Below are 42,609 nucleotides of genomic sequence, written 5' to 3'. Positions count from 1 at the left end.
CCTCGGTTCTGCGCGGTGGGCCTAGCGCTGGAGGGTCAGTACGCCCGGCCGCCACGGCAGCCGGTTGTAGTCGCCGCCCGCACCGGGGTCCTTGCCCTGGTACAGCAACTGCAGGTTGCAGGCGTCCACGGTCTTGGTCTGGTCGGGGTTGGTACGGACCAGGTCACCGTGGCTGATGTCGTTGGTCCACGAGGCGCCGCTGTTGGCCTTGCCGGCGAACGGGTTGCTCTCGCTGGCGGCCTGCGGGGTCCACGAGCCGCTCAGGCTGTTCGACGTGAACGACCGGAAATAGCGTCCCTGGCTCCCGATCGCCTCGACGATCATCAGGTACTGGTTCTGGCCGGCCACCTTGTAGACCTCGACGCCCTCGAACAGGTTGTTCGTCGAGTCGGTCATGATCGTCGTGTAGCTGGAGCCGAAGCTGCCCGGGAAGTTCCCCAGCGGCATGCTCGACCGGTAGATCTTGCCGTTGTCCCCGGCGAAGAAGAGGTACATGTTCTGGTCGTCGCCGATGAGGGTCTGGTCGATCACCCCGTACGGGGCGTCCGAGAGGGTGGCGGTGGACAGCGTCTGCGCCGAGGACCAGCCGTTGGCGTTGGTCGGGTCGCTCGACGTCTTGTAGCTGAACGAGGTCGGTCCCCACTGGTACGCCAGCACCCAGATGTTCTTCGGGGCGAAGTACAGCAGCGTGGGCGCCACGGTGCCCTGGCTCATTCCGTTCTGGCTGGCCGAGGCCATGTCGGACCAGTTGGTGAACGTGCCGAAGTTCATCGAGCTGTACTGGCCGCTGCTGTTCACGTACGACCCGTAGACCAGGTGCTGGCCGTTGTAGACCACGTTGGTGAAGTCCTTGAGCGAGAGCCAGCCGTTCTTCGGGCTGGCCAGTGCGCCGGTCGACGACCACCGGTAGGTCGACGGGAGCGCGCAGCCACCCGTCGGAGGCGGCGTGGTGGTCGGCGGGGCGGACGTCGGCGGTGCTGAGGTCGGCGTGGTGCCACCGAAGTCGGTCCGCCACTGCTGGTTGGTCTGGCCGTGGCAGTCGTACAGCTGGATCTGCTGGCCGTTACCGGTGCCCCAGACGTCCAGGCAGCGGCCGGACTGCACGCCGCTGATGGTGCCGTTGGAGTTGATGTTCCACTGCTGGTTCGTCCCGCTGTTGCAGTCCCAGATGATGATTCCGGTGCCGTTGGCGGTGGCCGCGCCGTTCGCGTCCAGGCACTTGCTGCCGTAGACCCGCAACTGCTTGGTGGAGGTGTACGTCCACTGCTGGTTCGACTGACTGTGGCAGTCGTAGAGCTGGACCCGGGTGCCGTTGGTCTGCGTCGCGTTGGGCACGTCGATGCACCGGCCCGACTGCACTCCGACGATCCGACCCGCACCACCGGTCGGCGGCGGGCTCGTGGTGGGGCTCACCGTCGGGCTGACGGTCGGGCTCACCGTCGGCGTCGCGGTCGGGCTCGAGGTCGGCGGGGCCGCGTTGAGCGCGTTGAGGACGGAGTTGTAGGCGGCCTTCTTGTTGCCGTTGCCGTCGAAGAGCAGCGGGCTCTCGTTCGAGCGCCAGGAGTCGCTGTCGCGTACGCCCCAGACGGTGATGCCGATGCAGCGCGGCACGTTCAGGCACGCCTGGGTCAGCCCGGCGTACTGGGTGGTGGAGGAGTTGGTGACGTCGACCTCGGTCAGCGCCACGTCCACGCCCAGCGCGGCGAAGCTGGAGAGCGTGGTCTGGAAGTTGCTCGGCAGCGAGCTGCCGCCGGTGAAGTGGGTCTGCAACCCGACGCAGTCGATCGGCACGCCGCGCGACTTGAAGTCCTGGATCATGCGGTAGACGCCCTGCGTCTTGCCGTACGACCAGTTCTCGATGTTGTAGTCGTTGTAGCAGAGCTTGACCGACGGGTCGGCCGCCCGGGCGGTGCGGAACGCCACCTCGATCCAGTCGTTGCCGGTGCCCTGGAGGTTGGAGTTGCGGCGGCTGCCGTCCTCGTTGAACGCCTCGTTGACCACGTCCCACGCGGCGAGCTTGCCCCGGTAGTGGCCCATCACGCCGTTGATGTGGTCGATCATCGCCTGACGCAGGCTGCTGCCGCTCAGGCTCTGCATCCACCCCGGCTGCTGCGCGTGCCAGGCCAGGGTGTGCCCCCGGACCTTCAGGCCACGCTGGGTCGCCCAGTTGTAGATCTGGTCACCGGAGTTGAAGTTGAACTGGCCCCGCTGGGGCTGCGTCGCGTCCGGCTTCATCTCGTTCTCGGCGGTGATCATGTTGAACTCGCGCGCCGCGATCGTGGTGTACGCCGAGTTGCTGAGCCGGCCCGCCGCGATGGCGGTGCCGAAGTACCGGCCCGACTGCGCGGCGGCCGCGCCGAGCGTGCTCGCGGCGGCGTTCGCCGAGGGCATCATCACCGCGACGGCGGCCACGGTGACGACGCTGAACGTGCCGGCGAGCAGCGCTCGGACGACGGGCGATCGCCGTCGCCGAACCCCGCCGCGCGGGACGGATGGGTTTATTGCCATCTCTGCCTCCTTACTGGCCTGCACCCGGGCCGCCGAGGCGGGGACGACCAGACGTTTTAGTTGGGGATTTATTCCAGTCGATGTCATACCACGCGACCGGCCCGGGCAATGAAGGTTTCGGAAAAGTTTCGGAAATGTGTTGGGCTGGCGCGGCACGGCACGGCCGGTCACGCCGACCGGCGGTCACCGTCGAGACGGTGACCGGCCGGAACGACGTGGCCCGACCTCAGGCGATGGCGCAGGCGGTGTTGTTGACGGTGAAGGCCGTCGGCTTCGGGTTGCTGCCGTTGTGCGTGCCGTTGAAGCCGAAGCTCACCGACGCTCCCGGCGCGATCGCGCCGTTGTAGGACAGGTTCGTCGCGGTGACCGCCGCGCCGGACTGGCTGACGCTCGCCGACCAGCCCTGGCTGACGGTCTGCCCGCCCGGGAAGCTGAACCGCAGCGTCCAGCCGTTGAGCGCGGTGGTGCCGGTGTTGGTGATGGTCACCGTCGCGGTGAAGCCGGTGTTCCAGTCCGTCGTGGCGTACCCCACCGAGCAGGTGCCGCCGACCGGCGGCGCCGCCGTGGTGACCGAGACCGGCGCGGACGCCGCGGAGGTGTTGCCGGCCGCGTCGACGGCCACCACGTAGAACTGGTACGCCGTGGAGGCGGTCAGCCCGGTCACGGCGAGGGTGCTGCCGGTCGGTGAGCCGATGAGCACGTCGGTCGCGCCCGCCTCGCGGTAGACCCGGTAACCGGTGACGCCCACGTTGTCGGTGGACGGCGTCCAGGCCAGGGTGAGGCCGGTGGCGGTGACCGCCGAGGCGACCGGTGTGCCGGGCGTGCTCGGCACGGTCGTGTCGGTGGAGCCGGTCGGCGGCGTGGTCACGGTGAGCACCGGTGACGCCGCCGAGGTGTTGCCCGCGCCGTCCCGGGCCACCACGCTGAACTCGTACGACGTCGCCGGCAGCAGCGTCGAGATGCTCAGCGTGGTGCCGGTGACCGGCCGGTTCACCACCGTGTCGCTGCCGACCTGGACCTCGCGGACCTCGTAGCCGGCCAGCCCGCTGCCGCCGGTGTCGGTGGACGCCGCCCAGGTCAGGGTGACCGAGCGGGACGCGAGGTTGGATGCCACCGGCTTGCCCGGGACGCTCGGCGCGGTGGTGTCCGGCACGACCGGCCCCGGCTCCTCACCCCAGACGCGGGTGCTGCCGGCGTAGAGCGGAACCTTGCGGTTCGGGCCGGCGGTCGCCTGGTACGACGGGTCGTTTGTCGGGTCCCAGGTGCCGCCCTCCGGCACACCGATCTTGAACTGGACCTCCATCCGGTGCTGCGACTGCCCGGCCGGAGCGATGGTGTAGCCGGTGCAGTCCACCTCGACGTACCAGATGTCGCCGCTGAACTGCTTGGCGCTGCTCGGCGACGGGCAGCCCTGCGTGTAGCCGGAGGTGACCTGCACCGGACCGGTGCCGTCGGGCCGGAAGTAGTACCGGAACTTGCCGTTGGTGAGCGCGCGGGCCGGGAACGCCGACTTGTTGTAGACGATCGCTTTGAGCCCGGTGGCCCGGGGCTCGGCCTGCATGACAGTGGTCTCCACGGTCAACTCGTCCATGTCCGGCGTCTCGGCGACCGGGAAGTTCGCCAGCGGCGTGCCGCCGTACTCGGAGGTCAGCCGGACCAGCGCGGACGTGAAGCCGGCGTTGTAGTCGGTGGCCACCTCGTTCATCACGTAGTCCGAGCGGCTGTCGCTGTACGCGTCGTTGGCCGAGGACGGGCCGCCGACCAGCGCGCCGTAGAGGGTGTGCCGGGTCTCGACGGGCACGGTCTGGCTGTCCCACCAGGAGCCGTGCGCGGTGCGGTGGTGCGGGTTCTTCGGCGAGTTGGCGCCGAACCCGATGACGTAGCTGGAGTTGCGCGGGTTGTCACCGAGCGCGTAGTTGATCTGCCGCACCGCGAAGTCGTGGTACCGCGCCTTGCGGGTGGTGTCGGTGGTCTTGTCGCTGTAGACCAGCGCGGCGAAGGAGGTGTTGGCCGCGTAGCGCAGTGCCCCCCAGGAGTCGAGCACCGCCATTCCGCCGGGCGAGTACGGCACCCGCTGCCCGTTCACCCCGACCGTCCAGTAGTCCAGCCAACGGTTGGCGTCGTCGACGTACTTCTGATTACCGGTCAGGTTCGCCAGCAGCACGTACGCCCCGAACTGCTTGTTGTCCCAGGCGATCGTCCACTTGTAGGAGCGGGTCGTGGACTGCGGCTCGGTGCCGAGCTTGTCGTACTCACTCTCGGCCTTGGTCAGGTAGCTGGCGTCGCCGGTGGCCCGGTAGAGCCAGATCGCGGCCCACACCAGCTCGTCCTGGTAGCCGCTCCACGACTTGTAGAACGAGGCCGCGTCGGTGATGCACTCGCTGTACGCCTTCCGCACGGTGTCGGCGAACGTGTAGAGCTGCCGGGCGTGGGTGAGCAGCTTGTCCGCGTAGGTCGCGTCGGTGGGCCGGAACACCATCGACGAGGCGGCCATCGCGGCGGCCGTCTCCCCCGCCAGGTCCGCGCCGCCACAGCTCGCATCGATCTTGTACGCGGGCCGCGCCATCGGCAGCACCTCGGCCGGGCCCCACCACTTGTGGTCGTCGTCGCCCTTGCCGACCTGTCCGTAGAGGACGTTCGCCGACGGGTGCGCCTTGATGAAGTAGTCGTTGACGAAGCGCAGGTTGTTCAACAGGTGCGGCAGTTGCCCGGAGGAGGCGTAGCCGCTGCGGTACTCCACCGCGCCCCAGGCGAGCATGGTGGCGCTGAACGCCATCGGGAAGCCGAACTTGACGTGGTCGCCGGCGTCGTACCAGCCGCCGGTGAGGTCGACTCCGGTGCCGGCGCCGTCGGTGAGGGCGCTGTCGCCGCGCCAGGAGACGCGGTTCCAGTCGGGCAGCTGGCCGGACTGCTGCGCCTCGTAGAACAGCAGCGACTTCTGCAACGCCTCGGCGTAGTTGAAGGAGGGCGCGGCGGACGCGGGCCCGGGCGTCGGCGCGGCGACCGCGAGGGACGCGCCGGTGAGCAGGGCGACGCCGGCGGCCAGCAGCCGCCGGGGCCACGGTTGGTCGGCGACGGGCGACCGCCCGGGGTGGCCGGTGGACGGCCGGGTCAGGTGGCGCATGAAGGGCTCCTGTTAGCCAGGCGCCGCCGGTGGTCGCACCGACGCGGGACGGCGTGGGGGCGGCACGGCCACCGGCGACAGCGGGGGTGGCGGTGTGACCACGGGCCGTGGAAGCGCTCCCATGGATATCCGACAATGTAATGTGCACCTCGCCGGTTGGGAAGCCCACGCCGGTTGGGAGACCTCGCCGGTTGGGAAGACCACGCCGCGCCACAGCGCCACCGCGCTCCCGGACGTTACGTCGACACGCGCGTCGCCGGGCGGAAAGTCGACCCGGCAGTCAGGTTCATCCGAGGCGTCGTCCCAGCTCAGCCCGATCTACCGATGCCGTCGGGCGGTCCCGCTCATGGGATCATGAGCGGCCCCCTCGACCGATCTCGGAGGAATCCTCATGCCACTGCGTCGGCGCCTGGAGCGCTCGGCCATCTGCACGGCCGCCGCCACGGCCGTTCTCGCTCTTGCCGCACCGGCCTGGGCATCGAGCGTCGCCCTCCTCAACGGCGCCCACGTCGGGGCGAAAGCCGGGACGTTCCAGCAGGAGTGCCGGGACCCGCGGTTCGGCGACCGACCCACTGATCAGGACGGCTGGCACTTCGTGCTGCCCAGCAAGCGGGCCGGTGACTTCCAGACCCTGACCCTGACCTTCACGGACACCGCCGGTAGCTCGGTGACGGTCAGCGTGCCGAACCCCGCCGACGCCTACACCGATTTCCTGGTCGCCAACGGCGGCGGTGACAAGCAGGTCAAGCACGCCTACCTGTTCACTCCGGCCGGCTGGACGTTGACCGGCGGCAGCGCCCAGGTCAGCGGCGAGGGCGAGCGGTTCAACCTCAGCCACACCTGCGCCGGCACCGGGGCCACCAGTTCGCCGACGCCGACGCCGACCACCCCGGCGACCACCACCCCGCCGGGCACCGCCTCGCCGACGCCGTCGGAGTCGACCACGGCCACGCCGTCAGGGTCGGTCACGCCGACGGAGTCGACCTCGTCGTCGGAGTCGGTGACGCCCGGTGGGTCGACCTCGGCCTCGGAGATCGCCGGCGGCGGTGACAGCGGCGGCAACCTGCCGCTCACCGGCGTGGCCGTCACCAGCTTCGCGCTGACCGGCGTCGCGCTCATCGCCGGGGGCGCTCTCCTGATGATGCGTCGCCGTCGGGACCGGATCACCTTCACCAGCTGACCGTCGAACGCCCACGACCGGTCCCGGACATTCCCCGGTGGCCGGTCGTGGTCGTTCCGGACGGCACCGGAACCCCGAGCGGCACGGTCAGCGTGAGCAGACCGCCGTCCCGCTGCACCGAGCTGGACCGGTCCAGCCGCCGCAGCGTCCGCAGCATGGGCGCGTTGTCCGCCCGTACGTGCAGCAGCAGCGCCGCGTACCCGGCCCGGTCGGCGTGCGACACCAACCGGCGCAGCAGGGCCGAGCCCAGGCCGCGGCGCTGCCAGTCGTCGCGTACCAGTAGTGCCACCTCGGCCTCGTCGCCCTCGCCGAGCAGGTTCGCCATGGCGACCACCGCGCCGTCGGAGTCGGTGGTCGTGGCGACCAGGGTGACCCCGCGACTCGGCTCCAGCAGTCGACGCAGTCGGACCGGCGACGGCAGCGCCGCCCCACTCAGGTAGCGCCGCTCCCGACTGCGCGGGGAGCACGCCTCGTGCAGCTCCACCACGCCCGACAGGTCGTCCGCGCACGCCGGTCGTACGGCCACCTCGACACCGTCCGGCAGCACCAGGGTGACGTGCTCGGCAGCTCGACGGGTGAGGGTGGCGGCCAGCTCGACCAGAGCCTGCGCCCGGGCGTACTCCGCCGGGGTGAAGGCGGGCGCGGCCCGGTGCAGCGCGAACTCGCCGCCCGTCGGATCGGCCAGCACCATGCTCGTGTCGGTGCTGCCCCGGTCCGCACCGGTCGCCGCCGGACGCCAGCTCACCGAGTCGGCGCCGAGCAGGGTCCGCAACGCCTCACCCGTCGCGTCCGGGTCGCGCACCAGCCGGTTGGCCAGCCCCAGCACCCGGGTCGGCTGGTCGGCCAGGCCGCGCGCCTCGCTGCGCGCCACCCAGCAGTCCCGCCCGCGCCCCCGCTCGACGGCGGCGATCAGCCCGGCCTCGTCGAGCGTGTCCGGAGCGTCGACCAGGAAGTCGTCCACCGCGCCCTGCTCGGTGGGCTGCACCTGCACGGTGAGGATGTTGACCCCGCGCAGCGCCAGGCTCGCCGTGAGGACCGACAGATAGCCGGGCCGGTCGTCCACCGTCGCTCGGATCCGCCACAACGTCATGGTTGGCTCCCTTCCCCACCCAGAGCCTTGCCCGCGGCTGTTGCCGCCCGGTTGCTCGCCGGTGTCGACCCGGGAACTCCTCGCGCCGGTCAGGGGCCGGCGATCACCGGAGGCACGCCGACCAGGTCCAGTCGGTCCCCCAGGATGACCGCGCTGGCCCGGACGAGCTGAGTGAGCCGGTCGACCTCCGTGCTGTGGAAACCCGCGGCGCAGAGGGTCTCGTTGTGCTCGCGGGCCACCACCAGCACCAGACCGGCCCGCCCGAACGGCGCGATCGCGTAGTGGGTGCCGTCGGGCGCGGTCATCGACCGGCCGCGCAGCGGAGTCACCTCCGGCAACCGCGGCGGTACGGGCGCGCGCCAGCTCGCGTGGCCGACGGTGGCCCCGCCGCCCCCGGTACGCGACGCCCAGTCCGCCGGGACCACGGCCGCTACCGCCCAGTCGGCCGCCAGCAGCCCCGGCACGGCGTCCACCAGGGTCGCCAGCCCGTCGGCCGGGTTGGCCGCGACCTGGGCCAGCAGCTCCGCGTCCTGGCCGGTGGTGGTGGGCGCGCCGATCGCCCGCCACACACCGTCCACCCGTACGCCGGGGATCGCCGCGAGACCGGCCAGCAGCCGTTCGACGCGGGCCGCGCCGGGCCACACCACCGTGAAGTCGTCCACCGCGCGCCCGCCGAGACGCTCCAGGACCACGACCTGCACGATGTCCGCGCCGGAGACACCCAGGGTGCGGGCGACCTGGCCGAGGGTGCCCGGACGATCCGGCAGGGTGACCCGAACTCGCAGCAACATGTCTGTCCCTCCGCTCGGCGGGCCGGCGACGGCCGGCAGGCTGACAACAGCCTGGTCGTTGACCATTTCGTCCCTGTTGCAGAGGCATGTCCCGAGGGGAAAATCTGACCTTGACAACGTGAGCGGGCTGCCATCAACTAGTCGGATGACCGATCCGGCCGCCAGCGCGCTCCGGCCGGGTGCCGTCCCCGCCACCCCCGCCACCCCCGCCGGCGTCGACCTCGATCGGCTCGCCGACCACCTGGCGACGCACCGACCTGAGCTGGCCGTGGGGCCGATGCGCGCCCAGTTGATCGCGGGCGGCAAGTCCAACCTCACCTACCTGCTGCGACTCGGCGACCGAGAGGTCGTGCTGCGTCGCCCGCCGCTGGGGCACGTGCTGGCCACCGCGCACGACATGGCCCGCGAGTTCCGGGTCATCTCCGCGCTGGCGCCCACCGAGGTGCCGGTGCCCGGCGCGCTGCTGCTCTGCACCGACACCGAGGTTCTCGGCGCACCGTTCTACCTGATGGAACGCATGCCCGGCGAGGTGTTCCGCACCCGCGCCCAGACCGACCCGCTGGGCGACGAGCGCCGCCGGGCCCTCGCCATGGCGATGATGGACACCCTCGCCGCGCTGCACACCGTCGAGCCGGCCGCCGTCGGGCTCGCCGACTTCGGCCGCCCCGAGGGCTACCTGGCCCGGCAGGTCCGCCGCTGGGCCGGGCAGCTCGACCGCTCGCGCAGCCGCGACCTGCCCGGCATCGACGAGCTGCGCGACCGGCTCGCCGCGACCGCACCCGAGGGCGCGAACGCCGGCCGCATCGTGCACGGCGACTACCGGCTGGACAACCTCCTCGCCTCGGCCGACCCGGTGGCCGTACACGCCGTCCTGGACTGGGAGATGGCCACCCTCGGCGATCCCCTCGCCGACCTGGGGCTGCTGCTGACGTACTGGGACGTGCTGGGCGACAGCGACACGGCAGCCGGCAACCCGGTCGCCGACGGCCTCGGCCCGCGCGCCGGCTTCCCCAGCGGGGCCGAGCTGATCGAGCGGTACGCCGGGCGCAGCGACGTCGACGTCGGGCCGCTGCACTGGCACGTGGCGCTGGGCTGCTTCAAGCTCGCGGTCATCTGCGAGGGCATCCACTACCGCCACACGCTCGGGCAGACGCTCGGCGAGGGCTTCGACCGGATCGGCGAGATGGTGGCACCGCTGGTCGCGCACGGGCTGACCGCCGCCGGGGAGCGGTGATGGACTTCGCGTACGACGCCCGGACCGAGGAGCTGCGCGGCGAGCTGACCCGGTTCCTGACCGAGCACGTCTACCCGGCCGAGCCGGTGCACGCCGAGCAGGCGGCCACCGGCGACCCCTGGTCTCGTACCCCGGTGCTGGCCGAACTGAAGGCGGAGGCCCGCAAGCGTGGCCTGTGGAACCTGTTCCTGCCCGACCCGCGCTACGGCGCCGGCCTGACCAACCTCCAGTACGCGCCGCTCGCCGAGCTGACCGGGCGCAGCCCGCACCTGGCGCCCGAGGCGGTCAACTGCGCGGCTCCGGACACGGGCAACATGGAGTTGCTGGCCGAGTTCGGCTCGGACGCCCAGCGCGAGCGCTGGCTCATGCCACTGCTGGAGGGCGAGATCCGCTCGGCCTTCTGCATGACCGAGCCGGAGGTCGCCTCCTCCGACGCGACAAACATCGCCACCCGGATCACCCGCGACGGCGACGAGTACGTCATCAACGGCCGCAAGTGGTGGTCGTCCGGCGCGATGGACCCGCGCTGCGAGATCTTCATCGTGATGGGCAAGACCGACCCGGACGCCGACCGGCACCGCCAGCAGAGCATGGTGCTCGTCCCCCGGGACACCCCGGGCGTGACCGTCCGCCGGGGCATGCACGTCTTCGGCTACACCGACGGCACGCACGGCGGGCACGCCGAGATCGACTTCACCGACGTACGGGTGCCGGCCGCCAACCTGATCGGCGCGGAGGGCACCGGCTTCGCCATCGCCCAGGCGCGGCTCGGCCCGGGCCGCATCCACCACTGCATGCGGTTGATCGGAATGGCTGAGCGGGCATTGGAGCTGCTCTGTCGCCGGGCCAACGAGCGGATCGCGTTCGGCCGCCCCCTGGCCGAGCAGGGCGTCGTACGGGAGTGGATCGCCGAGTCGCGGGTCCGCATCGAACAGGCCCGTCTCCTGGTGCTCAAGACGGCCTGGCTGATGGACACCGTCGGCAACAAGGGCGCGCACACCGAGATCCAGGCCATCAAGATCGCCACGCCGGCGATGGCCGAGTGGGTGATCGACAAGGCCATCCAGGGGTACGGCGGCGCCGGCGTCAGCCAGGACACCCCGCTGGCCGCCCTCTGGGCGCAGACCCGCACCCTGCGCCTCGCCGACGGGCCCGACGAGGTCCACCGCAACTCCCTGGCCAAACGCGAACTACGCCGCTGGCTCCCCTAACCCACCCCGCGCCTCCCCTCCCGCCCCGCCCCCGGTCCCGGTCCCGGTTGATCATGAAGTTATTGCCACCGCCGTCGGCGTTTCGTGGCAATAACTTCATGATCGACGCGGCCGAAGGGCGCGGTGACAGGGTGCGGGTCTGAGCTGGCGACGGTCTCATCGGAGATCCGCGCAACTTCGGGGATGTTGCTGTTTCCCGCGCGCCGTAAGCAGCAATATCCCCGATGTTGCGCGGATGTTGGCACGGCGCGATACGCGCGGGGTGGGCCGGCGCGCGGGCGCGCGGGGCGCGGGGTGGGGGTTAGGCGCTGGCGCGGTGGACTAGTTGGGTGTCCAGGAGGATGTGCGGGGCGGGGAGGTCGTCACCGCGGATGCGGGCGACCAGCAGTCGGGCCATCTGCCGGCCCATCTCCTCCACCGGCTGGAACACGCTCGTCAGCGGTGGGTCCGCCTGCCGGGCGACCGGGGCGTCGTCGAAGCCGATCACGGCGACGTCCTCCGGGACACGCCGGCCGGCGTCGCGCAGGGTGCGCAGCGCGCCGAACGCCATCAGGTCGGACGCGACGAAGACGGCGTCCAGGTCCGGGCAGGCGTCCAGCAGCCGGCGCATGGCGGTCGCCCCGCTGCTCTCGCTGAAGTCGCCGTACGCGATCAGGTCGGGGTTGACGCCGACCCCGGTGGCCTTGACGGCCTCGGTGTAGCCGGCCAGTCGGGCCAGGCCGGCGCCCATGTCCTGCGGGCCGGCGATGGTGGCGATGCGCCGCCGCCCCTGGCCGGTCAGGTACTCGACCGCCTGCCGTGCGCCGCCAACGTTGTCCACGTCGACGAACCACGCCGGCTGGGCGCCGGGTTGCAGCATCCGGGCCGGCCGGCCACCGAGCACCGCGGGCAGGCCGCGCTCCTCCAGCAGGGTGGGCAGCGGATCGGAGTCGTGCAACGACAGCAGCAGTACGCCGTCGACGTGCTGGTTGGTGAGGTGGTGCTCGACGCGTTCCCGCTCCACCGGCGACTGGGCCATCGCCAGCCAGAGCTGCATGGGGGTCTCCAGCAGGCCGGAGCTGATCCCCCGCACGATCGCCGCGAAGAACGGCTCGGTGAAGACCCGCTCCCCGGACTCGGAGACCACCAGGGCCACCGAGTCGGTCCGCTGGGTGACCAGCGCCCGGGCGGCCCGGTTCGGGACGTACCCCAGCTCGGCGATCGCCTGTTGGACCGCGGCCCGGGCCTCCGGGCTGACCTGGGGCGAGCCGTTGACCACGCGCGAGACCGTGCCCCGACCCACGCCGGCGCGCGCCGCGACCGCGTCGAGGGTCGGGCGCCCGAGCGAGCGGGTGCGCTGCGTTGTCATCGTCTGCTCCTCCGACGGCGGGCGGACCCGGCGCCACCCGAGAGTGGATGCCGGGACCGCCCTGATGGCTGGCCCGAGCCTATTGTGCGGCCAGACCGTTGCGTCGGATCACCGAGGCGTACCACCTGGCGCTGGACTTGGGGATGCGAAGCTGGCTGTCGTAGTCGACGTGGATCATGCCGAAGCGCTTGGTGTAACCCCAGGCCCACTCGAAATTATCCATCAATGACCAGGCAAAGTACCCCCGCAGGGGCACGCCGGCGTTGATCGCCTCGTGGCAGGCCCGCAGGTGCGCGTCGAAGTAGGCCAGCCGGTCGACGTCGTCGACCTGCCCGTCGACGACGGTGTCGACGAACGCGGAGCCGTTCTCGGTGACGTACAGAGGCAGGTCGGTGTACTGCTCGTGGACCCGCCGCAGCGTCTCCACCAGGCCCGGGGCGTCGATCTCCCAGTCCATGTCGGTGACCGGGATGCCCCGGGTGACGAACCGGACGTCCTCGCTGCCCGGCCAGCAGGAGGGTGCCCGCCAGTACGGCTCGGGCTCGGCGCCCTCGACCGGCGCGGCGACCACGTGCCGGCTGTAGTAGTTGATCCCGACCAGGTCCAGCGGCGTGGAGATGGTCGCCAGGTCACCGTCCTGGACGTGGTCGAAGTCGGTGACCTCACGCAGGTCGGCCACCAGATCCTCCGGGTACGACCCGCGCAGCAGCGGGTCGAGGAAGAAGCGGTTGGCCAGCCCGTCGATCCGCCGGGCCGCGTCGACGTCGGCGGGGGCGTCGGTGGCCGGGTCGACCGGGTACAGGTTGACGGTCACGCCCACCTCGGCGGTGGGCCGGGCGGCCCGCAGCGCCTGCACGGCCAGGCCGTGCCCGAGCATCAGGTGGTGGCCGGCGCGTACCGCGTCCGCGCCGTTGGACCGACCCGGGGCGTGCACGCCGGAGCCGTACCCGAGGAACGCCGAGCACCACGGCTCGTTCAGCGTCGTCCAGTAGCGCACCCGGTCGCCGAGCGCGTCGGCGACGAGCGTCGTGTAGTCGGCGAAGCGGGCGGCGGTGTCGCGCGCCGGCCAGCCGCCGGCGTCCTCCAACTCCTGGGGCAGGTCCCAGTGGTAGAGGGTGAGCCACGGCTCGATGTCGTGGGCCAGCAGCTCGTCCACGAGCCGCCGGTAGAAGTCCAGGCCCTTCGGGTTGGCCGCGCCCGTGCCGCCGGGCTGCACCCGGGGCCAGGAGACCGAGAAACGGTACGACTTCAGGCCCAGCTCGGCCATCAGCGCGACGTCGTCACCGAGCCGGTGGTAGTGGTCGCAGGCCACGTCACCGGTGTGCCCGTTGAGCACCTTCTCCTCGGTGTGACTGAAGGTGTCCCAGATCGACGGGGTGCGGCCGTCCTCGGCCGCCGCCCCCTCGATCTGGTAGGCCGCGGTCGCGGCTCCCCAGAGGAAGCCGGGTGGAAAGGTCAGCCCGGAACGCTCGTCGAGGAGGTCGACGGCGGATGGGCTGGCGGGGTTGCTCACGACTTGACGGCACCTTCCATGATCCCGCCAATGATCTGGCGGCCGAACAGAACGAAAACGATGAACAGCGGAAGGGTCGCGATGAGCGTACCCGCGAAAATCTGAGAATTGTCCGCGAAGTACGCGGTGTTCAGACTGCGCAGCGAGATCTGCACGGTCGGGTTCGCCGGGTCGGCGAGCACCACGAAGGGCCAGAAGAACTGGTTCCACTGCTCCATGAAGGTGAGCAGTCCGAGCACGGCCGCCGCGGGCCGCAGCGCCGGCACCACCACGTGCCAGTAGACACGCCAGGTGGAGCAGCCGTCGACGCGCGCCGCCTCGATCAACTCGTTGGGCACCGCCTGCTCGGCGTACTGGCGCATCATGAAGATGCCGAATCCGCCGATCAGGAACGGCACCGTCACCGACGGCATCGTGTTCAGCCATTCCAGCTTCGCCATGAGGATGTACAGCGGAAGCACACCGAGCTGGATGGGAATCATCATCGAGGCCAGGATGATGAGCAGCAACGCGTTCTTGCCACGGAAGCGCAGCTTCGCGAACGCGAACCCGGCGAGCGAGCCGAAGAACACGGTCGCCACCGTGATCGTGCCCGACACCAGGAACGAGTTCATCAGGCCCTTGACGATGTTCGCGTCGCCGTTGTCGAGCACCCGCTGGATGTTCTCGCCCAGCTTGCCGCCGGGCAGGAACGGCGGCGGCCAGGAGTTCGCGGCGTCGCTGGTCCGCGAGGCGATGACGATCATCCAGTAGAACGGGAAGAGCGACAGGATGACGCCGAGGACGAGCCCGAACCAGGTCAGCGGGCTGGCCGTCCAGAGCTTCTCCGCACTGTGGCGGATGCCGTTGCGCTCGGCCGGTGGCCGGACCGACGGCGGTCGCAGAGTGGTACTGGTCATGGGTGGGCCACCCTCACTTGTCGGAGCTGATGCGGCGGGCCAGCAGGTAGTTGATGAACGAGACGGACGCGATCAGCAGGAACAGCACCAGGGCGACGGCGCCCGCGTACCCCCACCGGAACCGCTGGTTCATGACGTCCAGCAGGTACATCGTGATCGTCTGGAACTGCCCCTCCGTGCCGCCGGAGAGCGCGCCCGAGCCGCTGGTGAACATCAGCGGCTCGGTGAAGAGCTGCAGACCGCCGATGGTCGAGATGATCAGCGTGAAGATGATGGTGGGGCGCAGCTGCGGGATGGTGATCGACCAGAACTGGCGGCGTTGCGAGGCGCCGTCGAGGGCGGCCGCCTCGTACACGTCCTTGCTGATCGACTGCATCGCGGCGAGGTAGATGAGAGCGTTGTAGCCCACCCACCGCCAGTCGACCATGGTGGCGATGGCGACCCAGGAGGCGAAGCGGTTGGCCCGCCAGTCGATGGGGCCGAGACCGACCAGGTCGAGCAGCCAGTTCATCAGGCCGAAGTCGCGGGCGTAGATCATCGAGAAGATGAGCGCCACCACGGCGGTCGAGGTGATGATCGGCATCGCGATGGCCAGCCGGAAGAACATCTGGCCGCGGATGCGCCGGTTCAGCGCGTTGGCCAGCATCAGCGCGATGAGCAGCTGCGGAATGGTGGAGAGCGCGAACATCCCGAAGGTGTTCACCACCGCGTTCCAGAACTGCGGGTCGTTCGTGAACAGCTCGACGAAGTTGTCCAGACCGACGAAGCTGATCGTCGCGTTCATCGGTGACCGGTCGGTCATCGCGATCCAGAACGTGTAGACGATCGGGTAGACGCCGAAGATCGCGAACAGCACGAAGAACGGCAGCACGAAGACGTACGGGGTGAAGCGCAGATCCAGCCGGTTCAGCTGCCGGCGGCGCGCCGTTGAGTGCCGCGGTGCCGGTCGCGGCCCGCGGGCCGAGGCGCCCGGCGGCGCGGGGGTCTTCAGGGAGCTCATGAGCGGTCCTTCACACTCGGCGGCGCCGTCGTGGGGCGCCGCGGCAGGGCGTTCAACGCGGGTTCACGGGTGGTGCCGGAGCGGCACCACCCGTGAGCGCGTCGCAGCCGTTACTTGCCTGCTGCCTGGCCGTTCTTCACCGCGTCCTGCCAAGCGGCGTCGGCGGCCTTACCCTGCTCGATGCTGCGCAGCGCGTTCTCGACCGCGTCCCGGACCGCCTGGTTCTTCGGGCCGAGGTAGACCGGCTTCAGCTCCTTCGCGCCGGCGGCGAAGATCTTGCCGATCGGCGCGCCGCTGAAGTACTCGTTGGTGGCGGCGAGCACGGCCGGGTCCTCGAGGGCCTGCGGCGACGAGGGCAGGTTGCCGACCTTCTTGAACGCCTCGGTCTGGCTCTTGGCGCTGGTCAGGAACTTGGCCAGCTCAGCGGCTTCCTTCTGGTGCTTGCTGGACTTCGGCACGGCCAGCCAGGAACCGCCCCAGTTGCCGCCGTTGCCCGGCGCCTTGGCGACGTCCCACTTGCCGGCCGCCGCGTCACCGGCCTGACCCTTGATGACACCCGTCATCCACGCCGGGCAGCCGATGGTGGCGAAGCTGCCGTTCTTGAAGCCGGCGTTCCACTCGTTCGAGAAGCTCCGCAGGTTGTTCGACAGACCCGCGCTGATCATCTTGGTGGTCTGCTGGAACGCGGACTGCACGTCCGGGTTCTCACCGACGACGAGCTTGTTGCTCTTGTCGAAGTAGGTGTAGCCGTTGCCCGCGCCCGCCGTCTGCATCAGCACGATGTTGTAGAAGTTGGTCGCCGAGTCGACGAACTTGTGCTTCTTGTCGGCGGCGGCGAACTTCTGGCCCTGCGCGATGAAGTCGTCCCACGTCGGCCAGAGGGCGCCGACCTGCTCGCGGTCGGTCGGCAGGCCGGCGGCCTTGAAGAGGTCGCTGCGGTAGCAGACGGCCATGCCACCGACGTCGGTGCCGAGGCCGAGCACCTTGCCGTCCGGCGTGAGGCCACCCTCCCACTTCCACGGCAGGAAGTTGCCCTTGAGGTCGTTGGCGCCGTGGTCGGCCAGGTTCACGAACTTGTCGGCCTGCGCGAAGAACTGCACGATCGTGCCCTCTTCGAGAGCGACGACGTCGCCGGCACCGGCACCGGCGGTGATCTGCTGCGTCAGGCGGGTGTTGTAGTCACCCAGGCCGAGGCCCTTGCCGCGCTCCTGGATCGTGACGTTCGGGTGCTCCGTCTGGTACTGCTTGTACAGGTCCTCGTAGCCGAAGCCCTGGTCGCCGAAGACGTCGACGACCAGGGTGACCTTGCCGCCGTCCGAATCGGACGACGAGTCGCCGTCGCCGCAGGCGGTCGCCGCGGCGAGCACGGCGACTGACGCGAGCGCGATCGCCGCGAAACGACGACGTGAGGTGACGCTCATCCTGACCCCTCTCAAGTGGTGAGGCTTGGTGTGTCGTGCGTGGTGGGGGGTGCTGTAGCGCCCCGCGCCGCTCGACCGGTGGCCGAGGGCGTCTGGGGTGTGCGGTGAAGGAGACTTCCGCCACTCCCCCGGGAGCGCTCCCATGAGATTGCCGGGGCGCTACCAGGGTGTCAATAGACCATTGGGAGCGTTCCCAGATCGTTACCGCCCTGTTTCGAAGCGGCGCACCGGGGACTTTCGGCAGCCTGACCGGCCAGGTCAGCAGAAGCGACGCAGCAGCGTGGTGGCGACGGCGGGATCGAAGAACGCCGGGTCGAAGCCGTCGGTGACCCAACCGCTCAACAGCGCCCGCTCCGGATGAGTCGGATCGGTCAGGGCCGCCAGCAGCGCCTGGTAGCCCAGCGGACCACCGATACCCTCCGGCGGGCAGGCCCCCGCACCGTCCAGGCAGAGCGGATACCGCTCGTCCTGGTCGGCGGCGAGCGCGTCCTCGACGACCAGGTCGTGCTCCCACCAGTCCCCGAAGTCGTACGTGTAGGAGAACCGAGTGCCCTTGCCGAGCACCGCGTCCAGCCGGACGTCCAGCTCGTCGTGCACCGCCAGCGCCCCGTCCGGGTCGGGTTCGCCGTACGCCACCGCGTCGATCTCGAACGAGTGCAGGTGGCAGTCCCGCCAGCCCATCGCGTGCTGCGCGACCCGGTGCAGCCGGTCCAGCGTGTAGCCGGCCGGGACGAGCACCCGACGCCAGATGGGCGGACGGACGCCGGCGAGGGACATCTTCAGCTGGAAGATCTGACGCGGCATGCTGTCCTGTCCTTCAGCGGCTTAGGCTGCGAGCATGATCTGCCGAGCGTGCCGGGCCCGGCGGCACGACGACTGCCCGGGCCGGAACTGGTGCGACTGCCAGCACCGTACCGCCGAACCGACCCCTCCGGTCACTGGTCCGGCCGGCGAATGACGGTCGGAATTCCGATCCGGCGACTCTGACCCGCGCCCACGGTCCCGCCACCCCTCGCGTGACGGGCCGTCGCCCGGTCGCACACCCAGCGTCGCCGGTGTGACCGACCATGGTGTCGTCCGCCGCGTCGCGTGGCGACCTGTCGTACTCCTCGGGCAGGATGCACGCATGCTTCCCGACCGCGCTGCCCGACCGACCGGAGTCGCCCGATGACCGACGCCGACCTCGACGGCCCGGGCGAGCTGGTCGGCCGGGTGCTGGGCACCGCCGACGCCACGCCGTTGCAGTTCTGGACGGCCGTGGCCCCCGGCAGTTACCTCCAGCTCGACGACGTGGTGGTCACCCGTCGTGAGCTGCCCGACCGAGAGCCGGTCACGATCGCCGGGGTGGTCACCCAGGTCCGGGCCCGGCACGAGGGCGCCCAGTTCGACTCGGACGTCTTCGCCATCGCCGACGGCACGCTGCCCGCCCAGGTGCAGGAGGCGGCCGAGGTCACCACCACCCGGGTCGACCCAGAGCTGTACGTGCCGCCGACCCCGGGGGCCGTGGTGCACCGGGCCGAGGGTGACGCGCGGGCCCGCGCGCTGCACTTCGACCGGATGGAACGGCGTATCCCGATGGGGATGGGCCGCGACGGTGTGCCGGTCTACCTGAACGCCGACTTCCTCGACGGCAGCCGGGGCGCGCACGTCTCCATCTCCGGCATCTCCGGGGTGGCCACCAAGACGAGCTTCGCCACCTTCCTGCTCTACTCGGTGTTCCGCTCCGGCGTCCTGGGCGGCGACGCGGTCAACGGCAAGGCGCTCATCTTCAACGTCAAGGGCGAGGACCTGCTCTTCCTCGACCACCCCAACACCCGCCTCGACGATGCGACCCGGGCGGCGTACGCCAAGCTGGGCCTGAGCGCCGGCGCGTTCCCCGATGTGCGGGTGTACGCCCCGCCCCGGGTCGGCGACGCGGCCGGCACGCCGGACGTGAGCAGCCGGTTGACCGGCGTGGACGCCTTCTACTGGACGCTGAGCGAGTTCTGTTCCGACCGCCTGCTGCCGTACGTCTTCGCCGACGCCGACGACGAGCGCCAGCAGTACACGATGGTGGTGCATTCGGTCGCGGCGCACCTGGCCCGGTACGCCCAGCCCGCCGACGGTGGGGTGAGCATCGACGGGGTCCGGCTCGGCTCCTACGGCGACCTGGTCGACCACATCGTCGATGCGCTCAACGACGACGAGACCCGCTCCGACTGGGCCGGCAGCGCGGTCGGCCTGGGCACCGTCAACGCGTTCGCCCGCCGGCTGATCGGCAGCAAGAAGGACCTGGCCCGGCTGATCCGGGGCGACCTGGCGGTCCGCCGTCCGCACTCGATCAACACCAGCGAGTCGGCCCAGGTGACCGTCGTCGACCTGCACAACCTTCCCGACCGGGCGCAGCGGTTCGTGGTGGGTGTGACGCTCAAGAGCGAGTTCGAGCGCAAGGAGAAGGCCGGCACCGCCAAGCCGTTGCTCTTCGTCGTCCTCGACGAGCTCAACAAGTACGCGCCCCGGGAGGGCTCCTCGCCCATCAAGGAGGTGCTGCTCGACATCGCCGAGCGCGGTCGCTCGCTCGGGGTCATCCTGATCGGCGCCCAGCAGACCGCGAGCGAGGTGGAGCGCCGCATCGTCACCAACTCGGCGATCCGGGTGGTCGGTCGGCTCGACCCGGCCGAGGCGTCCCGCCCGGAGTACGGCTTCCTGCCACCGGCCCAGCGTCAGCGGGCGCTGCTCGCCAAGCCGGGCACCATGTTCGTCAACCAGCCGGACATCCCGGTGCCGCTCTGCCTGGAGTTCCCGTTCCCGGCGTGGGCCACCCGGGTCTCCGAGGCGGGCCGCGCCCCCTCGGAGACGCTGCGCTCGATCACCCAGTCCGCCGATCCGTTCGCCGTGGTGGGCTCCGGCGGCGGCAGCGACGACGACATCCCGTTCTAGGCAGGGGCCGGTGCAACTGTGAAGATCCTGCACACCTCGGACTGGCACGTCGGCAAGGTGCTCAAGGGGCAGTCCCGGGCCGAGGAGCACAAGGCCGTACTGGCCGGGGTGATCGACATCGCCCGCGCCGAACAGCCGGATCTGGTGATCGTCGCCGGTGACCTCTACGACACGGCCGCGCCGACCTCGGAGGCGACCCGGCTGGTCACCCGGGCGCTGACCGCGCTGCGTCGTACCGGCGCGGACGTGGTCGCGATCGGCGGCAACCACGACAACGGGCCCGCGCTGGACGCGCTGCGCCCGTGGGCCGAGGCCGCGGGCATCACGCTGCGCGGCGGGGTACGCGAGAATCCGGCCGAGCACGTCATCGACGGCACCACGGCCGGTGGGGAGCGGTGGCAGCTCGCCGCGCTGCCGTTCCTGTCCCAGCGGTACGCCATCCGCGCGCTGGAGATGTACGAGCTGACCGCCGCCGAGGCCAACCAGACGTACGCCGACCACCTGGGTCGGGTGCTGGGCCGGCTCACCGAGGGCTTCACCGAGCCGGACCGGGTGCACCTGGTCACCGCCCACCTGACGGTGACCGGCGCGGCGGCGGGCGGCGGCGAGCGGGACGCGCACACGGTGCTCGGCTACGCGGTGCCGGCCACCGTCTTCCCGGCGACGGCGCATTACGTGGCGCTGGGCCACCTGCACCGGGCGCAGCGCGTCGAGGGCCCCTGCCCGGTGCGGTACAGCGGCAGTCCGCTCGCCGTCGACTTCGGCGAGCAGGAGAACGTGCCGTCGGTGACGATCGTCGAGGTGACCGCCAGCACGGCCGCGCGGGTGCGGGAGGTGCCGGTGACCGCGGCGAGCGCGCTGCGGACGGTCCGCGGCACCCTCGCGCAGCTCGCCGAGATCGAGACGCCGGACGCCTGGCTGCGGGTGTTCGTCCGGGAGCAGCCCCGCGCGGGCCTGCGCGAGGAGGTCCAGGAGCTGCTGCCCCGGGCGTTGGAGATCCGGATCGACCCGGAGCTGCTGGCGGCGCCGGGCAGCGGCACGAGGATCGCGCAGCGGTCCGGGCGTTCTCCCCGGGAGTTGTTCGGTGACTACCTGGACAGCCGGGGCCACGACGACGAGGGCGTGCGGGAGCTCTTCGACGAGCTCTTCGAGGAGGTCGATTCCTGATGCGACCGATGCGGCTGGACATGGCCGGGTTCACGGTCTTTCGGGACGAGACGACCGTCGACTTCACCGACGCCGACTTCTTCGCGCTGATCGGGCCCACCGGCTCGGGCAAGTCCACCGTGCTGGACGCCATCTGTTTCGCCCTCTACGGCACGGTGCCCCGCTGGGGTGGCGCGCGGGGGTTGGCCAACGCCCTCGCGCCGTCGGCGACCGAGGCCCGGGTCCGGCTGGTCTTCGAGTCCGCGGGTGCCCGCTACGTGGCGACCCGGGTGGTGCGCCGGGACGGCCGGGGCAACGTCAAGACCGCGAACGCCGGGTTGCAGGTGATGCCGGCCGGCTTCGACGTGACCAAGCTCGACACCGGGTTGAGCCCGGACGACCTGGGCGAGGTGATCGCCGGCACGCCCGCCGAGATGGAGCAGGCGGTCCTCGATGCGGTCGGGCTGCCGTACGAGCAGTTCACCAGCTGCGTGGTGCTGCCGCAGGGGCAGTTCGCCGATTTCCTGCACGCCAAGCCGGCCACCCGGCAGCAGATCCTGGTCAACCTGCTGGGTCTCGGTGTCTACGAGGACGTCCAGAAGAGGGCCACGGCCCGGGCGGCACAGGCGGAAGCCAAGCTGGACGCGGTCGACCAGGTGCTCGCCGGCCTGACCGGGGTGGACGACGAGGCGCTGGCCGAGGCCGACGCCCTGGTCGACCGGATGGTCGAATTGGCCGGCGCGGTGACCGGGGCCATGCCCGAGTTGGCGGCGGCCCGGGAGCGCGCGCGGGAGGCGTCGGCCGCCCTGACCGCGCTCGACGACGAGTTGGGCGTGCTGTCCGGGGTTCGTGCCCCGCGCGGGGTGGCCGAGGTGGCGCGCGCGGTGGCCGCGGCGCGGGCCGAGGCCGACGCGGCCGCCTCGGCGGTGTCGCTGGCCGAGGAGCGCGAGGAGAAGCTGCGCGGTGAGCTGGCCGGCGCCGGTGACGAGAGCGCGCTGCGGCTGCAACTGCGGGCGTACGACGATCGGGACCGGCTGACCGGCGAGGCCGAGACGGTCCGCGCGGCGGTGCGCGCGGCGGACGAGGAGCACGCGGCGGCGGTGGCGGCGCTGGCCGCCGCCCGCGCGGACGCCGAACGGGCGGACGCCGAGTTGGAGGCGGCCTTCCGGGCGCACGAGGAGGCGAAGGCCACCGACCTGGCGGTCGGTCTGCGGGCGCACCTGCATCCGGGCGAGTCCTGCCCGGTCTGCGAGCAGCCGGTGGCCCGGGTTCCGGCGGTCCCGGCGGATTCGGCGGTGGCCGCCGCGACGGCGGCTGGCAAGGCGGCGCGGGCCGCCACGAAGGCGGCCCAGGCGGTGGTGCAGCAGCGCGACGCCGCGGCACGGGAGCTGGAGCGGCTGCTGGTGCAGGCCCGGGCCCGCCAGGAGCAGGTGGACGCCCGGCTGGCCGAGGTGGCCGGTCAGCTCGCGGGCGCGGCCGAACCGGCGGTACTGCGCCGTGAGGTGGCCGAGCACGCCCGGCTGCGACACGCCCTGGACGAGGCGGCAGCCGCCGTGCGGGCGGGCCGGGACAGCGCCCGCCAGGCCCGCGCGGGTGTGGACGCCGCGCAGGAGCGGTTGCGGGCGACCTGGCAGGGCTTCGACAGCGCCCGCGACGGGCTGGCCCGGTTCGGTCCGCCGGCCGCCGACCGGGACGACGTGGCGGCCTCGTGGGCGGCGCTGACCGACTGGGCGACGGCCGAGGCGGAGCGCCGTCGGGCCGACCGGGCCGGCCGGGCGGCGGTGGTCGCCGAGGCCGAGGCGGCGACGGACGCGGTGCAGCGGCGGATCGCGGACATCTTCGCGGCGGCCGACGTGCCGGTCGGCGACGATCCGGTGCACGCCGCGACGGTGGCCGTCGAGCGGGCCGAGGCCGACCGACGTCGGCTGGCCGAGCGCCGCGAGCAGGCCGGCGCGTTGCGCGAGCAGCGGGCCGGGCACGAGCGCGAGGCGCAGGTGGCGCGGGCGCTCGCGGGGCACCTGCGGGCCAACAACTTCGAGCGGTGGCTGCTGGCGGAGGCGTTGGACCTGCTGGTCGACGGCGCGTCCGGGATCCTGCGGGAGCTGTCCTCGGGTCAGTACGAGCTGGTGCACGACAAGGGCGAGTTCTTCGTCGTCGACCACCACGACGCGGGGCTGCGCCGGGGCGTACGGACCCTCTCCGGTGGGGAGACGTTCCAGGCGTCGCTGGCGTTGGCGTTGGCGCTCTCCGAGCAGCTGGCCGGCATGTCGACCACCGCGGCGAGCCTGGAGTCGATCGTCCTGGACGAGGGCTTCGGCACGCTGGACGCGGCCACCCTGGACACCGTGGCCGCCACTTTGGAGAACCTGGCCGCCCGGGGTGACCGGATGGTCGGCGTGGTCACGCACGTCGCGGCGCTGGCCGAGCGGATCCCGGTCCGTTTCGAGGTACGCAAGGACGCCCGCTCGGCGCGCGTCGAACGGACCGGCCGGTGAGCGACGCGGCGTTCTTCGTCGACGCGTGGGACCCGTCGTACGGGGCGTCCTTCGAGGCGTCCGCCACCGGCCCGGCCACGCCGAGCAGCACGCAGGTCGAGGTCGACGTGGAGTTGCCGGCCGTCGACTGGCGGGCGATCGGCGTACGCGCCGACGTTCGGGCGCCGGACGTGGTGCTCCTGGTCGACGGGGTCCGCCGGGTCGACGCGAGCATCTGGACGGCGGAGGAGGACGGCGGGTCGTTCCCGGGGCTGGCGGCGTCGTACGCGGCCGGGGTGGTCCGCTGCGACCTGGGTCGGGGGGCGGCACAGTTGGCCGGCACGCAGGTGGGCCGGGGTCTGTTCACGGCGAGCCCGTCGGCGCGGGACGTGGTGGCCGGCGCGATCCGGTATCCGGTGCACCGGGTGGGTGGCACCGGCGAGTTGGCGAAGCTGCCGGCCGCGGTGCAGGGCCCGTTGACCGCGTTGGAGGTGGCGGTGTCCGACGCCGCCCGGGTCGACGGTGACCTGTTGGTGGTGGACGGTCCACTGCGCAGTCGCCACCATCTGCCGCGCACGCTCGGCTACATCAAGACCCAGCACAGCCAGTACCTGGACGCCCGGCTGACGGCGGTGGTGACCGGCCTGGCGCCGGGCGAGCGGTCACCGGTGTTCCGGTTGGGCACGCCCTGGGGTGGCTGGTCGTGGTATTTGCGGCTGCCGGTGGCCGTGGGCGCGCCGTGGGCCGGCATCGTCCGGGTGGAGTGCTCCACCGAACTGCCCGTGGAGGCGGCGATCGACCTGGCCGACCTGTCACTGGTCACGTTGCCCCGGTTCGCCTCGACGCCGTACAAGGACCCACGGGCGCCACAGAACCTCATCCCGATCGCCGGTCTGGAGCGCCGCCTGCGCGCGCTGCTCGGCGACTCCCGGCTGCTGCACCGCGCGTTGACCGCCGCGGCGCGCGTCGGTCGCTGAGCGGGCGGGTCGCAGTGGGGCGCAAACGAGCGGGTGACCGGGTGGTCGAGCAGGTGGACACCGGTCTGGCCGAGCTGGTGCCGTCCCCGGACCGGCCCGGCTCGTGGACGTTGCTGCTGGACGGCGCTCCGCAGTCGCACGTCGACCTGAGCGACCCCACGCACCTGGAGTTCGAGTACGTCCGACGGCTGGCCGCCGCGCTGGACCTGGTCGCGCCCCCGGGCGAGCCGCTGCGGGTGCTGCACCTGGGCGGCGGTGCGCTGACCCTGCCCCGGTACGTGTCGGCGACCCGGCCCGGCTCGACCCAGCGGGTGTCCGAGGTGGACGGCGCCCTGGTGGAGCTGGTGCGTCGGGTGCTGCCCTGGCCGGCGGACGCCCGGCTGCGGGTCCGCGTGCAGGACGCCCGGGCCGTGCTGGCCTCGACGCGGGACGCCAGCTACGACGTGGTGGTCGCCGACGTCTTCGCCGGCGCCCGCACCCCGGCGCACCTGACGTCGGTGGAGTACGCCGCCGAGGTGGCCCGGGTGCTCCGGCCGGCCGGCTGGATGCTGGCGAACCTGGCCGACGGCCCGCCACTGCGGTACGCGCGCAGCCAGGTCGCCACGGTGCGTTCGGTGCTCCCCCAGGCGTGCCTGGTCGGCGATGCGGGGGTGCTGCGCGGTCGCCGGTACGGCAATCTGGTGCTGGTCGCCGGGCGGACCACTCCCCCGGTGCCCGCGCTGACCCGGCGGGCGGCCGGCGACTGGTTTCCCGGCCGGGTGGTGGCCGGTGACGAGTTGGACCGCTTCGCCGGCGGTGCCGCGGTGGTACGCGACGCGGATGCCACCGGCTCGGATCCGCCACCGCCGGGGCTGTTCTCCGTCCGTCGCTGACCGGCCACAGGGGACCGCAGGCGGGTCGCCGGAAATTTTTTCGGGGTTCGTTGATCCGCTCGGCGCGCCGCTGCGTACCACCGGGCGGCCCGCCTTGTGGGGGCGGCGTTGGTCACGGACATCCCGGAGGTCTGCATGCATGCGGTGGCGGCCGGTTGGCATGGCGACGCGGTTCGCGCAGACTGGTTGTCCGCGCGCTCGTCGTCGAGGTCAACCTCGTCTGCCCGGGGGGTCGACGCCCGCGCCACGTCTCGCCAAAATGGTCCGGTGACGCCCCGACCGGCGCCCGGGCGCCACCAGGCGACGACAACCGAGGCCAGCCACTCCGACCAGTTGATCCGGCTGCTCTACGCCGAGCACGCCGGCCCGTTGCTGATGTTCGTCATGCGGCTCACCGGGGGGGACCGGCAGCGCGCGGAGGACATCGTCCAGGAGACGCTGCTGCGGGCCTGGCGCAACGCGCACCGCCTCGGTGCGCAGGGGCAGGGTTCGCTGCGGCCCTGGCTGGTCACCGTGGCGCGTCGGATCGCCATCGACGAGCACCGCAGCCAGGAGGCCCGGCCGCCGGAGACGTACGACCGGGACCTGACCGCGTTCGCCGAGGCGGACAGCACCGACCGGGTGCTGCGCACGATGACGGTGGCGGACGCGCTGCGTACGCTGAGTCAGTCGCACCGGGAGATCCTGATCTCGACGTACTTCCGGGGGCGGACGGTGCCGGAGGCGGCCGAGGAGTTGGGGCTTCCGTTGGGCACCGCCAAGTCGCGGGTCTACTACGCGCTGCGCGCGTTGCGCACGGCTCTGCAGGAGCGGGGGGTGACAGAATGAGCCGGCCAGACCATATGGACGTCGCCGCGTACGCGCTCGGCGTGCTCGACGAGCAGGACACCGAGCGGTTCGAGGAGCATCTCGCCGCGTGCTGGGCGTGCGCGGCCGAGTTGGAGACGATGGTGCCGGTGGTGGGCCTGCTCTCCGGCATCGACGGCGAGACGATGATGGCCCTGGAGCAGACCGCCACCGATCCGGCGCTGCTGGACCGGACATTGGTCGCGGTCCGGGCCGACCGGCGGCGGACCAGGTTTCGTCAGATGCTCGCGACCGCCGCGGCGGTGGTGGTCTTCGGCGGGTTGACGGGTTACGGCTTCGTGAGCGTGGCCGGCAACGAGGCGCCGGGGACTCTCGCGGAGCCGACGGCGACCGCCGGCGTCAACGACCCGCCGACGAGCGCGCCGACCGCGCCGCCGAGCGGCCCGGGTGTCGGCGGCACCGAGGAGGAGGGCGACCAGGTCGACGCCACCGATCCGACGACCGGCGTCCAGACGACCATGTTCCTCATCGAGCGGGAGTACGGCACCCGCATCAACTTCAGTCTGCGGAAACTGCCCGGCCCGCGTACCTGCCGACTGGTGGTGGTACGCAAGAACTCCACCACGGAGGTGATTTCGACCTGGTCGGTGCCGGACGGTGGCTACGGGACGAACAGCCGCCCGCAGGGTCTCGAACTGAGCGCGTCGACGTCCGCGTTGACGAGTGACATCAAGCAGCTCCAGGTGCAGTCGGTCGACCGTAACGGGGTGGCGAGTCCGCTGGTCACGGTGCCCATGTAGGGTCGCGTACCATCGTCGACGCCGGTCATTGCCAAATGGCCGGCGTCGATTCGTTTTTCTGCCTGAGCGTCCGTGTCGGGCGGTACGGATGATCGCCCGGTTCGGTTCAATCAAAACTCGTGAAATTGACCACTGTTACTTCTTCAACCTTGACAGCCCGCCCGCCGTACCTATGGGTGAACTGCCAAGAATGAGGAGGGCACGTGGCACAGATGAAGCGGACCGTCATCGTCGCGAGCGCGATGGTCGCACTAACGGCCTGCGCTCCCGCGGGTTACGACGGGGCGAACTCGAGCGCGGCCGAGCCGGTCGCCGTCGCCGCGGCCGAGCCCACCGCGTCGGCGGAGCCCGAGGCGTCGGCATCCGCGGAGGCGCCGGTCGCCGACGCGCCGCCGCCCGCGGACGTCGACCTGACCGAGCAGTTGATCGGCAAGAAGATCGCCCGGATGGGCAACGTCGTCACGGACCAGGACGGTTGGGTCCTGTACCGCTTCGACAAGGACACCGCCGACCCGCCCGCGTCGAACTGCGTCGACAAGTGCGCGCAGGTGTGGCCGCCGGCGCTGACCGACGGCAACCCCCAGCTCACCGGCCTCTCCGACGACAAGGTCGGCAGCGTCACCCGCCAGGACGGCACCCGTCAGCTCACCATCGGCGGCTGGCCGGTCTACCGGTACATCGGCGACAAGAAGCCCGGCCAGTGGAAGGGTCAGGCCGTCGGCGGCACCTGGTTCGTGGTCGACCAGAACGGCAAGAAGAACCTGACCTGCCTGCCCACCTCGACGCCGAAGGCCGTCGCGCCGCCGGCCGACAGCGGGTCCAGCGACGCGGGCGGCTCGGGCTACTCCTACTGATCCCGACACCGCCACGGCACGGTGGCCGGTCGCAGCCGCAGAGGGCGCGACCGGCCACCGCCGTACCCGGAGCATTCCGGCCGACGGCGGCGCCCGGCACCGTCGCGTGACCTGGCAGAGTGGCAGGGTGACCGAGACCGAACCCGCCGCGACCCGGGTGCTGCACCCGCCGGTCGGCTACCGGCTGGCCGCGTCGGTCCGCGCGCTGACCTTCAGCCCGTACGACCCGTGCGCGCGCTTCGCCGCCGGCACCTTCTGGTGGGCGACCCGCACCCCGCACGGTCCGGCCACCCTCGCGCTGCGGCCGGCGGGCGGTGACCTGCTCGCGGAGGGGTACGGCCCGGGCGCCGAACACGTGGTGGAGCGCGCCGACCGGATCGCCGGGCTGCACGACGACCTGACCGGCTTCGCCGAGCTGGCGGCGGCGCACCCGCTGGTCGCCCGGCTGGCCCGGGAGCACCGGGGGCTGCGCATGCCCACCACCGGGCAGGTCTTCCCCCGACTGCTGCGGGCGGTCTTCGAGCAGAAGGTCACCGGCAAGGAGGCGTACCGGGCGTACGCGGCCACCGTGCGGCACTTCCGCGAGCCGGCGCCCGGCCCGCTACAGCCGCTGCTGCTGCCGCCCGACGCGGCCGCGGTGGCCGCCACCCCGTACTGGGTGTTCCACCCGTTCGGCGTGGAGCAGCGCCGGGCCGACACGCTGCGCCGGGCCGCCGCGCTCGCCGACCGGCTGGAGCGGTGCGTCGACGCGACCGAGGCGACCCGCCGGCTGACCGCCATCGCGGGCATCGGCCCGTGGACCGCCGCCGAGGTGGTCCGGATCGCCTACGGCGACCCGGACGCGGTGAGCGTCGGCGACTTCCACATCCCGAACACGGTGGCCTGGGCGCTGGCCGGTGAGCCCCGGGGAGACGACGCGCGGATGCTGACCCTGCTGGAGCCGTTCCGAGGGCACCGGGGTCGGGTGTGTCTGCTGCTGGAGGCCGCCGGCATCCAGGCACCGAAGTACGGGCCGCGCGCCCCGATCCGCTCGTTCGCCCGGTTCTGAAACAGCTTCCCGGCCGCCGGGCAGCGGCCGGGCCGCCGGTCGGTGTCGACGGCGGCTGTGGTGTGCTGCCCCGATGAGCGTCGAGGCGACAATCGTCCCCGCCGGCGTCGCGGACGCCGGCGAGATCCTCACCGTGCAGCGTGCCGCGTACCTGAGCGAGGCGCAGCACTACGGCGAGCCGTTCCTGCCACCGCTGACCGAGACCCTGGACGAGGTCGCGGCCGTGCTGGCCGGCCCGACCATCGTGCTCGTCGCCCGGGCGGGGCACCGGCTGATCGGCTCGGTGCGTGCCCACCTGGTCGGCGACACCGCGCACGTCGGGCGCCTGTCGGTCGCTCCCGACCGGCAGGGCCACGGTGTCGGGGCACGGTTGCTCGCCGCGATCGAGGAGGCCTGCGCCGGCCGTGCCGCCCGCTTCACCCTCTTCACCGGGGCGGACAGCGCCCGCAACCTCACGCTGTACCAACGGCACGGCTACCGGATCGTGGCACACCGCCCGGATCCGAACGGCACGCCGTTGGCGGTGCTGGAGAAACCGGCCGTCACGGCTCGCAGCGACGCCTGAGCCCGTCGGCCTCCAGCCTGACGTAGCGGCGCAGCAGGCCGCCGTACAGCCGGCCGATCAGTCCGGCGAGCGGTCCGGACTGGTCGACGGCCACCTCGACCCGGGTACGTCCGTCGGGCAACGGCAGCACCCGGTGCTCGCCGCGGGTGCGCACGCCCGGGACGTCGGAGACCCAGGTGAATTCCCGCCCCTCGGTCAGCTCGACGACCCGCCACACCGCCGGGCGCAGCTTCGGCTGGGTCAGGCGGGCGGTCGCGCCGACCGCCAGGGGCCCCGGCTCACCCCGCTCGGCCCGGGTCACCGAGGCCGTCCACTCCGGCCACCGCTGGACGTCGACAAGCACCGCCCAGACCCGCTCGGCGTCCGCGTCGATCTCCGTGTCCGCTTCGAACCGCATCGCGTCCCCTTCCCCGGCGGCGCCGTCCGGCGCCGCCACCTGCTGCCGACGACGCTGCCCTGCGGAGGGTGACTGCGGCATCCACCGGCCGGTCCGATCATCGATCGGGCCGTGGATCCGCCGGCCGCGTCGTATCAGGCGGCTTCGCGCAGGTCGGCCAGGCTCAACGGGGTACGCCGACGCAGCAGCTCTTCCAGCTCGGGCACCGTGGCGACCTCGCCGAGCACGTCCCGGCCGCCACCGAACCGTTGCGGATATCGACGGGTGAGCCGGTAGCGGTAGCGACCCCGGATCAGCTCGACGCTCACCCGCCACCGCCCGCAGCAGTTACAGACCCACTCGGCCATCCCGCGAAACTAGCTCTGACCTGCGGTTATTTGATTCGCCCGGGCGGGACGAGGGGCGCACGGGCGGACACGCCGCCACCGCACCGGCGGTGATCTGCCTCACGACTGTCGGTGCGGTCTGATTGACTGGTCGCCGTGGACCTGCCGATCAACCCTCCGGTCGAGCCGATGCTGGCCAAGAGCGTCGCCAAGCTGCCCACCACACCCGGTGTGACGTACGAGCCCAAATGGGACGGGTTCCGGTGCATCGTGTTCCGGGACGGCGACGAGGTCGAGCTGGCCAGCCGGGGCGGCAAGTCGATGACCCGCTACTTCCCCGAGGTGGTCGAGCAGGCCCGCCGGCAGCTGCCCGAGCGGTGCGCGGTCGACGGCGAGCTGATCGTGATCCGGCGGGACGGGCCGTCCGGCCAGCCACGGCTGGACTTCGAGCTGCTGGCCCAGCGCATCCACCCGGCGGCGTCGCGGGTGAAGCTGCTGGCCGAGACCACGCCCGCCGATTTCGTCGCCTTCGACCTGCTGGCCCTCGGTGACGAGGCGCTGCTCGACCAGCCGTACCCGCGCCGCCGGGAACGCCTGGTCGAGGCGCTGGCCGACGTGCGCCCACCGGTGCACGTCACCCAGGTCACCACCGACCCGGAGACCGCACGTCGGTGGTTCGACGTCTTCGAGGGCGCGGGACTGGACGGCCTGATCGTCAAGCCGGCCGACCTGCCGTACGAGCCGGGCAAGCGGTTGATGTTCAAGGTCAAGCACGCCCGTACCGCGGACGCGGTGGTGGCGGGCTTCCGCTGGCACAAGTCCGGTCCGGTGGTGGGCTCGCTGCTGCTCGGCCTGTACGACGACGCGGGCGTCCTGCACCACGTCGGGGTGAGCGCGTCGTTCAGCATGGCCCGCCGCGCCGAACTGCTGGAGGAGCTGGCTCCCTACCGGGACACCGGCGGCGAGCACCCGTGGGTGCACGGCGACCACGAACGCGGTCAGCGCATTCCGGGCGGGGTGAGCCGGTGGACCGGCACGAAGAACCTGGAGTGGGAGCCGCTGCGCCCGGAGCTGGTCGTCGAGGTGGGTTACGACGCGATGGAGGGTGACCGCTTCCGGCACACCGCCCAGTTCGTCCGGTGGCGACCCGACCGCGATCCCCGCTCCTGCCGCTACGACCAGCTCGACCGTCCGATCCGTTTCGACGTGGACCAGGTGCTGCGCGGCGACCCGACGGTCACCCTGGATCGGGCCGCCAGCGGTCCGGCGTAGCCTGACCGTCGACCCGAGACCGGAGGATCACGTGAGCCGCACCGCCGACCACCCTCGGATGGCACCCGGTCGCCGGGTCCGTCACCGCCTCGTCGCGTTCGCCGTGGCCGCCCTGCTCACCGCCGGCTGCACACTGCCGGCGTTCGCGCCGCGCACCGAGGTGCAGGGGGAGGCGGCCCCGGCCGGCTCGTCGGCCACCTGGCGGCCCTGTCCCGAGGTGGCCGAGGATCTGGTGGGGCGGGGCGCACCGGACATGCGCTACGAGTGCGCGCGGATCGCCGTGCCCCGCGACTGGGGCACCGGCAGCGGGGCGACCACCGGGCCGGGCGTCGGCCAGACCTTCGAGATCGCGCTGCTGCGGGCCCGGTCCACCCGGCAACACGACCGCATCGGCTCGCTGGTGGTCAACCCCGGCGGTCCGGGCGGCTCCGGTGTGGACACCGCCGTCTACCTCTCGTTCGGCACCCAGTTCGGCGGACTGCCCACCTCGGTCACCGAGCGCTTCGACATCGTCGGCTTCGACCCGCGCGGTGTCTCCCGGTCCAGTCCGGTCAAGTGCATCTCCGACGCCGACCTGGACGCGAGCTTCGGCTACGACCCGGATCCGCAGAGCCAGGCGTCGTTCGACGGGTTCGCCGGGTTGAGCCAGCGAATCGGGCGGGGTTGCGGGGACCGTTACGGAGACCAGTTGCCGCTGTACGGCAGTGAGCAGGCCGCCCGGGACATGGACGCGGTCCGCGCCGCCGTCGGCGACGACAAGCTGACCTACCTGGGTTACTCCTACGGCACGCTGCTCGGCGCCATCTACGCCCAGCTCTACCCGCAGCGGGTACGCGCGCTGGTGCTCGACGGCGCGGTCGACCCGCAGCAGCGACTGGTCGCCGGCTCGGAGAGCCAGGCCCGCGGCTTCGAGCGCGCGTTCGACAACTTCACCCGCTGGTGCACCGCCAACGCCGCGCGCTGCCCGATCGCTCCGGACGCCCGCGCCGCCGTGACCTCGGCCATCGACAAGGCGAAGGTCTCCCCGGTGCGGGGCGACGACGGACGGGAGGCCACCGCGGGCTGGGTCTTCTACGCGGTGATCTCGTCTCTCTACACCGAATCGGGCTGGCAGGAGTTGGCGCGCGCCATCGACCGGCTGGCCGAGGGCGACCCGAAGGACGTGTTCCGGCTCGCCGACTCGTACGCCGGACGGGAGAGCGACGGGCACTACTCGAACCTCTTCGACGCCAACCTCGCCATCAACTGCGCCGACGAGACCGAGAAGCCGAGCCGGGAGCAGATCCGCCAGTTGCAGTCGCAGTGGCGCACGAAATACCCGCTGTTCGGCCCGGCGCTCGCCGTCGGCATGCTCAGCTGCGTCGAGTGGCCGGGCGGCCGGGACCCGTACCCGACCGGTCGGGCCAACGGCGCGCCGCCCATCGTGGTGGTCGGCACGACCGGCGACCCGGCGACTCCGTACGAGCAGACCGGCCGTCTCGCCTCGATGCTGGGGGTGGGCCGGGTGCTCACCTGGGAGGGCGAGGGGCATACCGCGTACCCGCAGACCTCCTGCATCACCCGGGCCGTCGACGCGTACCTGCTTGACCTCACCGTGCCCGCGCAAGGGCTACGCTGCCCGGCCAAGTGACGTTGTGCCAGGCTGACCGGCATGAGTGACATGATCTTCCGGGAGGCGGTCCGGGCGGACCTGCCCGCCGTCATCGCCCTGCTCGCCGACGACGTCCTGGGCAAGGCCCGTGACTTCACCCAGGTCGACGAGGCCTACGAACGGGCGTTCGCCGACATCAGCGCCGATTCGCGGAACTTCCTGATCGTCGCCGAGCAGGACGGCGAGCTGGTCGGCTGCCTCCAGATCACCTACATCCCGGGGCTGGGTCGGCACGGCGCCGAGCGCTCGCTGATCGAGTCGGTCCGGGTACGCTCCGACCGACGCGGCCAGGGCCTCGGCCGGGAGCTGATGGTCTGGGCGATCGACCAGGCCCGGCAGCGGGGCTGCGCCCTGGTCCAGCTCACCACCGACAAGTCGCGCGCCGACGCGCACCGCTTCTACCTGAACCTCGGCTTCAAGGCCAGCCACGAGGGCATGAAGCTCCCGCTCTGACCGGGCTTCCGCTCTTACCTGCCCGAGACGCCGGGCCGCCCGCCGCCCTGCCGGCCCGTCGGTAGCGCCGGCAGGGTGGCGGCCCCTGACGGGTGACCGGCGGCTCGGGTCCCAGGTTGCCACTGCACGCCCGGCGCGGCCCGCCGGGCCACCGACCGCATCGTCGACGCCCTGTCGAGCTGCCCCAGATCTGGGGCACGGCGAACCACGCCATCGGCCGGGCGCGAGGCCCGCCCACACCAACCGCTCACAACGGCACCCACCGGCACAGCACCCACTGGCACAGCACCCGCTGACCCAACCCCCGGACGGCACCGGCCCCCACCGAGCGCGCCCCGCATCTGGGGCAGCTCGACAGGAAGCGAACAGACTTGGTAGTCCTCCGTGACCGAGTTGACGGCCCCGCTCACAGGCGGCCGTCCGCGAGCCACCGGCCCTTGGCTGCCCACCAACCACAGGCCGCCGCCCACACAGGCCACCGGCCAGCGCGGGCGGCGGGCGCTGGTCAGCCGTCGACCAGGCGGCCGTCGCGCAGGACGAGGACCCGGTCGGCGAGGTCGATCAGAGCCGGGTCGTGCGTGGCGACCAGGGCCGTCATGCCCCGGGCGTGCACCACCGCGCGAAGCAGGTCCATGATGGACCGGCCCGTCTCGGAGTCGAGCTGACCGGTGGGTTCGTCGGCGATGAGCAGGTCGGGTTCATTGGCGAGCGCGCGGGCCACGGCGACCCGCTGCTGCTGGCCGCCGGAGAGCTCGTACGGACGCTGGGCCGCGTGCCCGCCCAGACCGACCAGCTCCAGCAGCACCGCGACGCGCTCCTCGCGCTCGGCTGCCGGGACCTGCGCCAACCGCAACGGCACGCCCACGTTCTCGGCGGCGGAGAGGATCGGCACCAGCCCGAAGGTCTGGAAGACGAACCCCACCGTGCCGCGGCGCAGCCGCAGCAGCTCGGCCTCCCCGGCCGAGCTGACGTCGTGCCCGGCCACCACGACCTGGCCGCTGTCCGGCCGGTCCAGCCCGCCAACCAGGTTCAGCAGCGTGGTCTTGCCGGCCCCGGAGCGACCCCGGATGGCGACCAGCTCACCGCGGTCGGCGGTGAACGAGACGTCCCGCACCGCCTGCACGGCGTGCTCACCACGGCCGAAGGTACGGCTCACCCCGCTGACCCGGACCACCTGGACGGGCGGCGCACCCGGCCCACCAACCGTCGATGCCGCTCCCGCGACCGCCATGTCCTGCTGGTTCACGCCCGTGCCTCCCGCTCCTCCGAGACCCGGTCACCGGGCCGTACCTGCACATGGTCGGGCTCCAGATCGAGCCGGACCCGCTCCTTCAGCGACAGCGCGTCGACGAACGCGGCCGGCAGTTGCATCCGGCCGTTGCGGTCCAGCACCGCGTACTCCTCGCTGACCAGTTCGGTATTGCCGTCGGCGCCGACCCGCGCGGTACGGCGTACCTCGGAAGCGGTTCGACCGTCGCGGATCGCGACGGTCCGGCGGACCTGCGTGGCGACGGCGTGGTCGTGGGTGACGACCACGATGGTCACGCCCAGCTCGGCGTTGATGGTGCGCAGCGCCTCGAAGACCTCGGCGCCGGTGGCCTCGTCCAGCTCACCGGTCGGCTCGTCGGCGAAGAGCACCTCCGGATCGTTGGCCACCGCCACCGCCACCGCGACCCGCTGCTGCTCGCCGCCGCTGAGCTGACCCGGCCGCCGGTCCGCGCCGTAGCCGACGCCGACCAGGTCGAGCAGTTCCCGTGCCCGTTCCCGGCGGGCCCGCCCGGAGCGCTTGCCGGCCAACTGCATCGGCAGTTCGACGTTCTCCACCGCGCTGAGGTACGGCAGCAGGTTACGGCCGGTCTGCTGCCAGACGAACCCGACCAGCTGCCGCCGGTAGCTCAGCCGGCGCTTCGCCGAGAGCGAGAGCAGGTCGTAGTCGGCCACCCGGGCGATGCCGGCGGTCGGCGTGTCCAGGCCGGAGAGGATGTTGAGCAGGGTCGACTTGCCCGAGCCGGACGCACCGACGATCGCCACCAGCTCACCACGGTCGATGACCAGGTCGAGCCCCTGGAGGGCGACCACCTCCACCCCTTCGGTCTTGAAGATGCGCACCAGGCCGTCACAGACGATGTGTCCCCGCAGGCGGTCCTGCCCACCGGCCCGCTCGGCGGCGCGTTGCGCGGCCCGCTGCTGCAGGGAAGCCAGGTCGGGCCCGGGGGCACTCTGGGCGGTAGCGGTCATCTCAGCTCTCCTCTCCGAGCCGGAGCACCTCACCGAGGCGCAGCCGGCGGTTGTTCAAGGCCTCGACGACGACCGCGAAGCCGAGGGCGACCGCGCCGAGCGCGACCACCGCGACGACCAGCCCGGGTTCGAACGCCACCCGGACCGGCACGCCGCCGGTGAACGCCGTGAGGCCGAGCACCGGGTTGAGCACCAGCGGGAGCACCGCGCCGACCAGCGCTCCGGTCAGCACCGACATCCCGACCAGCGGGGTCAGCTCGACCAGCAGCAGTCCACGCCACTGCCGGCGGGACAGGCCGAGGGTGCGGAGCCGGGACAGCACCTGCCCCCGGGCCCGCGCGCCGGCCAGCACGGTGAACGCGATGGCCAGCAGGCCGAGCACGGTGCCGCCGACGGCGCCGCCCACGAATCCGAAGGCCAGCACGCCGTTCGCGCCGCCGTCACCGAGCTGGTGCCGTACGCCCGCTCGGGTGTCGACGGTGACCCCCAACGGCCGTTCCCGGCCGGTGACCGCCCCCTGCTGCTGGAAGCGCAGTTGACCCTGGTCACCGGCCTGCCGCAGCGCCTCCGCGTCGAGCTGATCGCCGGCGACGAGCAGGCTGGTCGGCGCCGGTGTGGTGGCCCGTGGCGGCAGCGCCTGCCAGGGCAGGATGACGAACCGGTCGGTGTCCGCCGGCAGCACGGGGAAGCTGTCCTGCGCGCCGGCCACCCGGAACTCGTACCGCTGGCCCTGCACCGATACGAAGGCCGAATCCCGCAGGTCCGCCCGCGCCAGGTCGGCGGCGACGGCCGGTGACACGATCGCGGGCAGCGCCCCCGGGACGGCCTGGGCCGTGCGCAGCGCGTCCGGCACCGTCACGTCCACCCCGGACTCGTTCGTCACCCGGGCCAGACCGGGACCGTCGACCAGCAGCACCATGGTCTGGCCGATCCGCGCATCGGTGCCGACCTCGTCGGTCGCCAGCCGCTGGTCCCGTTCGATCAGCACCGGCGTGGCGGCCCGGACGCCCGGCAGACCGTTCAGCGCGTCGACCGTGTCCGGGGCGAATCGTTCGCCCCGGATCAACGCGTCGGCGGGAACGACCCGCTCGGCGGCCCGGCCCCGGCTCGCGTCGACGCCGGCGGCGACGACCGCGCAGAAGGCCGCCGTGCCGATCGCCAGCACCACGACGACCAGCGGCGCGGCGACCGTCGAGCGGCCGGCCCGCGCGGTGCCGAGGAAGGTAACGCTGCCGCGGGTCCGCGCGGCGAACCGACTGACCAGCAACAAGGGCCAGGGGTACGCGCGCAGCGCGAGCACCGCCGCGGCGACCGCGAGCAGCACCGGCACCGACACGAGCAGCGGGTCGACCTCGCCGAGGGTGAGCCCGCGCCGGCGCAGCAGCACGGCGGCAAGCCCGGCCAGCAGCAGCAGGAAGACCTCGACGGTCAGCCGGCGGGTCGACGGACGCACCCGGACCAGGTCCCGTCGGGCCGCGCCGACGCCCCGCACGGTCAACGTGGCCAGCGGCAGGGCCAGGGTGACCAGCAGGGTCGCCGCGGCGGCGTAGGGCGCGGTCGCATCGGGCGTACCGGGGAACAGGGTGCCCAGCCACCAGCCCAGCGCCGCCGCGACCGGCACCACCAGCAGTGACTCGGCGAAGCTGCGGCGCGCGCCGGCGGTGGCCGCGCCACCCCGGGCGCGGATCAGCGCGAACTCCGAGCGGCGTCGACGGATGGACAGGGCCGCCGCGAGCAGGATGAGCCCGGCGAGGGTGGCCAGGAGTCCCGCGCCGACCACCGCGAGCAGGGTCCGGGCGGAGTTCACCTGGGCGGCGAACGCGCGCAGCGGGATGTCGACCGCCTGGGTCAACGTGAGACCGGGCGGCACGGTGCGCTGCACCTGTTGCAGGCCCTCGATCGTCTGGTCGAGCTGGCGCGCGTCGATCCGGTCCACGCCGAGCCGGTAACGCCACTGTGTCCGGACCAGCCAGCCACTCGCTGCCCCCTTGTCGAGGACCACCGGAGCGACCACGCCGACGGCGATGAGGGGTTCGCCGTCGCCCTCCGGTTCGACGACCTGGAGCACCTGCGGCAGCCCGCCCCAGGCGCCGTCCGCGCGGTCGACGGGTCGGAACAGCCCGACCACCAGCATGGGTGCCGGCTTGATGGTGGCGTCGTCGGGCCGACCGAGGCTCAGCCGGCTACCGACGCGCAGGTTCAGCTTGCGCGCCACGTCCGCGTCGAGGGCCACCTCGATGGGGCGGCCGGTGACGAAGGTTTCGTTCGGCCACGCGCCCTCGACGAGGGTGCTCTCCTCCTGGATGCCGGGCATGGCGCGCAGACCGAGGTTCACCAGCAGGTTGCGGGCCTTGAGATCGGGGCCGACCACCCGGTTGGGGACGGTGTCCACGCTGAACCAGCGGTCGGTGATCGCGGAGCGTACCTGCGGTGGCATCTGATCGACCAGGGTGTCGAACTGCTTGCGGGCTCCGGGCATGACCGGCGCGGCGGCTGTGTCGACCTCCCCCGTGGCGTAGTTGAGATCCCGACGGTCAGCCGACTCGCTGTTGAGCTGCGCCCGCAGGCCCTCTTCGGCGGTCCGGTTGACCAGTCGGGGCACCCCGCTGACCAGCAGCGTGACCACCAGGGTCAGCACCGCCAGAAGCAGGAACTGCCCGCCGTACGCCCGGACCCGGCGGGCGGCCGCGCCGACGCTCATCGTTCTCCCCCGATTCGCAGCTGCACCGCCGCCACCCGCTGACGGATGCCGGTGGCGATGAACGCGCTGAAGGCGAGCGCCGCCAGCAGCAGGCCGACCGCGGTCAGGCCGATGGGCACCCAGGGCAGCGCGAACGCCGCCGGGGGCACCGGCCGGCCGGCGGCCGGGGTGAGGATGACCAGCGGAGCCATGGTGGCCCCGACCGCGGCGCCGAGCAGCAGCCCGACGCCGACGCCGATGCCGGCCAGGAAGGTCTGCTCGGCCAGCAGTGCCCGGGCCAGCAGCCGGGGCGTCGCGCCGAGGGTGTTCAGCACGGCGAACTCACTCAGCCGACGCCGGGCGGTGGCCCACACGTCGACCATGAGGCCGACCAGGGCGAGCAGCACCGTGCCGAGCGCGGCGGCGAGCATCCCGGTGCGGGAACCCCGCCAGTACGGGTCGTCGGCGGCGGCCTCGATCTCGGCCCGCCGGTCGAGGACCGTGACGCCGGTCAGTTCACCGGCGGAGCGGGTGGCGGCCGCCGGGTCGTCGGCGCCGATCCACCACTCGGGTGTGCTCCGGACGGTTCCACCGCGGACCAGCGCCTCGACCGCAGCGGGCAGGTCGAGCAGTACGCCCTCGCCCGAGGTGGTCGGTACCGACTCCAGCTCACCGATCAGCCGGGCCGGCACGGACGCACCGGCGAGGGGCAGGTCGAAGGTGTCGCCGGTGTGCAGGCTCATCGCGTCGCGTACCCCGGGCGTCATCAGGACCGGTACGGGAGCGATCTGCCCGGCGGGCACGATGGCGAACCGGGTGGGCGGTTGGTAGGCGAACTGTCCGCCGGGGATGACGTCCACCGGGAAGCTGGCGTTGACACCCTGCCTGTCGGACTGCGCCGGGTTGGCCGGCTTACCGCCGGCCGTGGTGGTCCAACCCCCGGTCAGCTCGGCGGGCCGCTTGGCGCCGTCCGCGCCGACGAGGGTCAGCCCGTCCACCTGGAGCCGGTACGCGTTCCCGGCCGCCGCCCCGCCGTCGGCCTCGAAGCCGGCCAGCCGCAGTCGCGCGTCCCCCACGTCGGGCAGCCGCACGGTGAACGACGTGGGCCGTCCGTCGCTGGTGGCGTCGACCGCCGGCAGCCGGAAGGCCGACCCGTCGCTGCTGGTGACCAGCAGCGACACGGCGACGTGAATCGTGCGGAAGGCCCCGTCCACGGGGGTGCGAGCCGTACCGGTGATCGCGCGGGTGCCGGCGGGCAGGTCGAGGCCGGCGGGTGCGCCCCGGGCGGCGGTCATCCGCTGGTACTGCGTCGACATCGGCTCGTCGCTGAGCCGGTCGGCGAGCCGGACGACGCCCGGCGCGCCGGCCGCGTCGAAGCCGATCACGGTGACGGGCAGGTCGTTGCGGCCGACCCGCACCTCGTCGCGCCACACCGGCAGCGCCTGGCGTACGCCCGGCAGCGCGGCGAGCTCGCCGGCCCGGGTCACCGGGGCGGCGCCGCCGCGCTCGGTCACCCGCAGGTCCGCGCCGACCGTGTGGCCGGCCTGCTCGACCTGGGAGCGTTCGCCGGTGCTGACCAGGGACCAGGCGAGCGTGCTGCCGCCGACGGCGAGGGCGAGCAGCAGCACCGGTCCGGCGTGGGGACGCCGGCCGGCCTGCCACATGCCCAGCATGGTGGCGGTCCACGGTCGCCGGTCGACGAACCGTTCGGCGAACCGGGTGAGCGGCGGGAGCACCCGCAGTGCCAGCACGGCGCCGGCCAGCACGCCGAGGGTCGGGGCGGCGACCAGGAGCGGGTCCAGGCCGAGTCGGCCGTTCGAGCCGGCGAGCGGTGAGGCGTACCGGCGGAGCTGCACCCAGGCGAGCACGGCAAGCGCGACGAGCACCAGGTCGACGCTCGCGCGCTGGATGCTCGCCGACCGGTTCGGCCGGGACCGGGCGGCCATGTCGGCGACGTACGTGCCGGCGCCCCGCAGTGTCGGGGCGACCATGGCGACCAGGCAGCCGGCCGCCGTCGCGGCGGCCGCGGCCCAGATCAGGGTGGTGCTACCGCCGGCGGTGGAGAGTTCGGCCGCGCCGCCGGGCCGGACGAACCGCAGCGCCTCGGCGGCGATCACCGGCCCGAGCAGGGCGGCCGGCGCCACCACCAGGGTCGCCTCCCGGGCGGCCAGACCGGCGAGTTGGCCGCGGGCGGCGCCCCGGGCGCGCAGCAGCGCGGTCTGCGGACGACGGTCCTCGTGCAGCAGCGCGGCGACCAGCACCAGCGTGTACCCGCCGAGCACCAGGATGAGCAGCAGCGGGGTGGCCAGCGCGGAGCGACCCACCAGGTCGGCCCGGGCGATCCGGTCCAGCAGCCGGTCGATCTTCGTCGCGACCTGCGCCGAGCTGCCCAGTTCGGCGGCCTCGGGCACCGCGTCCGCGGCCGCGCTCGCGGCGGCCCGAACGGCGGGCAGGTCGGCGGTGTCGACACCGCCGAGGTCCGGTTCGGCCAGCCAGGACGCCGTCACCGAGCCCGGAAAGAGGGTCGTGAAGTCGGCCGGGTCCAGCGCGAACGGTCCGTACGAGGTCGCCGAGCCGACGCTGCCCGTACCCACACCGGGTGCCAGCAGCCAGTACGCCTCACCCGGGTCACGGGGACGCCAGGTGCCCGCGAGCACCAGGGTGCTGGCCTTCTCGGTGGCACGGTCCCGCAGCGGGATCCGTTCGCCGACGGTCAGGCCGAGTGTCGTGGCGACCCGCTCCGGCAGGCTCACCTGGGCCGGCGTCGCGCCGGGGCGGGGCCACGCTCCGTTCGTCAGTTCGGCGTGCGTGGTGAGGCCGTCGAGGCTGGCCAGGTTGGCGAAGATCGGATCGTCGCCGCTGCGCGGCACCGAGCCGAGATCGCCGGTCAGTTCCCGGCCGGTGCCGTACCGCGCGGCGGAGACGGCGACCGGAACCCCGGCGAGCCCGTCGGCGAACTGTGCCCGCGCCGCCCCGTCGCGCTTGGCGAACTCGGCGGCGTCGCGGCCACCGGAGCCGGTGATCAACAGGCCGCGTTCCTCGACCGGTGACGCGGCGACCAACGCGCGCTGTCCGGCGTCCACCGCGCGTCGGTTGTAGTCCGACAGGCCGGTGACCAACGCAACGGCGACCAAGGCGGCGAGCACCGCGGCAACCAGCAGTCCCCGCGCCTCGCGGGCCCGCCTCCACACCAGCTTCATCCGACGCCTCCCCTGGCCCTGGCGGGCCGACGACCTTCAAGACAGGTCACCTACGGGGAAAGGTTCGCGCCCGTTACATGATCGTTATTACCAGGATGGTCGGAAGCCGGTCACCTGCCGCGTCGGGCGGCCCGTACGGCGAAGGCGATCGCGCCCACGACGAGCAGTGCGCCGATGAGCTGGAGGCCCGGCGAGTCGTCGGCCCCTCCGTACACGACGGCGGCGACGCCGAGGGCGACGGCCGCGATGGCGACGACGTACCTCACGGGGTCTCCTCCTCGATCCATTCGAGCAGGTCGCCGGGCTGGCATTCGAGCACCCGGCACATCGCTTCGAGGGTGCTGAAGCGGACGGCCTTGGCCCGGCCGTTCTTGAGCACCGCCACGTTCGCCGGGGTGAGCCCGACGCGCTCGGCGAACTCGCCGACGCTCATCTTGCGCTTGGCCAGCTCGACGTCGATCCGGACGACGATGGGCATCAGATCACCGCTTCCATGTCGGTCCGCAGCGTGGTGGCCTGCCGCAGCAGGGCGCGCATGACCACCATGAGCAGCCCCAGCACGGTGACGCCCACCGTCAGCAGGAACAGCAGGAGCGGCAGCCCGGGGTCGT

At 72.4% G+C, this 42,609-nt stretch carries 35 protein-coding genes (1 of these 35 running past the window's edge); 16 read left to right on the top strand and 19 right to left on the bottom strand.

Going from position 1 to position 42,609, the window contains the following annotated elements; translation table 11 throughout:
• Positions 1–21: 21 nt before the first annotated feature.
• The gene (locus AC3EN4_RS12270; protein WP_435206031.1) at positions 22–2,508 is read right to left on the bottom strand and encodes a non-reducing end alpha-L-arabinofuranosidase family hydrolase; all 2,487 of its coding nucleotides are present in this window, start codon (positions 2,506–2,508) and stop codon (positions 22–24) included.
• A 226-nt stretch (positions 2,509–2,734) separates the two neighbouring features.
• Positions 2,735–5,632 carry a glycoside hydrolase family 9 protein gene (locus AC3EN4_RS12265; RefSeq protein ID WP_435206030.1) on the bottom strand — a complete coding sequence of 966 codons (2,898 nt, stop codon included), beginning with the start codon at positions 5,630–5,632 and terminating at the stop codon, positions 2,735–2,737.
• 391 nt (positions 5,633–6,023) lie between these two features.
• Here AC3EN4_RS12265 and AC3EN4_RS12260 point away from each other — a divergent pair, with 391 nt between their 5' ends.
• Positions 6,024–6,812, top strand: a complete 789-nt coding sequence (locus AC3EN4_RS12260) for an LPXTG cell wall anchor domain-containing protein (protein ID WP_435206029.1) — start codon at positions 6,024–6,026, stop codon at positions 6,810–6,812.
• On the opposite strand, the gene AC3EN4_RS12255 is transcribed toward AC3EN4_RS12260, so the two are convergent.
• Together AC3EN4_RS12255 and AC3EN4_RS12250 are read right to left on the bottom strand one after the other, a co-directional pair.
• Positions 6,802–7,902, bottom strand: coding sequence for a GNAT family N-acetyltransferase (locus AC3EN4_RS12255; protein ID WP_435206028.1), 1,101 nt, complete (start codon positions 7,900–7,902; stop codon positions 6,802–6,804). The two genes, AC3EN4_RS12260 and AC3EN4_RS12255, sit on opposite strands and share 11 nt — an antisense overlap.
• Before the next feature lie 89 nt (positions 7,903–7,991).
• Entirely contained in the window at positions 7,992–8,693 is a 702-nt protein-coding gene (locus AC3EN4_RS12250) for an ACT domain-containing protein (RefSeq protein ID WP_435206027.1), read from the bottom strand.
• A gap of 145 nt (positions 8,694–8,838) precedes the next feature.
• Here AC3EN4_RS12250 and AC3EN4_RS12245 point away from each other — a divergent pair, with 145 nt between their 5' ends.
• Together AC3EN4_RS12245 and AC3EN4_RS12240 are read left to right on the top strand one after the other, a co-directional pair.
• Positions 8,839–9,927: a phosphotransferase family protein gene (locus AC3EN4_RS12245; RefSeq protein WP_435206026.1), complete on the top strand. Its 1,089-nt coding sequence runs from the start codon at positions 8,839–8,841 to the stop codon at positions 9,925–9,927.
• Positions 9,927–11,138, top strand: a complete 1,212-nt coding sequence (locus AC3EN4_RS12240; RefSeq protein WP_435206025.1) for an acyl-CoA dehydrogenase family protein — start codon at positions 9,927–9,929, stop codon at positions 11,136–11,138. The genes AC3EN4_RS12245 and AC3EN4_RS12240 overlap by 1 nt, the downstream gene beginning before the upstream one ends.
• Before the next feature lie 301 nt (positions 11,139–11,439).
• On the opposite strand, the gene AC3EN4_RS12235 is transcribed toward AC3EN4_RS12240, so the two are convergent.
• From AC3EN4_RS12235 to AC3EN4_RS12210, 6 genes are all read right to left on the bottom strand, one after another.
• Entirely contained in the window at positions 11,440–12,486 is a 1,047-nt protein-coding gene (locus AC3EN4_RS12235; RefSeq protein WP_435206024.1) for a LacI family DNA-binding transcriptional regulator, read from the bottom strand.
• 79 nt (positions 12,487–12,565) lie between these two features.
• A complete protein-coding gene (locus AC3EN4_RS12230) occupies positions 12,566–13,999 on the bottom strand; it encodes a GH1 family beta-glucosidase (protein ID WP_435206023.1) in 1,434 nt (477 codons plus the stop codon).
• Complete coding sequence (locus AC3EN4_RS12225; protein WP_355051884.1) at positions 13,996–14,841, bottom strand: carbohydrate ABC transporter permease; 846 nt, start codon at positions 14,839–14,841, stop codon at positions 13,996–13,998. The genes AC3EN4_RS12230 and AC3EN4_RS12225 overlap by 4 nt, the downstream gene beginning before the upstream one ends.
• Positions 14,842–14,911: 70 nt before the next feature.
• Positions 14,912–15,898 (bottom strand): carbohydrate ABC transporter permease, encoded by a 987-nt coding sequence (locus AC3EN4_RS12220; protein WP_355051753.1) that lies wholly within the window; start codon positions 15,896–15,898, stop codon positions 14,912–14,914.
• Positions 15,899–16,008: 110 nt separating this feature from the next.
• On the bottom strand, positions 16,009–17,319 hold the full coding sequence (locus tag AC3EN4_RS12215; RefSeq protein WP_422739014.1) for an ABC transporter substrate-binding protein: 1,311 nt from the start codon (positions 17,317–17,319) through the stop codon (positions 16,009–16,011).
• Between the two features lie 258 nt (positions 17,320–17,577).
• Positions 17,578–18,123, bottom strand: coding sequence for a plasmid pRiA4b ORF-3 family protein (locus AC3EN4_RS12210; RefSeq protein ID WP_435206022.1), 546 nt, complete (start codon positions 18,121–18,123; stop codon positions 17,578–17,580).
• A gap of 363 nt (positions 18,124–18,486) precedes the next feature.
• Between AC3EN4_RS12210 and AC3EN4_RS12205 the strand changes: the two genes are divergently transcribed.
• The 10 genes from AC3EN4_RS12205 (at position 18,487) to AC3EN4_RS12160 (ending at position 29,781) form a co-directional block, all read left to right on the top strand.
• Positions 18,487–20,238 (top strand): ATP-binding protein, encoded by a 1,752-nt coding sequence (locus tag AC3EN4_RS12205; RefSeq protein ID WP_435206021.1) that lies wholly within the window; start codon positions 18,487–18,489, stop codon positions 20,236–20,238.
• A gap of 18 nt (positions 20,239–20,256) precedes the next feature.
• Positions 20,257–21,405: an exonuclease SbcCD subunit D gene (locus AC3EN4_RS12200; RefSeq protein WP_422739011.1), complete on the top strand. Its 1,149-nt coding sequence runs from the start codon at positions 20,257–20,259 to the stop codon at positions 21,403–21,405.
• Positions 21,405–23,879, top strand: coding sequence for an AAA family ATPase (locus AC3EN4_RS12195; RefSeq protein WP_435206020.1), 2,475 nt, complete (start codon positions 21,405–21,407; stop codon positions 23,877–23,879). Before AC3EN4_RS12200 ends, AC3EN4_RS12195 begins: the two co-directional genes overlap by 1 nt.
• On the top strand, positions 23,876–24,835 hold the full coding sequence (locus AC3EN4_RS12190; protein WP_435206019.1) for a hypothetical protein: 960 nt from the start codon (positions 23,876–23,878) through the stop codon (positions 24,833–24,835). Before AC3EN4_RS12195 ends, AC3EN4_RS12190 begins: the two co-directional genes overlap by 4 nt.
• 14 nt (positions 24,836–24,849) lie before the next feature.
• Positions 24,850–25,707: a spermidine synthase gene (locus tag AC3EN4_RS12185; RefSeq protein WP_435206018.1), complete on the top strand. Its 858-nt coding sequence runs from the start codon at positions 24,850–24,852 to the stop codon at positions 25,705–25,707.
• 135 nt (positions 25,708–25,842) lie between these two features.
• Positions 25,843–26,535: a sigma-70 family RNA polymerase sigma factor gene (locus AC3EN4_RS12180; protein WP_422739007.1), complete on the top strand. Its 693-nt coding sequence runs from the start codon at positions 25,843–25,845 to the stop codon at positions 26,533–26,535.
• On the top strand, positions 26,532–27,314 hold the full coding sequence (locus tag AC3EN4_RS12175) for an anti-sigma factor family protein (protein WP_422739006.1): 783 nt from the start codon (positions 26,532–26,534) through the stop codon (positions 27,312–27,314). The genes AC3EN4_RS12180 and AC3EN4_RS12175 overlap by 4 nt, the downstream gene beginning before the upstream one ends.
• Positions 27,315–27,517: 203 nt before the next feature.
• A complete protein-coding gene (locus tag AC3EN4_RS12170) occupies positions 27,518–28,168 on the top strand; it encodes a COG4315 family predicted lipoprotein (RefSeq protein ID WP_354863145.1) in 651 nt (216 codons plus the stop codon).
• Between the two features lie 127 nt (positions 28,169–28,295).
• Entirely contained in the window at positions 28,296–29,216 is a 921-nt protein-coding gene (locus tag AC3EN4_RS12165; RefSeq protein ID WP_435206017.1) for a DNA-3-methyladenine glycosylase family protein, read from the top strand.
• 73 nt (positions 29,217–29,289) lie between these two features.
• Positions 29,290–29,781, top strand: a complete 492-nt coding sequence (locus tag AC3EN4_RS12160) for a GNAT family N-acetyltransferase (RefSeq protein ID WP_422739004.1) — start codon at positions 29,290–29,292, stop codon at positions 29,779–29,781.
• Here the strand turns inward: AC3EN4_RS12160 and AC3EN4_RS12155 are convergent.
• On the bottom strand, positions 29,759–30,178 hold the full coding sequence (locus tag AC3EN4_RS12155) for an SRPBCC family protein (RefSeq protein ID WP_435206016.1): 420 nt from the start codon (positions 30,176–30,178) through the stop codon (positions 29,759–29,761). The two genes, AC3EN4_RS12160 and AC3EN4_RS12155, sit on opposite strands and share 23 nt — an antisense overlap.
• 134 nt (positions 30,179–30,312) lie before the next feature.
• The gene (locus AC3EN4_RS12150; protein WP_435206015.1) at positions 30,313–30,525 is read right to left on the bottom strand and encodes a hypothetical protein; all 213 of its coding nucleotides are present in this window, start codon (positions 30,523–30,525) and stop codon (positions 30,313–30,315) included.
• A 135-nt stretch (positions 30,526–30,660) separates the two neighbouring features.
• On the opposite strand from AC3EN4_RS12150, the gene AC3EN4_RS12145 reads away from it, so the two are divergent.
• From AC3EN4_RS12145 to AC3EN4_RS12135, 3 genes are read left to right on the top strand one after another with little or no spacing between them, the layout of a single operon-like run.
• Positions 30,661–31,776: an ATP-dependent DNA ligase gene (locus AC3EN4_RS12145; protein WP_435206013.1), complete on the top strand. Its 1,116-nt coding sequence runs from the start codon at positions 30,661–30,663 to the stop codon at positions 31,774–31,776.
• 58 nt (positions 31,777–31,834) lie between these two features.
• On the top strand, positions 31,835–33,406 hold the full coding sequence (locus AC3EN4_RS12140; protein WP_435206041.1) for an alpha/beta hydrolase: 1,572 nt from the start codon (positions 31,835–31,837) through the stop codon (positions 33,404–33,406).
• Positions 33,407–33,427: 21 nt separating this feature from the next.
• Positions 33,428–33,880, top strand: a complete 453-nt coding sequence (locus AC3EN4_RS12135; protein ID WP_435206012.1) for a GNAT family N-acetyltransferase — start codon at positions 33,428–33,430, stop codon at positions 33,878–33,880.
• Between the two features lie 505 nt (positions 33,881–34,385).
• On the opposite strand, the gene AC3EN4_RS12130 is transcribed toward AC3EN4_RS12135, so the two are convergent.
• The 7 genes from AC3EN4_RS12130 to AC3EN4_RS12100 form a co-directional block, all read right to left on the bottom strand.
• Positions 34,386–35,111, bottom strand: coding sequence for an ABC transporter ATP-binding protein (locus AC3EN4_RS12130; RefSeq protein ID WP_435206040.1), 726 nt, complete (start codon positions 35,109–35,111; stop codon positions 34,386–34,388).
• Between the two features lie 11 nt (positions 35,112–35,122).
• Positions 35,123–36,118, bottom strand: a complete 996-nt coding sequence (locus AC3EN4_RS12125) for an ABC transporter ATP-binding protein (RefSeq protein WP_422738997.1) — start codon at positions 36,116–36,118, stop codon at positions 35,123–35,125.
• A gap of 1 nt (position 36,119) precedes the next feature.
• Positions 36,120–38,819 carry an FtsX-like permease family protein gene (locus tag AC3EN4_RS12120; protein ID WP_435206010.1) on the bottom strand — a complete coding sequence of 900 codons (2,700 nt, stop codon included), beginning with the start codon at positions 38,817–38,819 and terminating at the stop codon, positions 36,120–36,122.
• Positions 38,816–41,998 carry an FtsX-like permease family protein gene (locus AC3EN4_RS12115; RefSeq protein WP_435206009.1) on the bottom strand — a complete coding sequence of 1,061 codons (3,183 nt, stop codon included), beginning with the start codon at positions 41,996–41,998 and terminating at the stop codon, positions 38,816–38,818. Before AC3EN4_RS12115 ends, AC3EN4_RS12120 begins: the two co-directional genes overlap by 4 nt.
• A gap of 110 nt (positions 41,999–42,108) precedes the next feature.
• A complete protein-coding gene (locus tag AC3EN4_RS12110; protein ID WP_435206007.1) occupies positions 42,109–42,264 on the bottom strand; it encodes a hypothetical protein in 156 nt (51 codons plus the stop codon).
• Positions 42,261–42,476 carry a helix-turn-helix domain-containing protein gene (locus tag AC3EN4_RS12105; RefSeq protein ID WP_151490317.1) on the bottom strand — a complete coding sequence of 72 codons (216 nt, stop codon included), beginning with the start codon at positions 42,474–42,476 and terminating at the stop codon, positions 42,261–42,263. Before AC3EN4_RS12105 ends, AC3EN4_RS12110 begins: the two co-directional genes overlap by 4 nt.
• Positions 42,476–42,609, bottom strand: the end of a protein-coding gene (locus tag AC3EN4_RS12100) for a DUF2975 domain-containing protein (RefSeq protein WP_435206006.1). 325 nt of this gene lie beyond the right edge of the window; only the last 134 of its 459 coding nucleotides appear in the window; its start codon lies beyond the right edge, outside the window; the stop codon is at positions 42,476–42,478. Before AC3EN4_RS12100 ends, AC3EN4_RS12105 begins: the two co-directional genes overlap by 1 nt.

The sequence above is a fragment of the Micromonospora sp. bgisy143 genome (genome assembly GCF_057708145.1).
This window is presented reverse-complemented; position numbering and strand designations above follow the sequence as displayed.

Excerpts from the sequence above, each read along its gene's own strand:
- AC3EN4_RS12155 (WP_435206016.1), bottom strand. The coding sequence starts at position 30,178 with ATGCGGTTCGAAGCGGACACGGAGATCGACGCGGACGCCGAGCGGGTC.
- AC3EN4_RS12120 (WP_435206010.1), bottom strand. The coding sequence starts at position 38,819 with ATGAGCGTCGGCGCGGCCGCCCGCCGGGTCCGGGCGTACGGCGGGCAG.
- AC3EN4_RS12150 (WP_435206015.1), bottom strand. The coding sequence starts at position 30,525 with ATGGCCGAGTGGGTCTGTAACTGCTGCGGGCGGTGGCGGGTGAGCGTC.
- AC3EN4_RS12125 (WP_422738997.1), bottom strand. The coding sequence starts at position 36,118 with ATGACCGCTACCGCCCAGAGTGCCCCCGGGCCCGACCTGGCTTCCCTG.
- AC3EN4_RS12175 (WP_422739006.1), top strand. The coding sequence starts at position 26,532 with ATGAGCCGGCCAGACCATATGGACGTCGCCGCGTACGCGCTCGGCGTG.
- AC3EN4_RS12140 (WP_435206041.1), top strand. The coding sequence starts at position 31,835 with ATGGCACCCGGTCGCCGGGTCCGTCACCGCCTCGTCGCGTTCGCCGTG.
- AC3EN4_RS12240 (WP_435206025.1), top strand. The coding sequence starts at position 9,927 with ATGGACTTCGCGTACGACGCCCGGACCGAGGAGCTGCGCGGCGAGCTG.
- AC3EN4_RS12235 (WP_435206024.1), bottom strand. The coding sequence starts at position 12,486 with ATGACAACGCAGCGCACCCGCTCGCTCGGGCGCCCGACCCTCGACGCG.
- AC3EN4_RS12205 (WP_435206021.1), top strand. The coding sequence starts at position 18,487 with ATGACCGACGCCGACCTCGACGGCCCGGGCGAGCTGGTCGGCCGGGTG.
- AC3EN4_RS12105 (WP_151490317.1), bottom strand. The coding sequence starts at position 42,476 with ATGCCCATCGTCGTCCGGATCGACGTCGAGCTGGCCAAGCGCAAGATG.
- AC3EN4_RS12270 (WP_435206031.1), bottom strand. The coding sequence starts at position 2,508 with ATGGCAATAAACCCATCCGTCCCGCGCGGCGGGGTTCGGCGACGGCGA.
- AC3EN4_RS12180 (WP_422739007.1), top strand. The coding sequence starts at position 25,843 with ATGCATGCGGTGGCGGCCGGTTGGCATGGCGACGCGGTTCGCGCAGAC.
- AC3EN4_RS12135 (WP_435206012.1), top strand. The coding sequence starts at position 33,428 with ATGAGTGACATGATCTTCCGGGAGGCGGTCCGGGCGGACCTGCCCGCC.
- AC3EN4_RS12210 (WP_435206022.1), bottom strand. The coding sequence starts at position 18,123 with ATGCCGCGTCAGATCTTCCAGCTGAAGATGTCCCTCGCCGGCGTCCGT.
- AC3EN4_RS12220 (WP_355051753.1), bottom strand. The coding sequence starts at position 15,898 with ATGAGCTCCCTGAAGACCCCCGCGCCGCCGGGCGCCTCGGCCCGCGGG.
- AC3EN4_RS12250 (WP_435206027.1), bottom strand. The coding sequence starts at position 8,693 with ATGTTGCTGCGAGTTCGGGTCACCCTGCCGGATCGTCCGGGCACCCTC.
- AC3EN4_RS12260 (WP_435206029.1), top strand. The coding sequence starts at position 6,024 with ATGCCACTGCGTCGGCGCCTGGAGCGCTCGGCCATCTGCACGGCCGCC.
- AC3EN4_RS12130 (WP_435206040.1), bottom strand. The coding sequence starts at position 35,111 with ATGGCGGTCGCGGGAGCGGCATCGACGGTTGGTGGGCCGGGTGCGCCG.
- AC3EN4_RS12115 (WP_435206009.1), bottom strand. The coding sequence starts at position 41,998 with ATGAAGCTGGTGTGGAGGCGGGCCCGCGAGGCGCGGGGACTGCTGGTT.
- AC3EN4_RS12160 (WP_422739004.1), top strand. The coding sequence starts at position 29,290 with ATGAGCGTCGAGGCGACAATCGTCCCCGCCGGCGTCGCGGACGCCGGC.
- AC3EN4_RS12265 (WP_435206030.1), bottom strand. The coding sequence starts at position 5,632 with ATGCGCCACCTGACCCGGCCGTCCACCGGCCACCCCGGGCGGTCGCCC.
- AC3EN4_RS12215 (WP_422739014.1), bottom strand. The coding sequence starts at position 17,319 with ATGAGCGTCACCTCACGTCGTCGTTTCGCGGCGATCGCGCTCGCGTCA.
- AC3EN4_RS12255 (WP_435206028.1), bottom strand. The coding sequence starts at position 7,902 with ATGACGTTGTGGCGGATCCGAGCGACGGTGGACGACCGGCCCGGCTAT.
- AC3EN4_RS12245 (WP_435206026.1), top strand. The coding sequence starts at position 8,839 with ATGACCGATCCGGCCGCCAGCGCGCTCCGGCCGGGTGCCGTCCCCGCC.
- AC3EN4_RS12195 (WP_435206020.1), top strand. The coding sequence starts at position 21,405 with ATGCGACCGATGCGGCTGGACATGGCCGGGTTCACGGTCTTTCGGGAC.